47 protein-coding genes (1 of these 47 running past the window's edge) are annotated in these 56,673 nt (G+C 75.5%); 24 read left to right on the forward strand and 23 right to left on the reverse strand.

The window, feature by feature from the left end; genetic code table 11:
- Positions 1 to 42, reverse strand: the 5' end (the start) of a protein-coding gene (locus tag ACYVO2_RS03925; RefSeq protein ID WP_461006292.1) for an SCO4402 family protein. Its footprint begins 459 nt before the window's first position; 42 of the gene's 501 nt are visible here — the first part of the coding sequence; its start codon is at positions 40 to 42; the stop codon falls past the left edge of the window.
- 125 nt (positions 43 to 167) lie between these two features.
- Here ACYVO2_RS03925 and ACYVO2_RS03930 point away from each other — a divergent pair, with 125 nt between their 5' ends.
- On the forward strand, positions 168 to 1,481 hold the full coding sequence (locus ACYVO2_RS03930) for an ABC transporter substrate-binding protein (protein WP_461006137.1): 1,314 nt from the start codon (positions 168 to 170) through the stop codon (positions 1,479 to 1,481).
- A 114-nt stretch (positions 1,482 to 1,595) separates the two neighbouring features.
- Here ACYVO2_RS03930 and ACYVO2_RS03935 read toward each other — a convergent pair whose 3' ends face one another.
- Both ACYVO2_RS03935 and ACYVO2_RS03940 read right to left on the reverse strand, forming a co-directional pair.
- Positions 1,596 to 3,272, reverse strand: coding sequence for a hypothetical protein (locus ACYVO2_RS03935; protein ID WP_461006138.1), 1,677 nt, complete (start codon positions 3,270 to 3,272; stop codon positions 1,596 to 1,598).
- A gap of 289 nt (positions 3,273 to 3,561) precedes the next feature.
- Entirely contained in the window at positions 3,562 to 4,944 is a 1,383-nt protein-coding gene (locus tag ACYVO2_RS03940; RefSeq protein WP_461006139.1) for a transcriptional regulator, read from the reverse strand.
- Positions 4,945 to 5,327: 383 nt separating this feature from the next.
- Here ACYVO2_RS03940 and ACYVO2_RS03945 point away from each other — a divergent pair, with 383 nt between their 5' ends.
- Positions 5,328 to 5,978 carry a bifunctional DNA primase/polymerase gene (locus tag ACYVO2_RS03945; protein ID WP_461006140.1) on the forward strand — a complete coding sequence of 217 codons (651 nt, stop codon included), beginning with the start codon at positions 5,328 to 5,330 and terminating at the stop codon, positions 5,976 to 5,978.
- A 64-nt stretch (positions 5,979 to 6,042) separates the two neighbouring features.
- Here ACYVO2_RS03945 and ACYVO2_RS03950 read toward each other — a convergent pair whose 3' ends face one another.
- Complete coding sequence (locus tag ACYVO2_RS03950) at positions 6,043 to 6,939, reverse strand: alpha/beta fold hydrolase (RefSeq protein ID WP_461006141.1); 897 nt, start codon at positions 6,937 to 6,939, stop codon at positions 6,043 to 6,045.
- A 471-nt stretch (positions 6,940 to 7,410) separates the two neighbouring features.
- The gene (locus ACYVO2_RS03955) at positions 7,411 to 8,103 is read right to left on the reverse strand and encodes a metal-dependent transcriptional regulator (RefSeq protein ID WP_461006142.1); all 693 of its coding nucleotides are present in this window, start codon (positions 8,101 to 8,103) and stop codon (positions 7,411 to 7,413) included.
- A 115-nt stretch (positions 8,104 to 8,218) separates the two neighbouring features.
- Here ACYVO2_RS03955 and ACYVO2_RS03960 point away from each other — a divergent pair, with 115 nt between their 5' ends.
- Positions 8,219 to 8,968, forward strand: coding sequence for an SIS domain-containing protein (locus ACYVO2_RS03960; RefSeq protein WP_461006143.1), 750 nt, complete (start codon positions 8,219 to 8,221; stop codon positions 8,966 to 8,968).
- Positions 8,969 to 9,027: 59 nt separating this feature from the next.
- Here the strand turns inward: ACYVO2_RS03960 and ACYVO2_RS03965 are convergent, their stop codons facing one another.
- On the reverse strand, positions 9,028 to 10,509 hold the full coding sequence (locus ACYVO2_RS03965) for a PAS domain-containing protein (RefSeq protein WP_461006144.1): 1,482 nt from the start codon (positions 10,507 to 10,509) through the stop codon (positions 9,028 to 9,030).
- Between the two features lie 462 nt (positions 10,510 to 10,971).
- Entirely contained in the window at positions 10,972 to 11,604 is a 633-nt protein-coding gene (pdxH, locus tag ACYVO2_RS03970; protein WP_461006293.1) for a pyridoxamine 5'-phosphate oxidase, read from the reverse strand.
- A 278-nt stretch (positions 11,605 to 11,882) separates the two neighbouring features.
- On the opposite strand from pdxH, the gene ACYVO2_RS03975 reads away from it, so the two are divergent.
- Complete coding sequence (locus ACYVO2_RS03975) at positions 11,883 to 12,983, forward strand: citrate synthase 2 (protein WP_461006145.1); 1,101 nt, start codon at positions 11,883 to 11,885, stop codon at positions 12,981 to 12,983.
- A 136-nt stretch (positions 12,984 to 13,119) separates the two neighbouring features.
- Entirely contained in the window at positions 13,120 to 14,238 is a 1,119-nt protein-coding gene (gene serC, locus ACYVO2_RS03980) for a phosphoserine transaminase (RefSeq protein WP_461006146.1), read from the forward strand.
- Between the two features lie 119 nt (positions 14,239 to 14,357).
- Here serC and ACYVO2_RS03985 read toward each other — a convergent pair whose 3' ends face one another.
- Positions 14,358 to 15,371, reverse strand: coding sequence for a hypothetical protein (locus tag ACYVO2_RS03985; RefSeq protein WP_461006147.1), 1,014 nt, complete (start codon positions 15,369 to 15,371; stop codon positions 14,358 to 14,360).
- A gap of 57 nt (positions 15,372 to 15,428) precedes the next feature.
- Between ACYVO2_RS03985 and ACYVO2_RS03990 the strand changes: the two genes are divergently transcribed.
- Together ACYVO2_RS03990 and ACYVO2_RS03995 are read left to right on the forward strand one after the other, a co-directional pair.
- A complete protein-coding gene (locus ACYVO2_RS03990) occupies positions 15,429 to 16,139 on the forward strand; it encodes a GDSL-type esterase/lipase family protein (protein WP_461006148.1) in 711 nt (236 codons plus the stop codon).
- A gap of 70 nt (positions 16,140 to 16,209) precedes the next feature.
- Positions 16,210 to 17,190 carry an aldo/keto reductase gene (locus ACYVO2_RS03995; protein ID WP_461006149.1) on the forward strand — a complete coding sequence of 327 codons (981 nt, stop codon included), beginning with the start codon at positions 16,210 to 16,212 and terminating at the stop codon, positions 17,188 to 17,190.
- Between the two features lie 127 nt (positions 17,191 to 17,317).
- On the opposite strand, the gene thpR is transcribed toward ACYVO2_RS03995, so the two are convergent.
- Entirely contained in the window at positions 17,318 to 17,875 is a 558-nt protein-coding gene (gene thpR, locus ACYVO2_RS04000; RefSeq protein WP_461006150.1) for an RNA 2',3'-cyclic phosphodiesterase, read from the reverse strand.
- Positions 17,876 to 17,937: 62 nt separating this feature from the next.
- Here thpR and ACYVO2_RS04005 point away from each other — a divergent pair, with 62 nt between their 5' ends.
- Positions 17,938 to 18,450: a GNAT family N-acetyltransferase gene (locus ACYVO2_RS04005; protein ID WP_461006151.1), complete on the forward strand. Its 513-nt coding sequence runs from the start codon at positions 17,938 to 17,940 to the stop codon at positions 18,448 to 18,450.
- On the opposite strand, the gene ACYVO2_RS04010 is transcribed toward ACYVO2_RS04005, so the two are convergent.
- The 3 genes from ACYVO2_RS04010 to ACYVO2_RS04020 form a co-directional block, all read right to left on the reverse strand.
- The gene (locus ACYVO2_RS04010) at positions 18,447 to 19,715 is read right to left on the reverse strand and encodes an MFS transporter (RefSeq protein WP_461006294.1); all 1,269 of its coding nucleotides are present in this window, start codon (positions 19,713 to 19,715) and stop codon (positions 18,447 to 18,449) included. The genes ACYVO2_RS04005 and ACYVO2_RS04010 overlap by 4 nt on opposite strands.
- A gap of 239 nt (positions 19,716 to 19,954) precedes the next feature.
- Positions 19,955 to 20,419 (reverse strand): MarR family winged helix-turn-helix transcriptional regulator, encoded by a 465-nt coding sequence (locus ACYVO2_RS04015; RefSeq protein WP_461006152.1) that lies wholly within the window; start codon positions 20,417 to 20,419, stop codon positions 19,955 to 19,957.
- Between the two features lie 406 nt (positions 20,420 to 20,825).
- Positions 20,826 to 21,215 carry a YybH family protein gene (locus tag ACYVO2_RS04020; protein ID WP_461006153.1) on the reverse strand — a complete coding sequence of 130 codons (390 nt, stop codon included), beginning with the start codon at positions 21,213 to 21,215 and terminating at the stop codon, positions 20,826 to 20,828.
- Between the two features lie 97 nt (positions 21,216 to 21,312).
- Here ACYVO2_RS04020 and ACYVO2_RS04025 point away from each other — a divergent pair, with 97 nt between their 5' ends.
- Positions 21,313 to 21,684 (forward strand): winged helix-turn-helix transcriptional regulator, encoded by a 372-nt coding sequence (locus ACYVO2_RS04025; protein ID WP_461006154.1) that lies wholly within the window; start codon positions 21,313 to 21,315, stop codon positions 21,682 to 21,684.
- A gap of 4 nt (positions 21,685 to 21,688) precedes the next feature.
- Here ACYVO2_RS04025 and ACYVO2_RS04030 read toward each other — a convergent pair whose 3' ends face one another.
- A complete protein-coding gene (locus ACYVO2_RS04030; protein ID WP_461006155.1) occupies positions 21,689 to 22,390 on the reverse strand; it encodes a TetR/AcrR family transcriptional regulator in 702 nt (233 codons plus the stop codon).
- Between the two features lie 101 nt (positions 22,391 to 22,491).
- Here ACYVO2_RS04030 and ACYVO2_RS04035 point away from each other — a divergent pair, with 101 nt between their 5' ends.
- The gene (locus tag ACYVO2_RS04035; RefSeq protein WP_461006156.1) at positions 22,492 to 23,367 is read left to right on the forward strand and encodes an NAD(P)-dependent oxidoreductase; all 876 of its coding nucleotides are present in this window, start codon (positions 22,492 to 22,494) and stop codon (positions 23,365 to 23,367) included.
- Positions 23,368 to 23,419: 52 nt separating this feature from the next.
- Here ACYVO2_RS04035 and ACYVO2_RS04040 read toward each other — a convergent pair whose 3' ends face one another.
- On the reverse strand, positions 23,420 to 24,880 hold the full coding sequence (locus ACYVO2_RS04040; RefSeq protein WP_461006157.1) for an NCS2 family permease: 1,461 nt from the start codon (positions 24,878 to 24,880) through the stop codon (positions 23,420 to 23,422).
- 321 nt (positions 24,881 to 25,201) lie between these two features.
- Here ACYVO2_RS04040 and ACYVO2_RS04045 point away from each other — a divergent pair, with 321 nt between their 5' ends.
- Both ACYVO2_RS04045 and ACYVO2_RS04050 read left to right on the forward strand, forming a co-directional pair.
- Positions 25,202 to 25,492, forward strand: a complete 291-nt coding sequence (locus ACYVO2_RS04045) for a DUF2530 domain-containing protein (protein WP_461006158.1) — start codon at positions 25,202 to 25,204, stop codon at positions 25,490 to 25,492.
- A gap of 121 nt (positions 25,493 to 25,613) precedes the next feature.
- Positions 25,614 to 28,157 (forward strand): HAD-IC family P-type ATPase, encoded by a 2,544-nt coding sequence (locus tag ACYVO2_RS04050; RefSeq protein WP_461006159.1) that lies wholly within the window; start codon positions 25,614 to 25,616, stop codon positions 28,155 to 28,157.
- 106 nt (positions 28,158 to 28,263) lie between these two features.
- On the opposite strand, the gene ACYVO2_RS04055 is transcribed toward ACYVO2_RS04050, so the two are convergent.
- Both ACYVO2_RS04055 and ACYVO2_RS04060 read right to left on the reverse strand, forming a co-directional pair.
- Positions 28,264 to 31,407 carry a sacsin N-terminal ATP-binding-like domain-containing protein gene (locus ACYVO2_RS04055; RefSeq protein ID WP_461006295.1) on the reverse strand — a complete coding sequence of 1,048 codons (3,144 nt, stop codon included), beginning with the start codon at positions 31,405 to 31,407 and terminating at the stop codon, positions 28,264 to 28,266.
- 395 nt (positions 31,408 to 31,802) lie between these two features.
- Positions 31,803 to 32,747, reverse strand: coding sequence for a DUF3027 domain-containing protein (locus ACYVO2_RS04060; RefSeq protein WP_461006160.1), 945 nt, complete (start codon positions 32,745 to 32,747; stop codon positions 31,803 to 31,805).
- Between the two features lie 343 nt (positions 32,748 to 33,090).
- On the opposite strand from ACYVO2_RS04060, the gene ACYVO2_RS04065 reads away from it, so the two are divergent.
- From ACYVO2_RS04065 to ACYVO2_RS04080, 4 genes are all read left to right on the forward strand, one after another.
- Complete coding sequence (locus tag ACYVO2_RS04065) at positions 33,091 to 34,506, forward strand: MFS transporter (protein WP_461006296.1); 1,416 nt, start codon at positions 33,091 to 33,093, stop codon at positions 34,504 to 34,506.
- A gap of 181 nt (positions 34,507 to 34,687) precedes the next feature.
- Positions 34,688 to 35,161 (forward strand): DUF2771 domain-containing protein, encoded by a 474-nt coding sequence (locus ACYVO2_RS04070; protein ID WP_461006161.1) that lies wholly within the window; start codon positions 34,688 to 34,690, stop codon positions 35,159 to 35,161.
- 16 nt (positions 35,162 to 35,177) lie between these two features.
- A complete protein-coding gene (locus tag ACYVO2_RS04075) occupies positions 35,178 to 35,909 on the forward strand; it encodes a futalosine hydrolase (protein ID WP_461006162.1) in 732 nt (243 codons plus the stop codon).
- Entirely contained in the window at positions 35,906 to 36,772 is an 867-nt protein-coding gene (locus tag ACYVO2_RS04080) for a 1,4-dihydroxy-6-naphthoate synthase (protein ID WP_461006163.1), read from the forward strand. The genes ACYVO2_RS04075 and ACYVO2_RS04080 overlap by 4 nt, the downstream gene beginning before the upstream one ends.
- A gap of 89 nt (positions 36,773 to 36,861) precedes the next feature.
- Here ACYVO2_RS04080 and ACYVO2_RS04085 read toward each other — a convergent pair whose 3' ends face one another.
- Positions 36,862 to 37,242 (reverse strand): cold-shock protein, encoded by a 381-nt coding sequence (locus tag ACYVO2_RS04085; RefSeq protein WP_461006164.1) that lies wholly within the window; start codon positions 37,240 to 37,242, stop codon positions 36,862 to 36,864.
- A 401-nt stretch (positions 37,243 to 37,643) separates the two neighbouring features.
- On the opposite strand from ACYVO2_RS04085, the gene ACYVO2_RS04090 reads away from it, so the two are divergent.
- Positions 37,644 to 37,919 (forward strand): hypothetical protein, encoded by a 276-nt coding sequence (locus ACYVO2_RS04090; protein ID WP_461006165.1) that lies wholly within the window; start codon positions 37,644 to 37,646, stop codon positions 37,917 to 37,919.
- A 100-nt stretch (positions 37,920 to 38,019) separates the two neighbouring features.
- Here ACYVO2_RS04090 and ACYVO2_RS04095 read toward each other — a convergent pair whose 3' ends face one another.
- Positions 38,020 to 38,652, reverse strand: coding sequence for an HAD family hydrolase (locus ACYVO2_RS04095; protein WP_461006166.1), 633 nt, complete (start codon positions 38,650 to 38,652; stop codon positions 38,020 to 38,022).
- A 213-nt stretch (positions 38,653 to 38,865) separates the two neighbouring features.
- Here ACYVO2_RS04095 and ACYVO2_RS04100 point away from each other — a divergent pair, with 213 nt between their 5' ends.
- Positions 38,866 to 39,819, forward strand: a complete 954-nt coding sequence (locus tag ACYVO2_RS04100) for an ABC transporter substrate-binding protein (RefSeq protein ID WP_461006167.1) — start codon at positions 38,866 to 38,868, stop codon at positions 39,817 to 39,819.
- Between the two features lie 37 nt (positions 39,820 to 39,856).
- Here the strand turns inward: ACYVO2_RS04100 and ACYVO2_RS04105 are convergent, their stop codons facing one another.
- The gene (locus ACYVO2_RS04105) at positions 39,857 to 40,801 is read right to left on the reverse strand and encodes an HAAS signaling domain-containing protein (protein ID WP_461006168.1); all 945 of its coding nucleotides are present in this window, start codon (positions 40,799 to 40,801) and stop codon (positions 39,857 to 39,859) included.
- A 164-nt stretch (positions 40,802 to 40,965) separates the two neighbouring features.
- On the opposite strand from ACYVO2_RS04105, the gene ACYVO2_RS04110 reads away from it, so the two are divergent.
- The 3 genes from ACYVO2_RS04110 (at position 40,966) to ACYVO2_RS04120 (ending at position 47,569) form a co-directional block, all read left to right on the forward strand.
- On the forward strand, positions 40,966 to 43,437 hold the full coding sequence (locus tag ACYVO2_RS04110; RefSeq protein WP_461006169.1) for a helicase-associated domain-containing protein: 2,472 nt from the start codon (positions 40,966 to 40,968) through the stop codon (positions 43,435 to 43,437).
- Positions 43,438 to 43,572: 135 nt separating this feature from the next.
- On the forward strand, positions 43,573 to 45,228 hold the full coding sequence (locus ACYVO2_RS04115) for a DNA repair helicase XPB (RefSeq protein ID WP_461006170.1): 1,656 nt from the start codon (positions 43,573 to 43,575) through the stop codon (positions 45,226 to 45,228).
- 265 nt (positions 45,229 to 45,493) lie between these two features.
- On the forward strand, positions 45,494 to 47,569 hold the full coding sequence (locus ACYVO2_RS04120) for a HelD family protein (protein ID WP_461006171.1): 2,076 nt from the start codon (positions 45,494 to 45,496) through the stop codon (positions 47,567 to 47,569).
- A 23-nt stretch (positions 47,570 to 47,592) separates the two neighbouring features.
- Here ACYVO2_RS04120 and ACYVO2_RS04125 read toward each other — a convergent pair whose 3' ends face one another.
- Positions 47,593 to 48,336, reverse strand: a complete 744-nt coding sequence (locus tag ACYVO2_RS04125; protein WP_461006172.1) for a copper homeostasis protein CutC — start codon at positions 48,334 to 48,336, stop codon at positions 47,593 to 47,595.
- Positions 48,337 to 48,418: 82 nt separating this feature from the next.
- On the opposite strand from ACYVO2_RS04125, the gene ACYVO2_RS04130 reads away from it, so the two are divergent.
- Complete coding sequence (locus ACYVO2_RS04130; protein WP_461006173.1) at positions 48,419 to 49,078, forward strand: HD domain-containing protein; 660 nt, start codon at positions 48,419 to 48,421, stop codon at positions 49,076 to 49,078.
- Positions 49,079 to 49,237: 159 nt separating this feature from the next.
- On the opposite strand, the gene ACYVO2_RS04135 is transcribed toward ACYVO2_RS04130, so the two are convergent.
- Complete coding sequence (locus ACYVO2_RS04135) at positions 49,238 to 49,651, reverse strand: hypothetical protein (RefSeq protein ID WP_461006174.1); 414 nt, start codon at positions 49,649 to 49,651, stop codon at positions 49,238 to 49,240.
- Positions 49,644 to 51,317, reverse strand: a complete 1,674-nt coding sequence (locus ACYVO2_RS04140; protein WP_461006175.1) for a hypothetical protein — start codon at positions 51,315 to 51,317, stop codon at positions 49,644 to 49,646. Before ACYVO2_RS04140 ends, ACYVO2_RS04135 begins: the two co-directional genes overlap by 8 nt.
- Before the next feature lie 1,254 nt (positions 51,318 to 52,571).
- Here ACYVO2_RS04140 and ACYVO2_RS04145 point away from each other — a divergent pair.
- The gene (locus ACYVO2_RS04145; RefSeq protein ID WP_461006176.1) at positions 52,572 to 53,516 is read left to right on the forward strand and encodes a MurR/RpiR family transcriptional regulator; all 945 of its coding nucleotides are present in this window, start codon (positions 52,572 to 52,574) and stop codon (positions 53,514 to 53,516) included.
- Positions 53,517 to 53,545: 29 nt separating this feature from the next.
- Positions 53,546 to 54,490, forward strand: coding sequence for an N-acetylmuramic acid 6-phosphate etherase (gene murQ, locus ACYVO2_RS04150; protein WP_461006177.1), 945 nt, complete (start codon positions 53,546 to 53,548; stop codon positions 54,488 to 54,490).
- Positions 54,491 to 54,602: 112 nt separating this feature from the next.
- Here the strand turns inward: murQ and groL are convergent, their stop codons facing one another.
- Positions 54,603 to 56,231, reverse strand: a complete 1,629-nt coding sequence (gene groL / locus ACYVO2_RS04155; protein ID WP_461006178.1) for a chaperonin GroEL — start codon at positions 56,229 to 56,231, stop codon at positions 54,603 to 54,605.
- Between the last annotated feature and the right edge of the window lie 442 nt (positions 56,232 to 56,673).

Below are 56,673 nucleotides of genomic sequence, written 5' to 3' on the forward strand. Positions count from 1 at the left end.
GGCGGCCCGCCGTGAAGAGTTCTCGGAAGCTCGCACGGTGATCGATCGTACGTTCCCATCATCACCCACATGCAATTCACCCTGGTGACGCACACCGTTTCCGCCGCTTCACTCCGATGTCAGACATGTGGAGAAGCGTGGGACACGTGAACCCCCGTGGACCCCAAGTGCCAGCAGGGACCGGCGGCCCCCAGGGGACCGCCGTACCGCCCGCCGTGCGCCGCGGCCCCGGCACGCGCCGGGCACTCGCCGCCGTGGCGCTGTCCGGCGCGCTGCTCGCGACCACCGCCTGCGGCCAACTGCCGGGCGGAGGCGGCGGGCCCGAACCACCCATCGTGGTCATGACCTGGGCGCCGGAGGGCACCAGGGCCACCAACATGCCGGGCATGCCCGCCGTCGCCCAGGTGTACGCCAAGGCGCTCAACGCCCGCGGCGGCATCGACGGCCGCGAGCTGAAGGTCCTCACCTGCAACGAGGGCAACGACTCCCAGCGCGCCGCCGCCTGCGTCCGCGAGGCCATCGACGCGGACGTGGCCGCCGTCGTCGGCTCCTACAGCCGGCACGGCAGGTCGTTCATGCCCGCCCTGGAGACCGCGGGCATCCCCTACATAGGCGGCTACGGCATCGCCCCCGCCGAGTTCACCAGCCCCCTGTCCTACCCCGTCAACGGCGGCACCCCGGCGCTGCTCGCGGGCAACGGCAGCCAGCTCGCCGCGTCCGGCTGCGACCACGTGTCGCTGGTGCGGCCCGACGACTCCAACGGCGACCTGATGCCGCTGTTCCTCGGCGCCGCGCTCGGCTCGGCGAAGATGAAGGCCCCCACCGACATCCGCGCCCGGGACGACGGCAGCGACTACGGCGCCGAGGCGGCCAGGGCGGTCGGCGACGACCGCCCCGGCGACTGCGTGACCGCCGTGCTCGGCGAGCGCACCGACGCGTTCCTCGACTCCTACCGCCGGGTGGAGAAGGAGAACACCGAGCTGTCGTCGGTGCTCGGCAGCGTCCGGCAGTCCCTGGTGGACTCCACCGGCGGCGCCTCGGGCCCGCTGGAGGGCGTCCACGTCACCGGCTGGTACCCGCCGGAGAACGACCGCAGATGGGACGCGATGCGCGAGGCCGTGCGCCGGTACGCCTTCGACGACCAGCGGATCACCACCGCGGACCCGGGCGAGCAGACCACCTGGATCGCCTACACCGTCTTCGAGGCGGTGGCCCGCTCGCTGGACGGCGAGCGGGTGGACGCGGACGGCGTGCGGCGCGCCCTCGACCGCGGCAAGGGCTTCTCCACCGGCGGCCTGACCCCGCGGCTGAGCTGGCGCTACGAGGACATGCTGCCGCTGCTGGACCACAGCAGGATCGTCAACACCTCGGTGACCCACCAGGTGGTCAGGAACGGCCAGTTGGTCGCGGAGCGCAAGGGTCTGGTGGACGTGCGCAGGTACCTGGAGATCGACGTGGGCGACACGCCGATCTCCGGCTGAGCGGAACGGCGGCGGCTCAGGCTCCGGCCCCGACCCTGTCCGCGGCCCCGTCCGCGGTCCCGGCTGTGTTCCCGGCTGCGTTTCCGGCCGGGACCCGGAGCCGGGGCCCGGCGGTCAGAGCTGGTGGTCCTGGCGCTCGGTGAGGCCGTGCTCCCTGGCGATGGCGTTCCACAGGCGCGCGGCCTTCTTCTTCGCGTCGGTCGCCTTCACGCTCGCCCGGTCCCCGGCGTGCCGCTCCTCGGTGACCTTGGCCTGGCCCTTCTTGCAGCCGCCCTTGCCCTTCACCTTCCGCGCCCAGTCCGCGTAGTGCTCGTCGGCGGAGGCGGAGGACTTCCACGCCTCGTTCAGCGCGGCCGTGAGCTGCCGGTGCTTGGGCAGCTTGTCCACGGAGATCTCGGCGAGCCGGTCCACCAGGCCGTTGCGCTGCTCGGCGGCGGCCTCCAGGGACCGCGCGGCGCCGTCGAGGTTGTCGCAGCCGCGGATCTGGTTCACCGCGGTGATCACCGAGGAGCGGCTGCTGCCGCTGTCCGCGAGCAGCGCGTCCAGCTCCTGCGCCTGCGCCTTGACCGGGTCGGTGGACGGGGGCGCCGAGGCCCCGGTGGAGGAGCTGGCGTCGCCGCCCGCGACGGGGGGGCCGCCGCCCTGCTCGTCACCGCTCAGCGCGGCGGCGGCGCCCAGGCCCGCCGCGGCGCAGACCGCCACGACCAGGCCGACCAGCACCGGGGCGGGCACACGGCGGCGGCCGCCCGAGGAGGACGCCGAGCGGCGGCTCCCCGCCCTGGGGGCGGGGGCGGGCTGCGGCTGGGCGTGGCCGTGCGCCGGGGGCTGGGTGGCGTAGGGCGGCGGGGCCGCGTGGTGGCCGGGGGCGGGCTGCGGCGGCGGGGCGTGGTGGGCCGCGGGGGCCTGGTGCGGCGGGGGCGCGGCGTGCTGCGGCGGTGCGGCGTGCTGCGGCGGTGTGTGCGGCGGCTGAGGGTGGTGGGGCTGGTGGGTGGGAGGCGCCTGGTGGGGCTGCTGCGGCGCGTGCTGCGGAGGCGCCGGGTGGTGGGGCGCGGCCTGGTGCGGCTGCTGCGGGGCCTGGTGCGGTGGGGCCGGGTGCGGCGGCTGGTGCGGCGCCTGGTGGGGCGCCGCCGCCGGGTCGCCCGTCACCGGCGGCAGCACCCGCGTCTCCGCGCCGCCGTCCCCCTCCGGAGCGGCGGGGTCCGGGGTGACGTAGGACGGCTGCTCCCCGTACGCCCCCGCCGGCAGGCCCGGGCGGATGGTGAACGGCGGCGGGCCGCCCGCGGCGTCGGCCTCCCCGCCCGCCCTGGCCGCCCCGCGCTGCCCTCCGGCGCGGTGCGACCTGGCGGGTCTCGCGTGCGACCGCGGCTGGTGCGGGGCCTGCGCGGAGTCGGGCTGCGCGGGCGGCGGCACCGGCTGGTCCTGCGCCGGCACCTGCGGCAGCGGCCGGGTCTCGTCCGCGGCCTGCGGCGCCGGGTGCGCGGGCGGCGCGGCGTGTGCGGGCGGCGTCGGCGGGGCCGGCTGAACGGGCGGCATGGGCTCGCCCGGGTAGATGATCTGGGTCTCCGCCTCCGGCGCCCCGGGGCCGGCCCACGGCGCCTGACCCGGCGGCACCGGCGGCACCGGCGGCGGGTAGCCGTAACCGTGCTGCTGGGGGGGCTGCTGGGGGGGCTGCTGCGGGGCCTGCTGCGGCGGCTCGGGACGGAACAGGTCGTCCGGTGTCAGCTCGTCAGGGTTCGCACGGCGGTGCCCCCCGGCGCCTCCCGCCCAGTCTCCCCGTCCGCTGTTCGTCACCGGAACTCCCGCTGTGGTATGTGGCCGTCGATCGACGGGCCACGCTACCGGTTCGGGTCCGTGCTCGACCACGCGTGCGCCCGCGCCTGCGGAGCGTACGGGGCGCGCGAGTGACGAATCATCCGGCTAATCCAGGGGAAGTCCGCTATGCCACGTGATGGCCCTCACAAACGCCGCGCGGACGCCAACCTCCCACCGCCCGGCCGCGTTTCGGCCGCCGGGCACGGCGCGGAGGCCCCCCGTGCCCCCGTTGTCCCGCACCGCCCGGCGCCGGCGCGACCGGCGTCCGTCAGGCCGCCAGCTCCTCCTCCACCAGCCGCGCGCTGAAGTCCCGCACCACCGGCTCCTCCCGGAACGGCTCCAGGCGCCGCCGGAAGTCGTCCAGGTACTCCGCGCCCCGGTTCGACCGCAGCCCGGCCAGCAGTTGCACCGCCTGGTCCGCGGTGTCGCAGGCGTGCTCCACCTCGCGCTGCTGCACCCGCGCGGTGGCCAGCAGCAGCAGGTCCACCGCGCGCCTGCGCACCCGCTTCTCCGGGTGCCCGGCCAGCGCCTCCTCGGCGTACCGCTGCGCGGGGCCGGGCTGGTCCAGGTCGCGGTGGCAGTGCGCCAGCTCGTCGGCGAGGTAGGCGTGGTCGAAGTGCCTGATCCACTCCGGGTCGTCGTCCGGCCTGCTGCGCTCCATCGCGTCCATGGCCCGGCTCGCGGTGAGCTGGCAGGCCCTGGCGTCACCCATCTGGGCGTGGCCGCGGGCCTCGGCGGCGTGGAACATCGCCTGCGCCGTCGGGGTGACCTGGCCGCGCGAGCCCTCCTGCGCGGCGCGGGCGAGCTGCGCGATCTCCCGCGGGTTGCCGAGCTGGGCCGCGAGGTGGCTCATCCCGGCCGCGAGCACATAGCCGCCGTACGCCCGGTCACCGGCCGCCTGGGACAGCCGCAGCGCCTGGATGTAGTAGCGCTGCGCCAGACCGGGCTGGCCGGTGTCCACCGCCATGTAGCCGGCGAGCTCCGTCAGCCGCGCGACGGCCGCGAACAACTGCCGCCCCGTGGCCTCGGTGTACGAACCCCCGAGCAGCCCCGACACCACGCTGTTGAGGTAGTGGACGAGGACGGGCCTGATGTGGCCGCTGCCGAAGCGGTGGTCGAGGTCCACCAGCGCCTGCGTGGTCGCCCGCACGGCGGCCACGTCAGCGCGGCCCACCCGGGGCCCCGCGGTGCGCCCGACCTGCGGGTCGGGCCCGGTGATCAGCCAGTCCCTGCTCGGCTCGACCAGGGCCGAGGCGGCCACCGAGGAGCCGGTCAGGAAGTCGCGCCGGCCCACGTCGCTGCGCCACAGCTCGCACGCCTGCTCGACCGCCCCGACGACCGTGGGCGCGAACTGGAGGCCCACGCCGGAGGCGAGGTTCTTGCCGTCGGCCATGCCGATCTCGTCGAGGGTGACGGCCCGGCCGAGCTTGCGCCCCAGCGCCTCGGCGATTATCGCCGGGGCCCGGCCGCGCGGCTGCTGCCCGCGCAGCCAACGAGCGACGGACGTCTTGTCGTACCGCAGGTCGAGGCCGTGCTCCGCCCCGCACATGTTGACCCTGCGGGCCAGACCGGCGTTCGAGCAGCCGGCCTCCTGGATCAGTGCCTGTAGCCGTTCGTTCGGCTGGCGGGCTACCAGTGGTCTGGCGGCCATGGCCCCTCCTTCGTGTGTAGGGCCCTGAGCTGTCTTCCGCTGTGTCGAGTGGTGGTGCTCTGTTGTGTTCGGTTGTCCCCCGCGGCCGCCCGGGCTGCGGCGCCGGGCGCGGCCCGCCGTCCGCGGACCGAGCCGCCCGGGTGCGCCCCGGCCTTCGGCGGGGAGGCTCCGGCGAACATCCTGCCCAGGCGTTTCCGAGCGAATTCCCACATTTCCGGGGATTTCGCGGTTCGCCCCCTCGAACACATCATCACCGGCCTACCCGCAACCGGGCTCCCTTCTTCCTCTGCGCCCCCAGCGGTGCACCCATGCGCCCCCGCATGCGCGCGCGGAGGTGCCCGGAAAGGCCCGTAACCCTTGTCCCGCAAGGGAGTTGAGTAGGCGTGGACGAGACCATGGGAGCCCCGCCGCAGGCCGGTCCGCTGGTCGCGGCGGCGGTGGGATACGCGCAGGAGAGGCACTGGGACGTGTGCCCGGGGACCTGGCTCGTGGCGGACGGGGGCGGGTGGCGCTGCTCGTGCGGCGCCCCGGAGTGCGCGCGCCCCGGGGCCCACCCCGCGCACGCCGACTGGCCCGCCCAGGCGACGGGCAGCCCGGCGGCGGTGCGCCGGATGTGGTCGCGGTGGCCGAGCGCCTCGGTCCTGCTGCCCACCGGGCGGACGTTCGACGTGATCGACGTGCCGGAGCAGGCCGGATGCCTGGCGCTGGCCCGGATGGAGCGGCGGCAGGTGCGGCTCGGCCCGGTGGCCTGCTCACCGGAGCGGCGGTTGCAGTTCTTCGTCCTGCTCGGCGCCGCCGCGCGCGTGCCGAAGCTGATACGCCGCCTCGGCTGGGTCCCGGAGGCGCTGGACATGGTCTGCCGGGGCCAGGGCGACTACGTGCTGGCCCCGCCCTCCCGCACGGCCGCCTCGGGCCCGGCCCTGTGGGCCAGGCCCCCGTCCGCGGCGAACCGCTGGCTGCCGGAGGCGGAGGAGCTGGTCAGTGCCCTGGCGTACGCGTGCAGCCGGGACAGTGCGGCGGCCCGCTCCCGCTGAGGCGGCGGGCCCGCCCGGCCGAGGCGCGCGAGGCTCCGCGCGCCGGGGCGCGGACGCCCGGGCGCTACTCCTGGCCGCCGAGCGCCGGCTCCCCCGCGGCCAGCTTCCCGTCCTCCAGGTCCCACAGGTACGGCTCGACGACCTGCCGCCACCCGTCCGGGTTGTCCCAGTGCACCAGGTGCCCCGCGTCCTGCACCTCCGCGTACCGCCCCGCGGCCAGGACGCGCACCATCTCGTGCGCCTCGGCCCGGCCGAGCATCCCGTCGGTGCCGCGCACCACGAGCGACGGGCAGTGCACCCGCGCCAGCTCGTCCCAGTGCGCCTCGTAGGCGTACGCCTCGCGGGTGCGCAGCATGTGGTCGACGGAGAACCCGGGCCGCCAGCCGTCGTCGTGCTCCTCCATCAGCTCGGTGAAGTACTCCCCCCGGGCCGACCGCACGCCCTCCAGCTCCGGGCCGTGCTCGGCGAACCAGCCGCGCACCGCGGCGAGCGAGTCGAACGGCAGCGGCCAGCTCGCGAACCACTCCCGCCACTCGCGCTGGCTGCCCTCGCCGAGCGCGGAGGCCCGCATGTCGCAGCAGACCACCGCCCGCACCAGGTCGGGGCGGCGGGCGGCGAGCTGCCAGGCGGTGAGCGCGCCCATCGAGTGGCCGATGAGCACCACGGGCGCCAGGCCCAGTTGTTCGACGGCCGCCTCGGCGTCGGCGAGGTAGGCGGCCCGGTCGTAGGGGCCCGCCGGCTTGTCGCTGCGGCCGTGGCCGCGCTGGTCCAGCGCCACGGTCCGGAAGCGGGGAACCAGCCAGGGGACGGTGTTGCGCGCCCAGGTGGCGCCCCGGCCCATCAGGCCGTGGAGCAGCAGCACGGCGGGCCTTCCGTCCTCCTCGTCCTCGCCCGGGCCGCAGAACTCCCAGGCGGCGAGCCTGACGCCGTCGGCACCGGTGACGTCGATCCGTCGAGCCATGTGTCGCACCCCCATCGTCGTCGTGCCGGGCGTCGCCCCGCCCGGTGCCGGCGAGGACCCTCCTCGCCCGCGCCGGGCCGGCGGTGGCTTCCCACGCCTGGCGCTGGTCGGTTCGCTTCAGGCGCCACCCACGTTATCGAACATCCATTCGCACACAACGTCGTGACGCGCAATACCGCTCGTTCGAGTGACGGCACCCAACGTGTCGGGGGCCGCCGCGGAGGGGAGTCTTTCAACGGGGAGGGGGTCCGGACGGGGAAGCCGGACCGCGGGAAAAGGGGAAACCCGGAAAGCTCGGGGTTCCGGGTTTCACCAGGGGGGCAGAGGGCGGAGCGGCCCGGGCGCGGTGCAGCGCCCAGGGTCCTCCGCCCTCCCGGCCGTGCGGGCCCTCCCGGCCGTCCGCCGCGGTGCCGGGCACGGGCGCGGCTAAGCCGTACGGCGTACCGGGCACCGCTGCCTCCGGCGGCCGGCTCAGCGCTTGGCCACGAAGACGTGCGAGGCCACCTCGGAGTTCAGCTCCGCGGCCTCGCCCCCGCTGCCCACCAGCACGCCGCCGGGCGACTCGGTGACGCTCACCACCGCCCCGGGCTGCACCCCGGCCCGGCGCAGCGTGTACATGAGCTGAGCGTCCGTCTGGATGGGCTCGCCGATGCGGCGGACCACCGCGCTCTTGCCCTCCGCGCCGGGCGCCAGCTCGTGGAGGCTGACCAGGTCGTCGTCCAGGAACGGCTCGGCCTCGCCCTTCTCGCCCAGCTCCTCGAGGCCCGGGATCGGGTTGCCGTACGGGGACTCCGTGGGGTGGCGCAGCAGCTCGAGCACCCGGCGCTCCACGGCCTCGCTCATCACGTGCTCCCACCGGCACGCCTCGGCGTGCACCTGCTCCCACTCCAGGCCGATCACGTCCACCAGCAGGCACTCGGCGAGGCGGTGCTTGCGCATCACCCGGGTGGCCAGCCGGCGGCCCTCCTCGGTGAGCTCCAGGTGCCGGTCGCCGGCCACCGTCAGCAGGCCGTCCCGCTCCATGCGGGCCACCGTCTGGCTGACGGTTGGACCGCTCTGGTCGAGGCGCTCGGCGATGCGGGCGCGCATGGGGACCACACCCTCCTCCTCCAGCTCCAGGATGGTGCGGAGATACATCTCGGTGGTGTCGATCAGTCCGGACATGCGCGCCCCTCGGGTGGTGATGGTCCTTGCCCAATTCTGACTCATGCCACGGGCATCCGAGGGTCCCGGAAGCCGTATTGACAGGCCGCCGACCGGGCCGACACCGTGAGCGACCATGACCGAGGAGCTGTCCGGCCGGTACTTCGACACGGCCATCGCCCTGCTGGAGCGGGTCAGGGACGAGGAGGGGGCGAACGTCGCCGCCGCGGGCGAGTTGATCGCCGACACCGTCGAGCGCGGCGGGCGCCTGTTCGCCTACGGCGCCGGGCACTCCTGCCTGCCCGCGCAGGACGTGGTCTACCGGGCCGGCGGGCTGGCCCTGATGAACCTGCTCACCGTGCCGGGCGCCGCCGGCGTGGAGGCGCCCGCGCCGCTCGGCAGCGCCCTGGAGCGGGTGGCGGGGCTCGCCGCCACGGTGCTGGACAACAGCCCGGTGCGGGCCGGTGACCTGCTCGTCGTGGTCTCGCTCTCCGGCCGCAACCCGCTGCCGGTGGAGCTCGCGGTCAGCGCCCGCGCGCTCGGGCTCACCGTCGTCGGCGTGACCTCGCTCGCGTACCCGCGCGAGACCGCCTCGCGGGACCGGTCGGGCACCTTCCTGAAGGACCACTGCCACGTGGTCGTGGACAGCAAGATCGCGGTCGGGGACGCGGAGCTGACGGCGGACGGCGTGCCCGTGCGGTTCGCCTCCGCCTCCACCGTGGTGGCCAGCGCCGTCATGCAGGCGGTGGTGGCCTGCGGCGTGGCCGCGCTGGCCCGGCGCGGGATCACCCCGCCGCTGCTGCGGTCGGGCAACGTCGAGGGCGGCCACGACTGGAACGCCGCGGTGATGCGGGAGCACGCCGACCGGATCTTCTGGCGGCGCTGAGCGGCGGCGGGCGGCGGCGGGGCGGGCGCGGGGCCGCGCGGGACGGCGGCGCCCGCCGGTCACCCGCCGGTCCGCGCCAGGTCCACCGCCGCCGCCACCCGCAGCGCCACGTCCTCGGCGTACGCGGTGTCCGCCCGGTCGAACGGGTGGCGGGAGGCGCCGCGCAGGAACGTCACCACCCCGATCGTGCGGCCCCGGCTGCGCAGCACCGTGCACAGGGCGTGCACGGTGCCCTCGGGCCAGCGCCGCGCCCGCGCCCAGGCCGCCTGCCGCCCGGCGTCCGCCGAGGCGGGCCGCCCCGCCGTGGCCCGCACCGGCCCGCGCCGCTGCACCGCCTGGCGCACCGGGTGCCACTCGGAGTACCGCACCGGAAGCCCGGCGGGCTCCTCAGGCACGTCGGACCCCACCGCCCCGGGCGGCGTCGCGGCCACCCGCAGCAGGCGCTCGCCGTCGAGCACGTCCACCAGGGCGTGGTCGGCGAACCCCGCGAGGGCGAACTCCAACTGGACGGCCGCCGCCTCCAGCGCGTCCTCGCACTCGGCCGCGGCCTGCGCCGCCCGGCGCAGTTGCCCCGCCCGGAACCTGGCCCGCGCCGCCTCCCGCTCGGCCCGCCGCTCCTCGGTGACGTCCGCGAACAGCCAGGCCACGCCGAGCGGCACCGGCTCCAGGCCGAGCGGCGACCCGAGCCGCAGGAACGAGCCGCGCCAGCAGCGGCGCCCGCACCCCTCCCCGTCCTCCTCGGCCTCCGCGGCGCGCGTGCGCCCCGGCGCCGGGCCCGGGGCGGGGGCCGCGACGTCCCCCGCGGCCGGCTCCACCCACAGCTCCACCGGGGAGCGCGGCACGCCCTCGGCGAGCACATGGCCCGCCGCGCCCTCCACGTCCTCCAGGCCCGCCCGCAGCAGCTCCCCCAGCGGGCGGCCGAGCGCGTCCTCCTGCCCGGTGCCCAGCAGCCGGGCCGCGGTGTCGTTGAGGACCGCGGGCCGCAGGTCGGCGTCCAGCACGAGCACCCCCCAGGGGGCGTCGTCGAACAGGGCTTCGGCGAGCGCGAGGGAGCGCTCCAGCTCCACCTGGGCGTACGCCTCGGAGAAGGCGCAGTACACCCCGGGCGGCCGCCCGCCGGGCGCGGGCACGGCCGCGGTCTGGCCGCGCAGCAGCACCCGCCGCCCGTCCTTGGTGCGGAGGGGGAACTCCAGCACGTGCCGCTCCCCGTCCTCCGCCGCCGCGAGGAGCAGCGCGCCCACCTCCTCCGCGTCGGCCTCCCGCGCCGCCCACCCGGCGAACCCGGGCCGCCCCACCGCCTCCTCGGCCGGCCATCCGAGGATGCGCTCGGCCTCCTGGTTCCAGTGGGTGACGGTGCCGTCCGCGGCCAGCGCGCACAGGCCCACGTCCATGCCGTCGAGGAGCGCGGTCAGCAGCGCGGTGTCCCCGGACGGGACGGGGGCGGGCTGCTGCGTCCCGCGGGGAAGGTCGTGACGGGAAGCACTCACGGGGCACCCCCTGTGTGCGACATCGGTTCGACACGAGCGGCTGCGCCCGGCCATTCAACTCGGCTGTGACCGGGAGCACACGGGGTTCGGCGAAATCGGCCCCTCGATGGGTGTCCGCCGGTCGCCCGGATTAATTCTCTTGCCCCCGGGCGGGGCGCCTGCTTACCGTTGGCGCACACGAGAAGGGAGGTGGTCCGGAGAATGAGTGATTATCGGACGCGTGAGGTGGCTGCCAGCTAGCCGCCCCGTCGCCCTGCGCGCGGTGCGCGGCGGGCGAATCCCAAGCAGCCACCCGACCCGCGGGCTCGCCGGCACGTCCGTCCGGCGCCTGGCGCCTCACGGCCCCAGGAGCAGCCCGCGGGTCGCTGCGTTCCCGCCGGGGTTTTCCCGGCGGGGCGCGCCTCGCGGCCGGGCACCGCGGACACACCCGGGCCCGCTCCGGCCCGCGGCCCGCCCTCCGGCCCGCGGCCGACCGCCGCGCCGGCCCGCCGCACCCGCCGCGGACCGGTCCCGCCGTCAGGGGCTCAGCCGCTCCACCGTCCAGCCGGACGGGGACGCGGGGTCGCGGCGGTAGCGCAGGCGATCGTGCAGGCGGTTCTCGCGGCCCTGCCAGAACTCCACCTCCACCGGGGCCACCCGGAAGCCGCCCCAGAACGGGGGCACCGGGACCTGCGCGCCCGGCGGGTACCGCTCGGCCACGGCGGCGTAGCGGGCCTCCAGCTCCTCCCGGGAGGCGATCACGCTGGACTGGTGGCTGGCCCAGGCGCCGAGCTGGGAGCCGTGCGGCCGGCTGCGGAAGTACCGGGCCGACTCCTCCTCGCCCGTGCGCGTCACCTCCCCGGCCACCACCACCTGCCGGGCGATCGGGTGCCACGGGAACAGCAGGGACGCCCGGGGGTTGGCGGCCAGGTCGGCGGCCTTGCGGGAGCCGTAGTTGGTGTAGAAGACGAAACCGCGCTGGTCGTAGCCCTTGAGCAGCACGGTCCGCGAGCTGGGGCGGCCCTCGCCGTCGGCGGTGGACACCACCACCGCGTTGGGCTCCGTCATCCCGCTGGCGGCCGCCTCGGCAAACCAGTGTTCGAATTGGGTCATGGGGTCGTCGGCGAGCTCGGCCTCGGAAAGCCCCTTGCTGCGGTAGTGCCGGCGCATGACGGCCGGATCGGGGTACTCCACGGGGCACATCCTGCAACAGCGGTCACCGGAGGCGCACAGTCTCCCCCATGTGACGCGAGGCGCCTATGAGGGAGTCCCGCCAAAATGCCAGCTCGGACTCTGTGACATCTTGACATCAAGAGATAGTGTGTCTTCTCGCCGCCGGCCCGGGTGACCAGCACCCCGACGGGGCATGACGGGGATACCGCGGTCGGCGCGGCCGGCCCGCCCACAAGGCACCTGTCCACTGTCCACCACATCCAAGGAGCCGCCTGATGTCCGACTTCGTTCCCGGACTCGAGGGAGTCGTCGCGTTCGAAACGGAGATCGCCGAACCCGACAAGGAAGGCGGAGCCCTCCGTTACCGAGGTGTGGACATCGAGGACCTGGTGGGCCACGTCTCCTTCGGGAACGTGTGGGGCCTGCTGGTGGACGGCAGGTTCAACCCCGGGCTGCCGCCCGCCGAGCCCTTCCCGATCCCCATCCACTCCGGTGACATCCGGGTGGACGTGCAGAGCGCGCTGGCGATGCTCGCCCCGGTGTGGGGCCTGAAACCGCTGCTCGACATCGACGACGCGCAGGCCCGCGAGGACCTCGCCCGCGCTGCCGTCATGGCGCTGAGCTACGTCGCGCAGTCGGCGCGCGGCCTGGACAAGCCGATGGTGCCGCAGCGCGAGATCGACAAGGCGCAGAGCATCGTCGAGCGGTTCATGATCCGCTGGCGGGGCGAGCCCGACCCCCGCCACGTCAAGGCCGTGGACGCCTACTGGACCTCGGCGGCCGAGCACGGCATGAACGCCTCCACCTTCACCGCCCGCGTCATCGCCTCCACCGGGGCGGACGTGGCCGCGGCCCTGTCCGGCGCGGTCGGCGCGATGTCCGGGCCGCTGCACGGCGGGGCGCCGTCCCGGGTGCTGGGCATGATCGAGGAGATCGAGCGCACCGGCGACGCGGAGGCGTACGTCAAGGGCGCGCTGGACCGCGGCGAGCGGCTCATGGGCTTCGGCCACCGGGTGTACCGGGCCGAGGACCCGCGCGCCCGCGTGCTGCGGCGCACCGCCAAGGAGCTGGCCGCGCCCCGCTTCGAGGTCGCCGAGGCGCTGGAGAAGGCCGCGCTGGAGGAGCTGCACAGCCGCCGCCCGGACCGGGTGCTGGCCACCAACGTGGAGTTCTGGGCCGCGATCGTGCTCGACTTCGCGGAGGTGCCCGCGAACATGTTCACTTCCATGTTCACCTGCGCCCGCACCGCCGGGTGGAGCGCGCACATCCTGGAGCAGAAGCGCACCGGCCGCCTGGTGCGCCCGTCCGCGCGGTACGTCGGCCCCGGCCCCCGCGACCCGCGGGACGTGGACGGCTACGCGGACATCGCCGGCTGACCGGGCGCGGCACGCGCGGGCCGGGCCCACGTCCCGGCCCGCCCCGCGCCCGGCGGCGGCGTGGCGCGGCCCCGCCACGTCTCATCCGGTGGACTTCGGCCGTGCCGGGCGGGCGCCACGCATTACGCTGCGGATTGTGGCTGAGATCCGGATTCCCGATGACATCAAGCCCGCCGACGGTCGTTTCGGCTCGGGCCCGTCCAAGGTGCGGGGCGAGGCGCTGAGCGCCCTCGCCGCCACCGGTACCGATCTGCTCGGCACCTCCCACCGCCAGGCTCCGGTGAAGAACCTGGTCGGCCGGGTGCGTGAGGGCGTGCGCCAGTTGTTCTCCCTGCCCGAGGGGTACGAGGTCGTCCTCGGCAACGGCGGCTCCACCGCCTTCTGGGACATCGCCGCCTTCGGCCTGATCCGCCGGAAGTCCCAGCACCTGTCCTTCGGCGAGTTCTCCGCCAAGTTCGCCTCCGCGGTGAAGGCCGCGCCCTGGCTGGACGAGCCCACCGTGGTCAAGTCGGACGCCGGCGCGCACCCGTGGTTCACCGCCGAGGCCGGGGTGGACGCCTACGCGTTCCCGCAGAACGAGACCTCCACCGGTGTCGCCGCCCCGGTGCGGCGGCCGGCGGGCGCGGACGAGGGCGCGCTGGTGCTGGTGGACGCCACGTCCGCCGCCGGCGGGCTGCCCGTGGACATCACCGAGAGCGATGTCTACTACTTCGCGCCGCAGAAGTGCTTCGCCTCCGACGGCGGCCTGTGGATCGCGGTCTTCTCCCCCGCCGCCCTGGACCGCGCCGCCGAGATCGCCGCCACCGACCGCCACATCCCGGCGTTCTTCTCGCTGCCGACCGCGATCGACAACTCGGTCAAGAACCAGACCTACAACACCCCGGCCATCGCCACCCTGTTCCTGCTCGCCGAGCAGTTGGACTGGCTCAACGGCCAGGGCGGCCTGGACTGGGCGGTGGCCCGCACCGCCGACTCCGCGGCGCGCCTGTACGGGTGGGCGGAGAAGTCCTCCTACGCCAGCCCGTTCGTCGGCGACCCCGAGCAGCGCTCCGCCGTCGTCGGCACCATCGACTTCGCCGACTCGGTGGACGCCGCCGCCGTGGCGAAGGTGCTGCGGGCCAACGGGATCGTGGACACCGAGCCCTACCGCAAGCTGGGCCGCAACCAACTGCGCGTCGCCATGTACCCGGCCGTGGACCCGGCCGACGTGGAGGCGCTGACGGCCTGCGTGGACCACGTGATCGAGCGGCTGTAGCGCACCGGGCGCGCCCATGGCGCGCGCAGCGGGGGCGGCCCGGCGGGCCGCCCCCGTTCGCTTTCCCGCCCCCGTTCGCTTTCCCGCGCCGCTCGCATTCCCGGGCGGGTCGCGGGTCCCTACCCGCGGCGCCGCCGCCACAGCAGCCGCAGCAGCAGCGCGGCCAGCCCCGCCGCCGCGAGCACCGCGAAGCCGGTGGTGGTGTTGTCCTCGTCGTCCCCGCCCGCGGACCGCTCCGCCGCCGCGCTCCCCGAGTCGCCCTTGCCCTTCCCTTCTCCGCCGCCCCCGCCGGAGCCGCCGTCCGCGGGCAGGTCGAGCCGCCAGACCTCGCTGCCCGCGCCCTCGCTGGCGTACAGCACGAAGCGCCCGTCGGCGCCGTACGCCACCGCCTCGCCCTGCCGCTGGATGGGCAGCTCCAGGCTGCGGCGCCCGCTGATCCTCCCGGCCTGCCCGTCCCGCCAGGTGTACCGCGCCGCCCAGAAGTAGCCGCGCAGCACCAGGTGGTTGCCGTCCGGCGAGAACGACCCGTCCGTCACCCACGGCACGTCCCCGACCCGGCGGAAGGTGTTGACCTGGGAGGCGGAGAGCTCGGCCGGGCCCTCGTACAGCCCGCCGCCGCCCTCCTTCTTGCTGGCGATGTACACCCGCCCGGTCCTGGGGTGCACCATCATCGCCTCGGCGTCCCGCGGCCCGTCGGCGTACCGGACGCGGTGGCGGACGGCGTCCACGGTGGTGTCGGCGAGCCGCTCCGGCTCGGTGAACCGGTAGATCCACACCTCGGGCCACTTGCCGCCCAGGTTGTCGCCGATGTCGCCGAGGTGGACCTCGCCGTCCGGGGTGACCGAGACCGCCTCCACGTCGCGCGGGTCCACGCCGCGCAGGGTGACCGTGGCGACGGTGCGTCCCGAGGAGTCCACCGCGTACACGTAGGGGCCGTCGGCGCTGTCGTTGTGCGTCCAGTACACGCCCTCGTGCCTCCGGCTCGCGGCCAGGCCGCTGGCCTCGGCGATCCGGTCGTCGGAGAAGGAGAAGGCCACCTTGGGGCCGCTGTCGGAGGACGCCGCCGCGGCCCGCGGTGCGGCGGCGGGGACCAGCAGGGCGGCCACGGCCGCGGGAACGAGGAGCGCGCGCATGCGAACAGACTGCCACCTGCCGCGGGGCGCGCCGGCCGGTGCCGTCATGATGTCCCGATGCGGATCATGTTTGTGGGCGACAGCATGACGATCGGCAGTGCCGGGGACCACACCTGGCGGTACCGCATGTGGCGCCATCTGCGGGCGACGCTGGGCGACTTCGCGCCGGAGATCGTGGGCCCGCGCTGCGAGCTGTACGACCACCGGGCCGGGGCGCCGGTCTCCCACGAGTACGCCGACCCGGCCTTCCCCGCCGACGCCCGCCGCCACCTCGCCGGGTGGGGGCGGGGGTGGCTGCACATGGCGCCGGTGATCCGCGGGGAGGTGGCCAGGTGGCGGCCCGACGTGCTGCTGGTGTCGCTGGGCCTGATCGACCTCGGCTTCTACACCGGGCCCGCCGAGACCGCGGCCAACCTGCGCCGCTTCCTCGCCGAGGCGCGTGCCGCGCGGCCCGGGGTGCGGGTGGTCGTGCTGCCGGTCATCCCCAATGTCCGGGCGGTCACCGACGTCCCGTTCCGCGCGCAGGTCGCCGAGCTGAACGCGCTGATGGCCGAGGCCGTCCACGGGCTGACCACCCCGGCGTCGCCGCTGGTCCTCGCCGAGCCGCCCCGGGACTGGGACCTGGCGGCGGACACCTACGACGGCACCCACCCCAGCCCGCGCGGCGAACACCGCCTGGCCGCCGCGTTCGCCGCCGCCCTGGACACCGCCTGGGGCCTGGGCGGGCCGTACACGCCGGCGGCCGAGGCCGCGGAGGCCGTCGCCTGAGGGGCCGGCCGTGCCGCCGTCCGGGGAAGTCTGTTGCCTGGAGTGGACTCGAAGAGCTGGGATGGAGGGCATGGAGTACACGAACCTGGGACGCACGGGTCTTTCCGTCAGCCGAGTGGTGCTCGGCACCATGAACTTCGGTCCGGTCACCGAGCAGGCGGACTCGCACACGATCATGGACGCCGCGCTGGACGCGGGGGTGAACTTCTTCGACACCGCCAACGTCTACGGCTGGGAGAACAAGGGCCTCACCGAGGAGATCATCGGGGCCTGGTTCGCCAAGGGCGGCGGGCGCCGGGAGAAGACGGTGCTGGCCACCAAGGTGTACGGGCCCATGGGCGACTGGCCGAACGAGCGCGGCCTGTCCGCGCTGCACATCCGCCGGGCGGCCGAGGAGAGCCTGCGGCGGCTGGGCACCGACCACATCGACCTGTACCAGTTCCACCACATCGAGCGGTCCACGCCGTGGGAGGAGATCTGGCAGGCCGTCGACGTGCTGGTCCAGCAGGGCAAGGTGCTCTACGCGGGGTCGTCGAACTTCGCGGGCTGGCACATCGCGCGGGCCAACGAGGCGGCGGCGCGGCGCGGGTCGCTGGGCCTGGTCAGCGAGCAGTGCCTGTACAACCTCGCCGAGCGCCGCGCGGAGATGGAGGTCATCCCCGCCGCCGAGACGTACGGGCTCGGGGTGATCCCGTGGTCGCCGCTGCACGGCGGGCTGCTCGGCGGCGCGCTCCGCAAGGAGCGGGAGGGCGCGGCGGGGCGCACCGCGTCCGGGCGGGCCGCGGACGAGCTGAAGGACCCGGCGGTGCGGCAGCGCGTCCAGGCGTACGAGGACCTGCTGGACAAGCACGGCCTGGCGCCGGGCGAGGTGGCGCTGGCGTGGCTGCTCACCCGGCCCGGGGTGACCGGGCCGATCGTCGGGCCGCGCACGCTGGAGCAGCTCGAGTCGGCGCTGCGGGCCGCGGAGCTGAAGCTGGACGAGGGGCTGCTGGCCGAGCTGGACGAGATCTTCCCCGGCCCCGGCGCGTCGCCGGAGGCGTTCGCCTGGTAGGCCCCGCGCGGGCGGTCAGCCCAGGACGGACCCGATCACCACGACCGCGAGCAGCAGCACGAAAGCGGTGGTGAGGATACGGGCGCGCGTCTTGGGATCCACGCGGTCAACGGTAACCCGCCGCCCGTCAGGCCCGTCCCAGGGGCCAGCTCCGCACGGTCTCATAGCGGTTGGGGCGGCCCGGGCCGCCGGGGGCGCTGCTCATCAGGCGCAGCGGCCCGGCGTCCCAGGACGCGCCCGTGAACAGGGCGAGCGCCTCGGCGAACGGGCGCAGGTCCACCCGCTCCCGGCGGGCGCGGGCCAGGGTGAGGTGGGCCTTGAAGGGTCGCTCGTCCACCGGGACACCGGTGCGGCGGGCGGCCGCGGCGGCGGACCGGGCGAGCCGGGCCAGCTCGGCCCTGCCCCGGTCCAGCCCCGTCCACAGCGCCCGGTCGCCGAACCTGCCGCCCCCGGCCAGCCGCAGCGGCATCGGCTGGTGCCGCCCGGCCGCGCGGGCCAGCCGCTCCTCCAGCTCGGGCAGCGCGTCGTCCTCGACCTCGCCCAGGAACGCCAGGGTGAGGTGCCAGCCGGCGCGGTCGGTCCACAGCAGGGAGCCGGCGCCCGGCAGCCCGTGCAGGGCGGACACCGCCGCGTCGAGTTCGGCCACGGCCTCGGCGGGCGGCAGCACGGCGACGAAGAGCCTCATGGGGCCAGTGTGCCCCGGCCGGGGATGGACGGGGTCCCGCACCCCGGCTACGGTCGTCCGGCATGAAGATCAGGAAGGGCGGGCTCGACGACGTCCCCGCGCTGATGGACATGTACGACGGCGCCGTCGCGTGGCTGGTCGGGCACGGCCGGGCGGGCCAGTGGGGCACCGAGCCGATGTCGTCCCGCCCCGGCGCGCTGGACCGCACCCGCGACAAGGTGGCGAACGGCGACCTGTGGATCGCCGAGTACGACGGGGAACCGGCCGGCGCCCTGGTCCTCGCGCGCGCCCCCAAGCCCTCCGTGCCCCCCGCCGGCGAACCCGAGGTGTACATCAGCCTGCTGATCACCGCCCGGCCGTACACGGGGCGGGGCGTCGGGGCCGCGCTGCTGCGCCACGCCCGCGCCGAGACGGTGCGGCTCGGCGTCGGGCTGCTCCGGGTGGACTGCTACGCGGGCGGCGACGGCGCGCTGGTCGCCTACTACCGGCGCAACGGCTTCACCCCGACCGAGGCGTTCACGGTCGGCGACTGGCCGGGGCAGGTGCTGTGCTGGCGCCCGGAGGCGGCGGCCTAGGCGGCGGCGGCCAGTTCCTCGCGGGCCTCGCGGGGGACCAGCGTGATCAGCCGGTGGCCGCGCCCGGGGCGCAGGTCCAGCTTGACCCGCAGGTTGTTGACCCGGACCAGCACCAGCCCGACGACGACGGCGGCCGCCACGGACACCAGGCCGCCCGCGACGAACCCGGTGCGGGCGCCGTAGGTGTCGGTGACCCAGCCCACGATCGGCGCGCCGATCGGTGTGCCGCCCATGAACACCATCAGGTACAGGCTCATCACCCGGCCCCGCATGGCCGGGTCGGTGGCCAACTGCACCGAGGAGTTCGCGGTGGTGTTGAACGTCAGCCCGAACAGCCCGATCAGCACCAGCAGCGCCGTGAACAGCCAGAAGGTGGGCGACATCGCGGCGGCGAGCTCCAGCAGGCCGAAGACGAGCGCGCAGCCGACCAGCACCCGCAGCCGGGTGGTGCCGCGCCGGGCGGCCAGCAGCGCCCCGGCCAGGGAGCCGACGGCCATGGCGGTGTTCAGCAGGCCGTAGGTGCCGGCGTCGGCGTGGAAGACGTCGTCCACGAACGCGGTGAGCCAGATCGGGAAGTTGAAGCCGAAGGTGCCGATGAAGCCGACGAGCACGATCGGCCAGATCAGGTCGGGGCGGTTGGCGACGTAGGCGAGCCCGGCTCGGAGCTGCCCCTTCTCGCGCGGCGCCCGCTCGATGTGGTGCAGCTCGGACTCGCGCATCAGCAGCAGGGCGATGAACGGCGCGGCGAACGACAGGCCGTTGAGCGCGAACGCCCAGCCGCTGCCGACCGCGGCGATGAGCACACCGGCGATCGCCGGGCCGATGATGCGGGCCGTCTGGAAGTTCGCGGAGTTCAGGCTGACCGCGTTGCGCAGGTCCTTCGGGCCGACCAGCTCGACGACGAACGCCTGCCGGGTGGGGTTGTCCACGACGGTGGCCATGCCCAGCAGGAAGGCGATCAGGTACACGTGCCAGACCTGGACGGCGCCGGACAGGGTCAGCGCGCCGAGCGCGAGTCCGAGCACGCCCATGGCGGTCTGCGTGATCAGCAGCAGCCGCCGTTTGGCGTAGCGGTCGGCGATGACGCCGCCGTACAGGCCGAACAGCAGCATGGGGAGGAACTGGAGCGCGGTGGTGATGCCGACCGCGGCGGAGGAGCCGGTGAGGGTGAGCACCAGCCAGTCCTGGGCGATGCGCTGCATCCAGGTGCCGGTGTTCGACACGACCTGACCGGCCGCGAAGAGGCGATAGTTGCGGTTCCGCAGCGACGCGAAGGTGCCGCGGGACTTCGTGGGTGGGGGTGTGGGTTCTCCGGGTGCGACTTCGGCGGGTTCCGGTGCCGAACTCAAGGGGACGTCTCCTTCGCTCCTGGTGCCTCGTGTGCCTGCCGTGGTGCTGCCTGCCTTTCGTCTTCCTTCCACATGCCTCACCGGACGCCCGCCGCGTAAGGCGCACCGGGAGGCTCATCGCCGCACGGGCGCCGCCGCGGGGCGCTCGCGGGTGCTCACAGCTCCGCGAGCTTCTCCAGCACGGGCGCCGCCTTGCGCAGGGTGTCCCACTCTTCGTCGGTGAGCCCGCCGGCGAGCTGGGCGAGCCAGGCGTTCCTGCGGCGGCGGCTCTCCTCGAGGATGGCCTGGGCCCGCTCGGTGTGGGAGACCACCACCTGGCGGCGGTCGTCCGGATGCGGGTCGCGGCGGACCAGGCCCTTGGCCTCCAGCATGGCCACGATGCGGGTCATCGACGGCGGTTGCACGCGCTCCTTGCGGGCCAGCTCGCCCGGGGTGGACGGGCCGCAGCGGCACAGGGTGCCGAGCACCGACATCTCCGTCTGGCTGAGGGGCTCGTCGGCCCGTCCGCCCTGCGCGCCTTCGGTCACCAGGGTGCCGTGCCGCAACCGCCGCGACAACCGGAGCACCGCGGCGCGGAGGCTGTTGACCGTGGGGAGGTCGTCTTCGGAGAGTTCCGGCATGTCTTTAGGGTAACTCATTACCCTGACTAAGTAAACTGGATGTTACCGGGTGGGGTGGGGGCCGGGTGGGTTCGGGTTGGGGGTCGGGAGGCGGATCCCCGGAGGGCAGAGGGCTCCGCCCCCGGACCCCCACCGGGACTGCGTCCCCGGGCCCCTGGGGGTTGGAGGCTCCTTCGGGGGCGGAGGACGGCGGCCCCTCGGACGCCGGCCGGGGACTGGGTCCCCGATCCCCGGAGTCGGGGCCCCTTCGGGCCGGAGGACCGGGGCCCTCTGGATCTCGGCCGGGGATCGCGCCCCGGGCCCCCGGGTCGGGGAGGGCCTTGGGGCCCGGAGGATCCCGTCCCCCGGGCCCCGTCGGGGGTCGCGGCCCCGCGTGTGGGGCGCGGGCCGTGTGCGGCGCGGGTGGTCAGGCCGTTTCGGGGTGGGTGGTGCCGAAGGGGTTGTCGATGGTGTAGCGCCAATGGCCGTCGGTGCCGCGGTGGGCGACGTCCGTGGCGGTCGCCTCGATGTGGGTGGGGTGGCCGTCGGCGGTGGTGCCGGTGATGGTCCAGTCCACGATCAGCAGGGCGAGGTCGCCCGCGGTGTAGATGTGCCGGGGGCGCACGGTGATGGGCAGGCCGAGGCCGAGGAACTCGTCGTTGGCCCGGGTGATGCCCTCCCCGGTGACCGGGGAGCCGGGGGCGGGCACGAACACCGCGTCCGGCTCGTACAGCTCGGCGACGGCCCGCGGGTCGCGGCGGTTGAAGCGCTCGGCGAACGCGGCGGGCAGGTCCTCGGGGCGGACGGGCAGGGACATGGGTGCGCCTCCCTTGCGGGCTGGGACGATCGGACGGGAACGCTCGGGGCCGGAATCAGGGCCCTGAGGGACGCCGACGACGCTAGGAGGCCCTCTCGTGGCTCACCAAACGGTTGGCCACCCGCGGCCGGGCCTGCCCGAGGACCCCAGGGCCGAGGTGGCGGCGCCCGACCCGGCGTGCCCGGTGGAGATCGCGCTCGCGGCGCTGCGCGGGCGGTGGACCACGCTGGTGGTCCGGGAGCTGCTGCGCGGCGGCGAGCCGACGTTCAGCGAGCTCGCCCGCGCCCTGCCCGCCCTTTCCGACAAGGTGCTCACCGACCGCCTCGCGCAGTTGTGCGACGCCGGGGTGGTCGCGCGCCACCGGGAGCCCGGCTGGCCGCCGCGGGTGCGGTACGCCCTCACCGCGCGGGGGCGCGCCCTCGGGCCGGTGCTCCAGGCGCTGTGGGACTGGGGCAGCCTGCCCGGGTGAGAGCTCAGCGGTAGGAGTCGATCAGCCGGGCCAGGTGCCTGCCCGCGAGCAGCAGGGGCTCCTCGCTCCTGGCCACCTGGGCGGCGACCTCCGCGCCGTCGATGGTGACGATCACCGTGCAGGCCAGCTCGCGGGCCGCCTCCTCGGGGAAGCCCGCGGCGCGCAGGCCGCGGTGGACGACGTCCTGCCAGTTCCGGTAGGTGCGGGCGACGGCCTGCTGCACCTCGGGGACGCGGCCGACGGGCTCCAGCGCGGTGGCCGTGACCGGGCAGCCGTCCGTCCAGCCGGATTCGCGCAGGCCCTCGGCCAGCAGCCGGGTGCAGGTGATCAGCGCTCGGGCCGGGTCGTCGTCGCCCTCCATCACCTCGCGCAGCAGCGCGGCGAAGTCCTCGTCGCCGTGGCGGATGGCCTCCACCGCCAGTTCCTGCTTGCCGCCGGGGAAGAAGTGGTAGACGGAGCCGAGCGTGGCCCCGGCCTCCCGGGCGATCTGCTTGATGCCCGTGCCCTCGTAGCCCTGCCGCTGGAGCAGCCGCGCGGCGGCCCGCACGATGCGCTCGCGGGTGCCGAGGGCGGCGTCACCGGCCGCGGCGTCCCGCCGCCGGGCCTCCGGCCCCGCCGCCCCCGTCGTCGCCATCGTTGCCGCGGTTCCCGTGGGCGCGGTCGGGGCGGTCGTCCCGGCGGTCTCGGTCGTCTCCGTGGTGTCCACGGGGCTCAGTGTACTGAGTAGAACGTTCGTTTCAGTGGTGCTACATTGACCGGCGTCTGAGTAGAACGTTCTTTCCAGAGCTGTGAGAGAGGTGTCGTGCCGTGAGCGCGAAGAAGGCGGTGACCGTCATCGGCCTGGGGCCGATGGGGCAGGCGATGGTGCGTGCGCTGCTGAAGGGCGGCCACCAGGTGACGGTGTGGAACCGCACCGCCGCCAGGGCGGAGGAGCTGGTGGCCGAGGGCGCGGTGCGGGCCGCCGACGTGGAGCAGGCGCTGCGCGCCAACGAGCTGGTCGTGCTCAGCCTGACGGACTACGACGCGGTGTACGCGGTGCTGGAGCCCGCCGCGGGGGCGCTGGCCGGGCGGGTGCTGGTCAACCTGACCTCGGACACCCCGGAGCGGGCCAGGCAGGCGGCGGCGTGGGCGGCCGGGCACGGCGCCGAGTACCTGACCGGCGGCGTGGCGTCACCGCCCGAGGGGATCGGCGACCCGGAGATGTCCACGTACTACAGCGGCCCGAAGACGGTGTTCGAGGCGCACCGGGACGTGCTGGAGGTGCTCACCGGCACCGACTACCTGGGCACCGACCCGGGGCTGGCCGCGCTGTACTACCAGCTCGGGATGGACGTGTTCTGGACCGGCATGCTCGCCTGGCTGCACGCCCTCGCGGTGGCGCGGGCGCACGGCATCACGGCGCGGGAGTTCCTGCCGCACGCCAAGTCCACCCTGGACTCCCTGTCGTACTTCGCCGAGCGCGGCACGGCCGGGGTGGACTCGGGCGAGCACCCCGGCACGGACGACCGGCTGTCCATGGGGCTGGCCAGCATGGAGCACGTCCTGCACACCGCGAGGGACGCCGGGGTGGACACCACGCTGCCCGCCGCGGTCACCGAGGTCTTCCGGCGGGGCGTGCGGGCGGGCCACGGCCCGCAGAGCTTCACCAGCCTGTTCGAGGTGATGCGCGGGCAGGCCGGGTGAACGCGGACGGGGCCGCCGACTGCCGTCGGCGGCCCCGCTCCCGCGGCGGGCGTCAGACCAGGCCGAGCGCCGGGGACAGGTAGTAGAAGACGAACGCCGCCGCCACGGCCCACAGCAGCACCGGGATCCGGCGGGCGCGGCCGGTGGCCGCGTTGAGCACCACGTAGGTGAGCACGCCCATCCCGATGCCGTTGGTGATGCTGTACGTCAGCGGCATCATGATCAGTGTCACGAACGCCGGGACGGCGATGGCGAAGTCGTTCCAGTCGATGTCGCGGACCTGCGCCGCCATGATCAGGAAGCCGACCGCGACCAGCGCGGGCGTGGCCGCCTGGGCGGGGACGACCAGGGCCAGCGGGGTGAACACCAGGGCCAGCAGGAACAGGCCGCCGGTGACCACGTTGGCCAGGCCGGTGCGCGCGCCCTCGCCGACGCCCGCGGTGGACTCCACGTAGCAGGTGTTGGCCGAGCAGGAGGTGCCGCCGCCCAGGGCGGTGGCCACTCCGTCCACCATGAGCACCCGGCCCATGCCGGGCAGCTCGCCCTTCTCGTCCAGCAGACCGGCCTCGTCGCTGACGCCGATGATCGTGCCCATCGCGTCGAAGAAGCACGAAAGCAGCACCGTGAACACGAAGATCGAGCCGGTGAGCACCCCGACCTCTTGGAAGCCGCCGAGCAGGCTGACCTCGCCGAACAGGCCGAAGTCGGGGGTGCCGACCACGTTGGAGGGCACCTTCGGGGCGGTCAGGCCCCAGCGGCCGTCCGGCAGGTCGGCGACGGCCTGGATCACGATCGCCAGCACGGTCATCGCGACGATGCTCACCAGGATCGCGCCGCGCACCTTGCGGGCCAGCAGCACCATGGTGAGCAGGACGCCGAGCACGAACACCACGACCGGCCAGCCGTGGAGCTGCCCGCCGCTGCCGAGGCCGACCGGCACGGTGGTCTTCGCCGCGTCCGGGACGCGGGTGACGAACCCGGCGTCCACCAGGCCGATGAAGCAGATGAACAGGCCGACGCCGATGCCGATGGCCTTGCGCAGCCCGCCGGGGATCGCGGACATCACGCGCTCGCGCAGCCCGGTGGCGACCAGGACCAGGATGGCGAACCCGGCGAGCACCACCATGCCCATGGCGTCCGCCCAGCTCATCCTGGGCGCGAGCTGGAGGGCGACGACGGTGTTGACGCCCAGCCCCGCGGCGAGCGCGATCGGCACATTGCCGATCACGCCCATGAGCAGGGTGGACAGGCCCGCGGTCAGGGCGGTGGCGGTGACCAGCTCCCCGCTGTCCAGGTGGTGGCCGTACTTGTCCACACCTGAGCTGAGGATGATCGGGTTCAGCACGATGATGTAGGCCATCGTGAAGAACGTGGCCATGCCGCCCCTGATCTCGCGGGAGACCGTCGAGCCCCGCGCGCTGATCCTGAAGAAGCGGTCCAGGGCGTTCTTCGGGGCCTGCGGAGCGGGGTCGGGCGGGCTGGCGTCGACCGTGGCGGTGGCCGGGGTGGACATAGGGCGCGTCCTCGTGCGTGGGGTGCGGGAGGGGGGTTCCCGGGGCGGACCGGTCGCCGCCCACGTCCTTGTGGGGGTGGCGCGGCGCTTCCGCGGCCATCCGGTGCTTGGAGGAAGCTACGAATACATCCGGCCAACCGGGAACGCGTTCAGTATGAACAAACAAGGAATCGAACGCGAATCCGGGCCCGGTTTATGCCCCACCCCGCCGCGCCTCCCGGCCGCGCCGCCCGCCCGGGCCGCCCGGCCCACCGCTCCCCCGCCCGCCGCCCGCCCGGCCCGGATCGGGGCGCCGCCGCTCCCCTGCGTACGCTGAGGACCATGGCCAAGACCGAGCGCCCGAACCCCGAGCCACTCGAGGCGAACGACGTCGCCATCGTCACGGGCGGCACCATCGTCTGGTTCGTGCTGTTCCTCGCCCAGTTGCCGTTCTACGGCTGGCACGCCGACCACGACCGCGAGTGGTGGGTCTGGACCTGCCTGGCCGGGGCGGGGCTCGGCCTGATCGGCATCTGGTACGTGCGCCGCCGCCGCGACGCCATCCGGCGCCACCAGGAGAAGCTGCGCCAAGAGCCCGCGGAGGCGCGCGACCTGGGCTCGACCGGCTCCTGAGGAGGGTGCGGGTCGCGGCCGTGCGTCGGCTCCGTCCCAGGGATGATTCACGTCATCCCGGAGAACAGTTCATGGCCAGGACCGCACCCGCGCGTAACCGCCGCACCGTAACGTTCCCCCCATGACCAACCGGATCGACAGCGGCATAGAGGACCCGGACCGCGCACCGGTACGGGAGGCCCAGGCACCGGCACCCCGTCCGCCCACCGGCGGCGGCGCCGACACCCCCGGGACACCGGGCCTGACCGCCGCCGAGGTCGCCGAGCGCGTCGCCCGCGGGGAGATCAACGACGTGCCGGTGCGCTCCTCGCGGAGCACGGCCGACATCGTCCGGGCCAACGTCTTCACCCGGTTCAACGCGATCATCGGTGTCCTGTTCATCATCATGATCGCGGTCGCGCCGATCCAGGACTCGCTGTTCGGCTTCGTCATCGTCGCCAACACCTGCATCGGCATCATCCAGGAGCTGCGCGCCAAGAAGACCCTGGACAGCCTCGCGGTGATCGGCGAGGCCAGGCCGCGGGTGCGCCGCGACGGCCGCACCGCGGAGGTCAGCACCTCGCAGATCGTCCTGGACGACGTGATCGAGCTCGGCCCCGGCGACAAGGTCGTGGTCGACGGCGTCGTGGTAGAGACCGACGGCCTCGAGGTCGACGAGTCGCTGCTGACCGGCGAGGCCGACCCGGTGCTCAAGCGCCCCGGCGACCAGATGATGTCCGGCAGCTTCGTGGTCGCGGGCACCGGCGCGTTCACCGCCACCAAGGTCGGCCGGGAGGCGTACGCGGTCCAGTTGGCCGAGGAGGCCAGCCGGTTCACCCTGGTCCACTCCGAGCTGCGCAGCGGCATCGACTCCATACTGCGGTTCGTCACCTATCTGATGGTGCCGACCGCGGTGGCGCTCATCGCCAGTCAGATCTATGTGGAGGACGAGGACTGGAAGGAGGCCGTCCGGCGCATGGTCGGCGGCATCGTCCCGATGGTCCCCGAGGGCCTGGTGCTGCTCACCTCCATGGCGTTCGCGATCGGTGTGATCCGGCTCGGCCGCAAGCAGTGCCTGGTGCAGGAGCTGCCCGCCATCGAGGGCCTGGCCCGGGTGGACGTGGTCTGCCTGGACAAGACCGGCACCCTCACCGAGGGCGGCATGGACGTCAAGGAGGTGCGGCTCCTCGACGGCGGACGGGGCGACGGCGGGCCGGGCGGGGACGGCGCCGAGTGGACGCGCGAGCGGGTCGGGCGGGTGCTCGGGGCGCTCGGCGCCGCCGACCCGCGGCCCAACGCCAGCCTCCAGGCGATCATCGACGCCTACCCGGCCCCCGACGGGCACCGCGCCACGGCCACGCTGCCGTTCTCCTCCGCGCGCAAGTACAGCGGGGCGACGTTCGACGGCCTGCCCGGAGAGGACGGGGACGGCCCGCCCGGCGGGCACGGGGCCGCCCGGGTCACCTGGCTGCTCGGCGCGCCCGATGTGCTGCTGCCCGAGGGGCACGGCGCGCAGCCCGGCGTGGAGGAGCTGAACCGCCAGGGCCTGCGGGTGCTGCTGCTGGCCAGGAGCGAGCGGGACCTGCACGACCCGGAGGTGGCGGTCTCGCCCGCCCCGGTGGCGCTGGTCGTGCTGGAGCAGCGGCTGCGCCCCGACGCCGCCGACACCCTGCGGTACTTCGCCCAGCAGGACGTCCAGGCCAAGGTGATCTCCGGCGACAACGCGGTGTCGGTGGGCGCCGTCGCCGGGAAGCTGGGGCTGCCCGGCGCTGACGCGCCCGTGGACGCGCGGCGACTGCCGCAGGAGCGCGACGCGATGGCGCGGGAGATCGAGGCCGGGGCGGTGTTCGGCCGGGTCACGCCGCAGCAGAAGCGGGACATGGTCGGCGCCCTCCAGTCGCGCGGGCACAACGTGGCGATGACCGGCGACGGCGTGAACGACGTGCTGGCGCTGAAGGACGCCGACATCGGCGTGGCCATGGGCTCGGGCTCGGAGGCGACCCGGGCGGTGGCGCAGATCGTGCTGCTGAACAACAGCTTCTCCACGCTGCCCTCGGTGGTCGCCGAGGGCCGCCGGGTGATCGGCAACATCGAGCGGGTCGCCAACCTGTTCCTGACCAAGACGGTGTACTCGGTGCTGCTGGCCATGCTGGTGGCGATCTTCCAACTGCCGTACCCGTTCCTGCCGCGGCACCTGACGCTGCTGTCCACGCTCACCATCGGCGTGCCCGCGTTCTTCCTGGCGCTGGCGCCGAACCGGGAGCGGGCGCGGCCCGGGTTCGTCAAGCGGGTGATGCGGTACGCGCTGCCCGCGGGCATCATCGCGGGCCTGGCCACGTTCATCTCCTACCTGCTGGCGCGGAACCACTACACGGGCGAGGGCGCGCTGGACGCGGAGACCAGCGTGGCGACGCTGACGCTGTTCCTGGTGGCGATGTGGGTGCTCGCGGTGATCGCCAGGCCCTACACCTGGTGGCGGGTCGGCCTCGTGCTGACGATGGGCCTCGGGTTCCTGGTGGTGATGGTCACCCCGTACCTCCAGACGTTCTTCGAGCTGAAGCTGGTGGGCACCGAGGGTCCGTGGACCGGGGTCGCGGTCGCGGTGGTGGCGGCGGTCCTGCTGGAGATCAGTTGGCGGGTGGTGGACCGGCGGGCGGACGCCGAGAGGGAGCCGTCGGAGGGCTGAGGCCGCCGCGGCGGGGGCGCGGGAGGGGACGCTCCTCCGGGGTCCGGGTGAGCTTCGCCCCCCTGGGCCCCCGTCGGGGGCCGCGCCCCCCGACCCGCCGGGGCCGCTACTCGAACCAGCGGTCCCGTTCCAGTTCCGCCGTGCGGTCCGGGTCCTCCAGGAGGGCGGCGATCTCGAAGCGGCGGGCCCACTGGCCCGCGGCCCAGGCGAGGCCCGCGGCCAGGCCCTCCACGGTGGCGGCGTGCAGCACCCCGCCGGTGTACCGCCAGTCCAGCTCGGTGCCTCCGGCGACCAGCAGCTCCTCGTGCTCCCAGTACCCCTCGGGCGCGTCGGGCAGCAGTTCCCGCACGGCCCGCGGCACCTGGTGGTACTCGCCCTCGGAGACCACCTCGGCGGCCAGCGCCGAGCTCACCCGGCGCACCTGGAGCAGATCGGCGAGGTCGTCGGCCAGGCGCGGGGGGACGGGCAGCAGCGGGACGCCGGTCGTGAGCGGCAGCAGGTCGGGCGCGTCGGCGACCAGGGCGTCGGCGGCGTCCACCACCCGGGTCCCGCCGTCCACCACGGCCCGCAGCTCGTCGGGCAGGGTGACGGCCTCCGGGTCGAGCTCGGCCAGGGCGGCGTGGATGCCGTGCAACTGCGCCGGGGTGACCTCCCGGTCCGGGTCGGCGAGCCGGGCCAGCAGCTCGGCCGGGCCGCCGGGCTCGTCCAGCAGCGCGGCCACGGAGGTGCGCACGCCCAGGGCGCGCAGCACCTGGTCGTCGGGCAGCGGCACCTCGGCGTCGGCGCCCGCCTCGTCGTACAGCCCGGCGAGCAGCCGGTCGCCGCCCGCGGCGCGCATGCCGACGGGCCTGCGGCCGTCCAGGACGGGGTGGTCGCGCAGCCACCACGCGGTGTACGGCCGCACGGTCCGCGTGGAGCCGTCCGGCAGCAGCACCCGCACCGGCTGGATCAGGGCGTCCCGCAGCGGCGGCCGGGAGAGCATCGCCAGGGCGCGCGGCCAGGCGTCGTCGTCCACCAGGTCCAGGTCGCGCACCGCCACCACCTCGGTGGCCACCGGCGGCACATCGGTCTCGGGAAGCTGGTCGAGCACGTCCTCGCACCACACGTCCACCGCGTCCAGCAGGCCGATGTCCTCCGCCCACGGCGGGGAGCCGTCCTCGGGCTCCAGCTCGTCCGGGTCGAGCACCACGTCGGTCGCGCGGACCAGGCCGAACGTGGCGAGGACGCCGACCGCGGTGAGCGGCTGCTCGCCCCAGCGCTCCACCAGCTCGGCGTCGCAGGCCGCCAGCTCGCCCTCGCGGATCACCGACTCCAGCGGGCTGCCCGGCAGCACCATCTCGCCCGCCGGGCACGGCTCCCCGTCCTCGTCGGGCAGCGCCAGCGCGGCCAGCCACGGCTCGTCGCCCGGCGCCAGGTTCGCGGCCCGCACCAGGGACAGCACGATGTCCGCCAGCTCCTCGGCGGGCATCCGGCCCGGCTCGTCGTCCCACGGCAGCGGGCCCTCGTCCAGCGACGACTCGTCCACGGCGGCCCGCACCTGAGGCGTGGTCAGCACGGCGCGGGGCGTGGCGGGCAGCGCGCCCAGCTTCTCCAGCAGCGGGTGCGCGGCGTCCGGGTGGGCCACCTTCAGGCCCAGGCGGGCCAGCCGCCGCGGGTCCACGCCGAGCTCGTCCTCGGCGCCCGGCAGCGGCAGCAGCACCTGGCGCGGCCCGGTGACGGTGCGGCCGTCGGCCAGCGGCACGGGCAGGCCGGTCAGCGCGTCCGGGTCGGTGCCGGACAGCGCGTCGTACAGCTCGCGCCACCAGTGCGCGGGCCGCTCCGCCCCGGCGAGCCGGTCCACGGCCTCGCCGAGCGGCAGCCGCGCCACACCGAGCGCCCGCAGCTCGGGCCTGCGCTCCAGGCCGCCGGGGATCAGCGAGGGGAACACCTCGGCCAGCACCCGCACCGTCGCCGCGTTCGCGCCCTCGACCAGCTCGGCCTCCACCGGCCGCAGGGCGATCGGCACGTCCTCCCGCTCCGGCGCGGCGGCGGGCAGGAACGGGGTGCGGGGCAGTTGCGCCAGGATCTCCCGGCGCAGGGCCGCGTCCAGGTCGCCGCGGCCCAGCGGCCCCGGGACCAGGTCCAGGGTGCCGGGGCCGACCGGGGTCCACTCGCGCACCAGGCGGACGTACGCCTCGGCGGCGCGGGCCAGCAGGAACTCGGTGAGCGGGCCGGGCGCGGCGTGGCGGCGGGTCGGCTCAAGCGGCAGGGACGCGATGAGCAGCGCGGGCAGGCCCAGCGGCTCGTCGGTGGGGGTGGGCGCGTGCACCACGGGAGCGGTGCGGGGGCGGGCGGGGGCGCCGTCGGGGCCCACCGGCACCGCCCAGGTCACCGACCAGTGCGGGCGCAGCCGCTCCTCCACTGGCCGGTCCCGCAGCAGCGCGGCGTCCAAGGGCCCGCCCGCGCTCTCCACGCGCCAGCGGGTCGGGGTCGCGGCGGAGTCGGTGACCACGACGGTGCCGGACTCCTCGTGGCGGGTGAGGGTGCGGGTGCCCTCGGGGGTTTCCAGGACGACCTCGGCGAGCCCCGGCAGGGTCAGCAGCAGCGCGTCGTCGACGCCGGCGAGCAGCCGCTCCGCCAGGTCGCGGGCGGCGCCGTCGCGCAGCGGCAGCAGCACCACGGTGTCGTAGTCCTCGGGCGGGGTGCCGCCCGCGGGCAGCGGCAGGCGCAGCAGCGGCACATGGCCCTCCCTGCGGCGCAGCTCGTCCGCCAGCCCCGGGGCGTCCTGCCCCGCGATCCCGGCCAGCCGCCTGGCCTCGGCCAGCGACCAGCGCACCGCGCCGGAGCGGCTTATCACGGCGGGCTCGTCGCTGACCGCGAGCACCGCGGAGAAGCCGACGCCGAACCGGCCGACGCCGCCCGCGGCCTCGCCGCGCTTGGCGGAGGCGCGCAGGGTGGACAGCGACTCCACGCCCGCGGCGTCCAGGGGCGCGCCGGTGTTGGCGGCGGCGAGCAGCGCGGGGCCCTCGCCGTCGGCCGGACGCAGGGTCAGCCGCAGCCGGCCGGGCGCGCCCGCCCTGGCCGCCGCGTCGGCGGCGTTCTGCGCCAACTCCACCACCAGGCGGTCCCGGTAGCCGCCGAGGGCCAGGTCCTCCTCGGCGTTGGCGTCCTCCCGGAACCGCGCGGGGGAGGCCGCCCAGGCGTCCAGCACCGCGCGGCGCAGCGCCCCGGTCCCGAAGGGGTCGGTGTCCCCGACGTCCTCGCGCAGCATCGCCGTGCTCATGTGAAGCTCTCCCTCGCCGTCGAAGGCTGCTGTTGTCGCGGTCGCTGCCGGGGCGGGAGGGGCCCCTCCCGGTGCCCGAGGGGCCGCGCCCCTCGAACCTCCGCCGGGGGCTGCGCCCCCGGCCCCCGGCCGTGTGCTGTTGTCGCGGTCGCTGCCGGTGGGGAGGGGTCTCCTCCGGAGGCCAGGGGGCTGTGTCCCATGGACCCCCGCGGGGGCCTCGGGCCCCGGCCGGGGGCTCGCCCCCCGGGTTGCGGCCGGGGGTTCGCGCCCCGGTCCGGCTGGAGGTTGTGCCCCCAGGTCCGGCGGCAGCCGATGTCGGCGACAGTACAGAACAACGCGCGGCGGGGCCCGCCGGGCCCCGCCGCGTGAGGTTCTTCCCGGGTTCAGGAGTGGCCGAGCTCCTCGGCGGGCGCCAGCTCCTCCACGGAGCCCGCCGCGCGCTCCGGGTGCAGCGGCACGGGCTCCACGTCGTGCATCTCGTCCAGCACCGGCTCGGCGGGCTGGGGGGTGCGCGGCATCACCGCGGCCTCGGAGTGGGCGCCGCAGCCGAAGCCGAGGGACACCACGCGGCCGTCGGCGGGCGCGTACTCGTTGGCGCACACCCCGAACGCCTGCCGCAGCGAGCCGGCGAGCGGCACCAGGAAGCCGCACGAGGCGCACTGGGCGGGCGCGGCCTGGGCCATGGCGGTGCGCGGCCCGAACTGCTCCTCCCAGCGGTCCGCGGCGATGTGCAGGCCGTAGCGGGACAGCACCCGGGCGCGCCGCATGCCGATCTCCTCGGCGACGGCGGCGATCGCGGCCCTGGCGGGCGCGGGCCCCGCGCCGTCCGGCTCGGCCGGGCCGGCGTCGCCCGTGCCCGTGCCGCCCGTGTCGAGGTCCCCGGTGTCGAGGTCCTCCGGGTCCAGGCCCTCGGCGAGCGCGGCGACGGCGGAGTTCGGCGGGGGCTCGTCGGCGCCGCTCCAGCCCGCCTCCAGGCGCAGGTCGTCGGCCTCGGTGGGCAGCAGGTCGCCGGGGCCGAGGTCGCCCGGGCGCAGCCGCTCGCTCCACGGCACCCACTCGGGGGCGAGGATGGCGTCCACGCCGGGCAGCAGCACCGTCTCGTCCACGGTGACCTGCCTGCTGCGGGAGGCGCGGGCCAGGGTCACCGCCCAGCGCCAGCCCCGGTAGGCGGGGTCGAGGCAGGCGAAGGAGTGCGTGACGACGCGGTCCCCCTCCGCCTCCATGCCCAGGTGCTCGCCGACGCCGAAGGGACCGGCGGCCTCCTGCCCCGCCGCGCGCGCCAGTTCGACGGCCTCGGCGCACAGGCGGTCGGGAATACGGCTTCGCATCGCAGCACTCACAAGAACGATTCTCTCCTAAAGCCGTATGTCAAGGGCGCACTCCGGGCGGCGGAGCGTACCGCCCCGCCCGGCACGCCGGGGCGCACCGAAGCGCGCTCCCCGGGACCGGGGGCGGTCCGCGTCGACGCCGCGCGGCAACGCGCTGGTCGTCCTTCCATTCTGCTGGAACACCCGGCAGGAAGGACCACCGGAGTCGCTGTTCACCGGTCGGCTGCCTGGTGCACCGTACCCGTCCGGGGGCGGGGCGGGAAAGGACCGGGTGGAGGAGGCCGCGGGGTTGTTTGCGCACCGGCGGGCCGCCCGTCGCGCCCGGTTGAGGCAGTATGGCCGGGTGGCGGTCAAAGGTGCGATCAGGACCCGGTCCCGGAACGGGTCCGGGAACGTCTTGGTACGGGCGGGAACGTGGCCTGCGCGCGCACTCGGCCGGGTCGGCACCCGCCTCGGGACCCGGATCCGGCGGGCCACGCACTCGGGCGGCGCCGGTGAGACGGGCCTGGGCAAGCTGATCGAGCTGCACGCGGTGAACGGCGCGGGCGACATGCTGATCACGGTGGCGCTGGCCAGCACGGTGTTCTTCTCGGTGCCCACCGGGGAGGCCCGCGGCCGGGTGGCGCTGTACCTGCTGGTCACCATGGCGCCGTTCGCGCTGCTCGCCCCGATCATCGGCCCGCTGCTCGACCGGGTGCCGCACGGGCGGCGCGCGGCGATGGCGATGTCCATGCTGGCGCGGGCCGTGCTGGCGTGGACGATGGCGGGCGCGGTGGACGGCGCGGGGCTCGAGCTGTACCCGGCGGCGCTCGGCGTGCTGGTCAGCTCCAAGGCGTACGGGGTGGTGCGCAGCGTCGTCGTGCCCCGGCTGCTGCCCGACAGGACCACGCTGGTGAAGGCCAACTCCCGGGTCACCCTGGCCGGACTGCTGGGGACGGCCGTGGCCGCGCCGGTGGGCGGACTGCTGCACATGATCGGCCCCGGGTGGCCGCTGTACGGGGCGTTCGCGGTGTTCGTCCTCGGCACGCTGCTGGCGTTCACGCTGCCGCACAAGGTGGACTCGGCCAAGGGCGAGGAGAAGGCGACCATCGCCGAGCTCGCCAAGGAGCCGAGGACCGAGGGCGCGGACGGCGGGCGGGAGGACGCGGAAGCACGGCGGTGGCCGGGGTTGCGCGGCGTGGGGTCCTCGGTGCTGCACGCGCTCCAGGCGTGCGCCTGCCTGCGCGCGCTGTCCGGCTTCCTGACCCTGTTCCTGGCCTTCCTGCTCCGCGAGCATCCGATAGGCGGCTTCCCCGCCGCCACGTCGCTGGGGATCGTGGCGGTGTCGGCCGGTCTGGGCAACGCGCTGGGCACGACGATCGGCACCCGGATGCGCTCCCGCGCCCCGGAGACGATCATCACCACGGTGCTGGCGCTCGCCCTGGGCGCGGCGGTGTCCGCGGCCGTCTGGTACGGCGCGGTGACCGTGGCGCTGGTGGCGGCGACCGCCGGGTTCGCGCAGGCGCTCGGGAAGCTGTCGCTGGACGCGCTGATCCAGCGGGACGTGCCCGAGGAGGTGCGCACCTCGGCGTTCGCCCGCTCCGAGACGGCGTACCAGCTCGCCTGGGTGATCGGCGGCGCCATCGGCATCATGCTGCCGCTGAACGGCACGCTGGGCCTGGGCATCGCCGCGGGGCTGCTGGCGCTCGGCTTCGCGGCCACGGTGCGGGGGCTGCTGGTGGCCGGGCGCAGGGGGAGCCCGCGGCCGAGGACCGTGTGAGGCCGTGCCGCGTGAGCCCCGGGGCGGGGTGGGCCCGGGGCCGGGCCTGGCGGGGGGTCCGGGGGGTGCCCCCGATTGGCTCAGCCCACGGGGAGGGAAGGCCCCGGAAGGGGTGGTGGGCGGGGAAACGGGTGGGCCCCCGGGCGGTGGCGCGCCGGGGCCGCCGGGTAGCCTCAGGGCCATGACCATTCGCCGCCGTGCCGCCGTGATCGGCGCCGTTGCCGTCGGACTCGCCACCCTCGCCGCCTGCGAGAAGCCCACCCCGCTCGCGTACGTGACCGTGGGCACCACCTCGGAGCACACCGAGGCCGAGGACGGGTGTTACAAGGACGGGGACGAGATCTCCTCCTCCCAGGTGCAGAAGTGCCTGGACGCCGAGCCCACGGAGACGATCACGGTGGAGCCCGGTGACCGGCTCCGCCTGGGTGTGGACAAGTCGATCGGCGAGGACGGCTGGTACCTGGCGCTGAACGGCGAGGCGGTCACCGACCCGACCGAGCACACCTACCGCAGCGTGCCCACGGACGGCTTCTTCCAGGTGGACCCGGCCACGGGCGAGCGCCGCAAGTCGCTGAAGCTGTCCTTCGTCTCGGGGTCCATGGCCGAGGACCGGTACTACGGCGTGTGGAACTTCACGGTGAAGCTGGACGACTGACGTCCGCTCCGCTCCCTTGGCTCCCGAGTCCGCACGGGCCGGCGCGCGCCTGCTCGTGGTGACCGCGGTGGCGGCCGAGCTCGACGCCGCCGCCGCGGGCCTGCGCGCCCTCGGCGAGGCGCGCGAGCACACCCACGCGCCGGGGATCGCGGTCCGGCGTGTCGGGGAGCGCGCCGACCTGCTTGCGGCGGGGGTGGGCCCCGCCGCAGCCGCTGCCGCCACCGCGTCCGCGCTGACCGCGGCCGAGCTGCGCGGCGAGCCGTACACCCTGGTGGTGGCGGCGGGGATCGCGGGCGGGTTCGACCCGGTGGCGCCGGTGGGCTCGGTGGTGGTCGCGGACGCGATCGTCGCCGCCGACCTGGGCGCGGACAGCCCGGCGGGCTTCCTGCCCGTGGCCGAGCTCGGCTTCGGCCGCTCGGCGCACCACCCGGCGCAGCCGCTGTCCGGGCGCCTGGCACGGGCGCTCGGCGCGGTGCACGGGGCGGTGCTCACCGTCTCCACCGTCACCGGCACCGCCGAGGGCGCGGCCGAGCTCGCCGGGCGGCACCCCGGCGCGGCGGCCGAGGCGATGGAGGGGTTCGGCGTGGCGGAGGCGGCCGCGGCGCGCGGCGTGCCCGTCGCGGAGATCCGCGCCGTGTCGAACACCGTCGGGCCCCGCGACCGCGCCGCCTGGCGGATCGGCGACGCGCTCGCGGCCCTGACCGCGGCGTTCACCGCACTGACGCACGAGTTGCCGGAGGCCCCATGAGCACCCCCGCGGAGAGGCTGCGCATCGCCTACTCCCCCTGCCCCAACGACACCTTCGTCTTCCACGCCTGGGCGCACGGGCTGGTCCCGGGCGCGCCCGGCATCGACGTCACCTTCGCCGACATCGACATCACCAACGGCATGGCCGAGCGCGGCGAACTCGACGTGCTGAAGGTGTCCTACGCGGTGCTGCCGTGGATCCTCGACCGGTACGCGCTGCTGCCGTGCGGGGGCGCGCTGGGGCGCGGCTGCGGGCCGCTGGTGCTCACCCGGGACGCGCTGGAGCCCAAGGCGCTGGCCGGCCGCACGGTGGCCGTGCCGAGTGAGCGGTCCACCGCCTACCTGCTGTTCCGGCTGTGGGCGGCCGAGGCCGTGCCGGACGGGGTGGGGCGGATCGTGGTGCTGCCGTTCCACGAGATCATGCCCGCGGTGCGGGACGGCGTGGTCGACGCGGGCCTGGTCATCCACGAGGCCCGGTTCACCTACCAGCGGTACGGGCTGACGCGCCTGGCGGACATGGGCGAGGCGTGGGAGGCGAGCACCGGACTGCCGATCCCGCTCGGCGCGATCGTCGCCCGGCGCTCCCTCGGCGGGGAGCAACTGCGCCGGATCGCGGACGCGGCCCGGGACTCGGTGCGCCTGGCCTGGCGCGACCCCGAGGCGTCGCGGCGCTATGTGGCCGAGCACGCGCAGGAGATGGACCCGCAGGTGGCCGAGCGGCACATCGGGCTGTACGTGAACGAGTTCACCGCGGGCCTCGGCGACGAGGGGTACGCGGCGGTGCGGGGGCTGCTGACCCGGGCCGCCGCCGAGGGCCTCGTCCCGCCGCTGCCGCCGGGCGCGTTGGAGTTCCCCGGGGAGTGACGCCCGGCTCGGGCGCCCGCACACACGCCGGGCGCGCCGCGTTCACCACGCGGCGCGCCCGGCTGTCGTCCTCCCGGCCGGCTCCCGGCTCACACGTCCAACTGGTCGGCCACCGCCCGCAGCACACCGGCGATCTTGCGGCCGTGGGTCTTCTCCGGGTAGCGGCCCCGCTGGAGCGAACGGGCCACGTCCTCCAGCAGCGTGGTCAGGTCCTGCACGATCGGCAGCAGCTCGTCGGGCTTGCGGCGCTGCGCCGCGGCGACGGACGGGGTCTCCAGCAGCGTCACCGACAGCGCCTGGTCGCCGCGCTGCCCCGCGACGACACCGAACTCCACGCGCTGACCCGGTTTGAGGGTCTCCACTCCGGCGGGCAGCACCGACGAGTGCACGAAGACGTCCCCGCCGTCGTCGCGGGAGAGAAAGCCGAAGCCCTTCTCACTGCTGAACCACTTGACCTTGCCGGTAGGCACGTCAGACCTCGTCCTCGCGTCGATTGTTTCTCGTCACGTACAGCACAACACACCACAACGGTGAATACCGCGCTCTTTTCCGGCGCCCGGTTCCGGGGCGGCCCGCTCCGGGAACGCCCGGGGCCGGGCCGCTCCGGCAAGTACCCCGTGGCTGGACCGCTCCGGGGAGAACCACCTCGAGAGTTGGTCCAGTCCGGGTCGGGTGGCCGTTTTCGGAGAAGCTCCTCGACGGCCGGTGCGGAAATTCCGGAAAACGCAAGCGGTGCGGGCGACCGGACGCACCGGTAACCCGCATCCACCAAGGCTAATGGTCCACCAGCGGGTGGCAAGATGCCCTGCCTCGCCACAGCCGCGGTACTCCCGTCGGCGTCCCCCTCCCCCCTCCGGCCTACCCTGGAGCGGTGAGCGACGAAACCCGGACCCAGCCCGGCGACCTGTTGATCCGCACCGGGGGAATCGTGTTCCTCATCGGCGCGGTCGCCACGGTCGCCACCGTCATCCCCCTGCTCCTCGGCATGGACCCGCTGCCGACCCCGGCGTACCTGGTGTCGATGCTGATGGCCGTGGGCTTCGCCCTCGCCGGCGCGGGTCTGCTGCGCAACATCCACACCCAGCGCCGCGCGGCCCGCGCCGCCGTGGAGGGGCACGGTCCGGGAGTGCGCCCGCTGGCGCCGTAGCCGCGGCGGACGCGCGGACGCCCGGGGAGCGGGCGGGCCCGCGCGGCCGGGAGCGCGCCCCGGGCCCCGCGGGGAGCGGGGCGGCGCCCGCCCCGCGGGCTCAGGCCCGGGAGACGTACCCGGTCAGCCAGTCCGAAAAGTGGGTGAGGTCGTCCAGAATCACGTCGGCGCCCTCCGCGCGCAGCTCCTCCGCGCCGCACGGGCCGGTGGGCACGGCCACGCTCAGCGCTCCGGCCGCGCGCGCCCCGCGCACGTCGCCCACGTGGTCGCCGACGTACACCGCCGCGCCGTACTCGCGCAGCGCCTCCGCCTTGGCGTGCGACCACAGGCCGCCGACCACCGCGTCCGGCTCCAGGCCCAGGTGCGCCAGGTGCAGCTTGGCGTTGGGCTCGTACTTGGCCGTGACCACCACGCTGCGGCCGCCGTGCCGCCGCACCGCGGCCAGCGTCTCCGCGGCGCCCGCCATGGCGGGGGTCGGCTCGATGGCGTGCCCGGGGTACAGCGCGCGGTAGCGCTCCCCCGCGTCCGGGATGCCCTCCGCGGGGAACCAGTGCGCCAGCTCCTCCTCCAGCGGCGGGCCGAGCCGGGTGATCGCCAGGTCGGCGTCCACGAACACGCCGGTCTCCCGGGACAGGGCCCGGTAGGCGGCGCGGATGCCGGGCCGGGAGTCGATGAGGGTCATGTCGAGGTCGAAGCCGACCGTGAGCGGGGTGGTGAGGGACATGGGGGCCATTGTCCCCGAGGCCGGGTGCGCACCTGTTCGCCCGGGGCCGGTGTTGTCCGTCCGGTTAGGGGAGCCTATCCTCACCTCGGCGGCACGGCGCCGACCTGGCTGATCGTCCGCACCCCTCCGGGTGGCGGCCCCTGACCCCCCGTCCGGTCGCGCGAGCCGGCCCCGCCCGACTCGCCGTCCCGGCGACCCGACGACCACCCGAGGAGCCCCGCTGTGAGACCCCCGACCCGCCGCGCCGCGCTGGCCGCCGCCGTCCTCGCCCTGCTCACCGCCGCCTGCGGCTCGTCCGACTCCGGCGAGGGCGGCGAGGGCGCGGCGTCCACGCGCACGGTGCGGACCGCCAAGGGCCCGGTGAAGGTGCCGCAGTCGCCGAAGCGGGTCGTGGTGCTGGACACCGCGGAACTGGACTCGGCGCTCACCCTCGGGGTCACCCCGGTCGGCGCCACCCGCGCCGACGTCGCCGGGGGCTTCCTCGGCTACCTCGGCGAGGAGCGGACCGAGGGCATCGAGGACGTCGGCACCATCGGCCAGCCCAACCTGGAGGCCATCGCCGCCCTGCGACCCGACCTGATCCTCACCAACGGCGCCCGCGACGCCGACCGGTACGACGAGCTCACCGCCATCGCCCCCACCGTGATGACCGAGACCACCGGCCACCCGTGGAAGGAGAACTTCCAGGTGCACGCCGACGCGCTGAACAAGAAGGCCGAGGCCGCGAAGGTCGTCGCGGCCTACCGGGACCACGCCGCGAAGGTCACGAAGGCGGCGGGCGGCGCGGCCCGGGCGAAGCAGACCGAGGTGTCGGTGGTGCGGTTCGTCGAGGGTGCCAACACCCGGCTGTACGGCAGGCAGAGCTACATCGGCACCATCCTCGCCGACGTCGGCCTCGGGCGGCCGAAGACCCAGGACATCGACGAGATGATGGTCGAGATCAGCCCGGAGAAGGCCGACCTCGCCGCCGGCGACGTGATCTTCCACTCCACCTACGGCGACCCGGACAAGGCCCGGCGCAAGGAGGTCACCGGCGGCGCGCTGTGGAAGAACCTGGAGGCGGTGCGGGCCGACCGGGTGTTCGCCGTGGAGGACGAGCTGTGGATCCAGGGCATCGGGTACACCGCGGCCGGCCGGATCCTCGACGAGCTCCAGCGGGCGCTCACCCGGAGCTGACCGCCGAGGCCCACCGGGGCCCGGCCGCCGGGCGGGCTCAGCCCTCGGCGCGGGAGCGGCGGTGGGCCCGCCACAGCAGGAACAGCGCCGAGCCCAGCGCAGCAACCCGCACCATCACCGGCAGCAGGTCCTCCAGCACCGGCCGCAGCCGGTCCTCGGGCAGCGGCTCGCCCCACCGGCCCTCGGCGCGGCCCCACAGGTACACCGCGGCCGCGGCGGCCGAGGCGGCCGGGATGCCCACCGCGGCCATCTGCGCCTCCGCCCGGGTCAGCCGCGCCGAGTAGTAGGCGAGCAGCCAGCCGACCAGGACCGCGAGCCACGACCCGGCGACGGTGCCGCCGACCAGCAGCCCGGCCGCGGCGACCTCCCGCCAGTGCAGCAGCAGGCCGCGCCCGCTGAGCAGGCCGCCGCGGGCCGGCCGCGCCGCGGATCCGTCCTCGGACGGGGTGCCGCCCTCGGACGGGGTGCCCGGCGCACCGTCCCGCGGGCGGCGCAGCAGGCGGCGGAGCGGCCCGGCCTTGGCCTGCCGCGCGGTGTCCTTCGCCCCGTCCGGCGGCGTGCGGGGGGCGGGGAGCGCCAGGCCGAGGTCGTCGGGCGGGTCCAGGAGCGGGTTGCGGGCCGCGCCCCGGTCCGGCACCCGCCACCACTCCGGGTCCAGCGCCGGGCCCGGCCGGGAGGTGTCGCCGGGGAACGGCGGGGCGAGCCCATCGCCGGGGAACGGCGGCGGCACGCCCTCGGCGACCCTGCGGTACACCTCCGCCTCCACCACGGCGTCCGGGCTGCCCAGCCTGCCAAGGACCCGGCGCACCCCGGCGGGGCCGTCCTCCTCCTCGGCCCGCGCCCGCTCGATCTCCTCGCGCAGCCGCACCACGAGCTCGCGGCGCCGCTCGGCGGGCAGCGCCACCCGCGCCAGGTCCCCGACCCGGCTCAGGTACTCGTGGACCAGCCGCTCGTTCTCGATGCCCGTACCGTCAGCGCCCATACCGTCAGCCCTCCGCCGCGTCCCCCCGTGCCCGCCCGCCTCCCCCGTGACCCTGTCCCCGCCGCGCCGGTCCGGTCAACCGCCGGGGGCGGACCGGGCCGCGGCCCGACCGGGGCCGTACGCCGGGGGGACCCGCGGGCCCACGGGCGGCTAGTGTGGAGCGGATGAGCACACAGCGCACGGAGGCAGGGCGGACCGGGGAGGGGCGGACCGAGGAGGGCCGCGCCGACGCGGGCACCGCGCCCCGCACCCTGGCGGAGGACCTGCGCGCCCGGGACGACCGGGCGCTGTCCGCGCTGCTGCGGGCGCGGCCCGACCTGCTCTCGCCCGTACCGAACGATCTCACACAGCTCGCCACCCGCGCCGGAACCCGCGCCTCCGTGGCGCGGGCCCTGGAGCGCCTGGACCGGTTCACGCTCGCCACCGCCGAGGCCCTCGCGGTGGCGCCGGACAACTGCGGTCTCGGCGAGCTCGCCGCGCTGCTGCCGGACGCCGCCGAGGACGCGGTGGCGCGGGCGCTGGACACGCTGCGGGAGCGGGCGCTGGTCTGGGGCGGGCGGGAGCGGTTCCGGCTGGTGCGCACCGCCCGCGACCTGCTGGCGCCCGCCCCGAACGCCCCCTCGCCCACCGGTCTTGGCCCCACCCTCGCCGAGGCGTCCGCGGGCATCTCCCCCGGCCGGTTCCAGGAGATCCTCGCCGACGCCGGGCTGCCCGCCACCCACGACCCGGTCAGCGCGGTGGCCGCCCTGACCGCCCTGTTCCGGGACCGTCCCCGGATGGAGGACCTGCTCGGGCAGGCGCCGCGCGAGGCGAGGGACGTGCTGGCCAAGCTGACCTGGGGCCCGCCCTACGGGGAGGTGTCCACCGACGCCCGCGCCGGGAGCGTGCGCGCCGCCGAGGCGGCCACGCCCGTGCAGTGGCTGCTCGCCCGCGGCCTGCTGCTGCCCGCCGGGCCAAGGACCGTCGTCCTGCCCCGCGAGGTCGCCCTGCACCTGCGCGGCGGACGCGCCCACCGCGACCTGCGGCCCGAGCCGCCCGCGCTCGCCCCGCGCCCGCTCACGGCCGCCGCCGTGGACGCGGGCGCGGCCGGGCAGGCGTTCACCGCCGTGCGCACCGTCGAGGAGCTGCTCGCCGGCTGGGACACCGGGGGGCCGCCGGTGCTGCGCGCCGGCGGCCTGGGCGTGCGCGACCTCAAGCGCACCGCCGCCGCCCTGGAGACCGGCGAGAGCACCGCCGCGTTCTGGCTGGAACTCGCCTACGCCGCCGGGCTGCTCGCCTCCGACGGGGAGGCCGACGAGCGCTGGGCGCCCACGCCCGCCCACGACGAGTGGCTGCGGCTGCCGGCCGAGGAGCGCTGGGAGCGGCTCGCCGCCGCCTGGCTCACCGGCACCCGCGTGCCGGGGCTCGCCGGGGAGAAGGACGCCAAGGGCCGGGTGCTGAACGCCCTCGGCCCCGACCTGGACCGGCCGCTCGCCCCGGCGGTCCGCCGCCATCTGCTCGGCCTGCTCGCCTCGCTGCCCCCGGGTGCGGGCGCCGACCCCGGGGAGCTGCTGGAGCGCCTGCGCTGGGACCGGCCGCTGCGGGGCGCGGCGGGCGAGCTGCGGGACCGGCTCGCCCGGTGGGCGCTGGCCGAGGCCGAGCTGCTCGGCGTCACCGGGCGGGGGGCGCTGGCCGGGCACGGCAGGGCGCTGCTGGACGGCGGCCCGGCCGCGGCGGCGCTCGGCCCGCTGCTGCCCGAGCCGCTGGACCACGTGCTGCTCCAGGCCGACCTCACCGCCGTCGCCCCCGGCCCGCTGCTGCCGCGGCTCGCCGCCGAGCTGGCCGTCGCCGCCGACGTGGAGTCCAAGGGCGGCGCCACCGTGTACCGGTTCACGCCCGAGTCGGTGCGGCGCGCGCTCGACGCCGGGCGCACCGCCGCCGAGCTGCACGCCTTCCTCGCCGAGCACTCCCGCACCCCGGTGCCGCAGCCGCTGGCCTACCTCGTGGACGACGTGGCCAGGCGGCACGGGCGGCTGCGGGTCGGCGCCGCCTCGGCCTATCTGCGCTGCGACGACGACGCGCTGCTCGCCGAGCTGCTCGCCGACCGACGCTGCGCCGGGCTCGGCCTGCGGCGGCTGGCCCCCACCGTGCTGGCCGCGCGCAGCGACCCGGGGGCGCTGCTGGAGCGGCTGCGGGAGATCGGGTACGCCCCGGCCGCCGAGTCCGAGCACGGCGACGTGCTGGTCGCCCGGCCCGAGTCGTACCGCACCCCGCCCCGCTCCGCTCCGGCGCCCGTCGCCGAGGGCCCGCCGGAGCCGGACGAGACGCTGCTGGGCGCGGCCCTCACCGCGATCCGCGCCGGCGACCGCGCCTCCACCGCCAGGCGCCGCCCGTCCGTCCCCGCCCCCACCCCCGGCGGCCTGCCCCGCTCCGCCGCGGCCGAGACCCTCGCCACGGTGCAGGCCGCGGTGCTGGCCGGGCAGACCCTGTGGATCGGCTACGTCAACACCGACGGCGCCGCCACCCAGCGACTGATCGCCCCCGTCCGCGTGGAGGGCGGCTTCGTCACCGCGTACGACCACACCACCGACGAGGTCCGCACCTTCGCCCTCCACCGGGTGACGGGGGTGGCGGAGTTGGAGGAGGAGGCACCGTGAGAGGGCCGCGCTGACGGCCGTCCCCGCCGTCGGCCCCTCGCTCCTCCCCGCCGTCGGGTAACCGACCGCCCCGCTTCCCGTCCGCGATCAGGCAGACTTGTGGTTTGGCTCATCGCTGACGGAAAGGGCCAGTGCGTGAACGACGGACCGCTCATCGTCCAGAGCGACAAGACGCTGCTGCTCGAGGTGGACCACCCCAAGGCCGAGGACTGCCGGCGTGCCATCGCGCCGTTCGCCGAGCTGGAGCGGTCGCCCGAGCACATCCACACCTACCGGGTCACCCCGCTCGGGCTGTGGAACGCCCGGGCCGCGGGCCACGACGCCGAGCAGGTCGTGGACGCCCTGGTGAACCACTCCCGCTACCCGGTCCCGCACGCGCTGCTGGTGGACATCGCGGAGACGATGTCCCGCTACGGGCGGCTGACGCTGCACAAGCACCCCGCGCACGGCCTGGTGCTGTCCAGCACCGACCGGCCGGTGCTGGAGGAGGTGCTGCGGTCGAAGAAGGTCGCCCCGCTGGTCGGCGCCCGCATCGACCCCGACACCGTGGTGGTGCACCCCTCCGAGCGCGGCCAGATCAAGCAGGTGCTGCTCAAGCTCGGCTGGCCCGCCGAGGACCTGGCCGGGTACGTGGACGGCGAGGCGCACCCGATCGAGCTCGCCGAGGAGGGCTGGGCGCTGCGCCCCTACCAGCGGCAGGCCGTGGACGGCTTCTGGCACGGCGGGTCCGGGGTGGTGGTGCTGCCGTGCGGCGCGGGCAAGACCCTGGTCGGGGCGGGCGCGATGGCCACGGCCAAGGCGACCACGCTGATCCTGGTCACCAACACCGTCTCCGCCCGGCAGTGGAAGCACGAGCTGGTGCGCCGCACCTCGCTCACCGAGGACGAGATCGGCGAGTACAGCGGCACCCGCAAGGAGATCAGGCCCGTCACCATCGCCACCTACCAGGTGATGACGACGAAGCGGAAGGGCGTCTACCCCCACCTGGAGCTGTTCGACTCCCGGGACTGGGGCCTGATCATCTACGACGAGGTGCACCTGCTGCCCGCCCCGGTGTTCAAGTTCACCGCCGACCTCCAGGCGCGGCGCCGCCTGGGCCTGACCGCGACGCTGGTGCGCGAGGACGGCCGTGAGTCGGACGTGTTCTCCCTGATCGGGCCCAAGCGGTTCGACGCGCCGTGGAAGGAGATAGAGGCGCAGGGGTACATCGCGCCGGCCGACTGCGTGGAGGTGCGGGTCAACCTCACCGACCACGAGCGGCTCACCTACGCCACCGCCGAGCCGGAGGAGAAGTACCGCTACTGCGCCACCACGGCGAGCAAGCAGCGGGTCACCGAGGCCATCGTGCGCCGCCACGCGGGCGAGCAGATCCTGGTGATCGGCCAGTACATCGACCAGTTGGACGAGCTGGCCGAGCACCTGGACGCACCCGTGATCAAGGGCGACACCACCAACCCGCAGCGGGAGAAGCTGTTCGACGCCTTCCGGAGCGGGGAGCTGTCGGTGCTGGTGGTGTCGAAGGTGGCGAACTTCTCCATCGACCTGCCCGAGGCGGCCGTGGCCATCCAGGTGTCCGGCACCTTCGGCTCCCGGCAGGAGGAGGCCCAGCGCCTGGGCCGGGTGCTGCGGCCCAAGGCGGACCGCCGCGCGGCCCGGTTCTACTCGGTGGTGGCCAGGGACACCGTGGACCAGGACTTCGCCGCCCACCGCCAGCGCTTCCTCGCCGAGCAGGGGTACGCCTACCGGATCGTGGACGCGGACGAGCTGCTGGCCGGGGACACGGAGCTGTAGGGGACACGGAGCTGTGGGGGGCGGGGGCGGAGCCGGGGAGCGCGGGGGGCGCGGGACGGAGCGGAGGGGCGCGGGGGCGAGCGGGCGCGGGGGCGCGGAAAATGCTTCGACCCCGTTCCGCGGGCGGGCTAGACTCTCCGCCCTTGCCTCCCCCGGACCTCTTCCGGGAGGGCCGCCCGGACGGCAATCGGGCGGCGTCCTGACGTGTCCACCCGCACCGCGGACCCCGCCGGGTCCCGCCGTGCCCTGCCGTGGAGGCCGCACCGTGCCCGCGCACGCCCCCGACGCCGATCCCCTGTCCCGCGAACGCGCCCACCTCGCCTCGTCCCGTGCCGCGCTGCGCGCCATGCGCGCCGACGCCGAGGCGCTCGACCTCACCGACGTCACCGGCAACTGGGTCAACGCCGAGGTCCTGCGCCGCGAGGTGGAGAGCCGCATCGCGGCACTCGCCGATCTCGCCGACACCCCGCTGTTCTTCGGCCGCCTCGACTACGGGCACCCGCCCGGCGGGGAGCTCGCGGAGGGCGCCGAGGGCGGCAGGTTCTACATCGGCCGCCGTCACGTCCACGACAAGGACGGCGACCCCATGGTGATCGACTGGCGGGCGCCGGTCTCGCAGCCGTTCTACCGGGCGTCGCGCACCGACCCCATGGACGTGCGGCTGCGCCGCCGCTTCGGGTACACCGGCGGCGAGCTGACCGCCTACGAGGACGAGCACCTCACCGACCCGGCGGACGGCGACGGCGACGCCGCGCACAGCGCCCTGCTCCAGGCCGAGATCGAGAAGCCCCGCGTCGGCCCCATGCGGGACATCGTCGCCACCATCCAGCCCGAGCAGGACGAGATCGTGCGCGCCGACGTCGGCGGCACGGTGTGCGTGCAGGGCGCCCCCGGCACCGGCAAGACCGCGGTGGGCCTGCACCGGGTGGCGTATCTGCTGTACGCGCACCGGGAGCGGCTGGCCCGGGCGGGCACGCTGGTGGTCGGCCCCAACCGGTCGTTCCTGCGCTACATCGAGCAGGTGCTGCCCGCGCTCGGCGAGCTGGAGGTGGCGCAGGCCACCGTCGAGGAGCTGGTCGCGCACGTCCCGGTCCGGGGGGAGGACACCGCCGGGACGGCCCGGCTCAAGGGCGACGCGCGGATGGCCGAGGTGCTGCGGCGGGCCGTGCGGTCGGGGGTGCGGATGCCCACGGAGGGCCTGGTGGTGGTGCGCGGCTCCCGGCGGTGGCGGGTGCCGGTGTACGAGCTGGAGCCGATCGTGGCGGAGCTGCTGGACCGCGACATCAGGTACGGGGCGGCGCGGGAGGCGCTGCCGCAGCGGATCGCGCACACGGTGCTGGTGAAGATGGAGCAGGCCGGGGAGGCGCCGGACGACCGGGTGCAGGACGCGGTGGCGCGCAGCAAGCCGGTCAAGGACGCCGTGAACGCGCTGTGGCCGCCGGTGGACCCGGCGAAGCTGGTGCTGCGGCTGCTGTCCGACGCCGACTTCCTCGCCGAGTGCGCCGAGGGGATCCTGGACGAGGACGAGCGCAAGCTCCTGCTGTGGTCCAGGCCCGCCCGCGGGGTGCGCACCGCGCCCTGGTCGGCGGCGGACGCGGTGCTGGTGGACGAGGTCCGCGACCTGGTGCAGCGCACGCCCAGCCTGGGCCACGTGGTGCTGGACGAGGCGCAGGACCTGTCGCCCATGCAGTACCGGGCGGTGGGGCGGCGCTGCACCACCGGCTCGGCGACGGTGCTCGGTGACATCGCGCAGGGCACCACGCCGTGGGCGACCGGGTCCTGGGCGGAGGCGCTGGCCCACCTGGGCAAGCCGGACGCCCGGGTGGAGGAGCTCACCCGCGGCTTCCGGGTGCCCCGGGAGGTGATCGCCTTCGCCTCCCGGCTGCTGCCCGCCATCGCCCCCGACCTGACCCCGGCCACGTCGGTGCGCACCTCGCCCGGCGACCTGGTGGTCCGCCGGGTGGAGCCGGGCGAGCTGGACGGCGCGGTGGTCGCGGCCTGCCGTCGGGCGCTGGACCGGGAGGGCTCGGTGGGCCTGATCGCGGCGGACGCCCGGGTGCCCGGGCTCGCGGCGGCGCTGGACGCGGCCGGGCTGCCGCACCTCGCGCCGGGCGAGGAGACCTCCGCGTCCTCCCGGCTGACCCTCGTTCCCGCGTCGCTGGCCAAGGGCCTGGAGTACGACCACGTGGTGCTGGACGAGCCGGCCGCCGTGGTGGACGGCGAACCGGACGAGCGCACGGGGCTGCGCCGCCTGTACGTGGTGCTCACCCGGGCCGTGTCGGGCCTGGCCGTGGTGCACGCCGCCCCGCTGCCGGAGCGGCTCGCCGCACCGCCCGCCTGACGGGCCGTCCACCCGCCCCGCCGTCAGGCGAGCACCGCGGGGGCGTCCAGCAACTGCCGCCAGCGGCGGACCTCCGCCGGGTCCACCGGCGCGTCCCAGCCGCCGGCCCGCACCGCCCCGCCGACGTGGAAGGCGTCGAGCCCGGCGGCGCGCAGGGCCGGGAGGTGGTCGGTGCGCAGGCCGCCGCCGACCAGCACCCGGGGCCCGGTCCCGGCGGCGGGCCCGGCCGCCTCGGCGCGCAGGGTGCCGAGGCCGTGGTCCACGCCGCGGGGCGAGCCCGCGGTGAGGACGGTGTCGAGTCCCGGCAGCCCGGCGAGCCCGGCCAGCACCGCGGCCCGGTCCGCCGCGTGGTCCAGCGCGCGGTGGAACGTCCAGCGGCAGCCCGGCACCGCGTCGAGCACCGCCCGGACGGCTCCGGTGTCCAGGGAGCCGTCCGGGCGCAGGAACCCGAACACGAACTCGCGCGCCCCCTCCGCCCACAGCCCCCGCGCCACCGCGCACAGTTGCTCCAGGTCCCCCGCGGCGAAGCCGTCCTGGAGCCGCAGCATCACCCGCAGCGGCAGGTCGACGGCGGCCCTGATCCCGGCGAACACCTCCCGGGACGGGCTCAGGCCGTCCGCCGCCATGTCGGCGACCACCTCCAGCCGGTCCGCCCCTCCGGCGCGTGCGGCGAGCGCGTCGTCCACGCTGACCGCGATCACCTCGAACATCGGCACCGTGCTCCCCGGCCGGTCCACCGCCACTCCGGCGGCCATTGGTCTAGACATATAGCGAAGCCTGCCACAGACGCCCGCTCCGCGTGAGACGGCCTCACCCGCCGCACCGCCCACCGGGTGCCGCCCCGGCACAATGGCGCGCATGTCCGCGACCCATCCCGCTCACGAATCGCTCCTCGCCCGCTGGAACGAACTGCTCACCCGCGCCGGCGGCACGGCCGGTGACCCCGCCGCCTACGGCGCGCGCCTGCTCGCGGCGTGGGCCGAGCCGCACCGCCGCCACCACGGCACCGACCATCTGCGCACCGTGCTCGACCACGTGGACGACCTGGCCGGGCACGCCGCCGACCCCGACACCGTGCGCCTGGCGGCGTGGTTCCACGACGCGGTGTACCTGCCGGAGCGCTCGGAGAACGAGGAGCGCAGCGCCCGCCTGGCCGAGCGCGCCCTGACCGAGGCCGGCGTCCCGGCGCCGCGGGTCGCCGAGGTGGCCCGGCTGGTGCGGCTCACCGTCACCCACGACCCGGCGGCGGGCGACCGGGACGGCGAGGTGCTGTGCGACGCGGACCTGGCGGTGCTGGGCGGCGGCCCCGCCGAGTACGCCCGGTACGCGGCGGCCGTGCGGGAGGAGTACGCGTTCGTCCCCGACGACGTCTTCCGCCCGGCCCGCGCGGACATCCTCCGCGCCCTGCTGGCCCTCCCCCACCTGTTCCGCACCGCCACCGCCCGCTCCCGCTGGGAGACCACGGCCCGCCGCAACCTGGCCACGGAACTGGACCTGCTGGAGCGCTGAGGCCACGGGCGCCGGGCGGCCCCGACGGCGACAGGAGCTGCCCCGCCGGCGACACGGAAGGCCCCGCCAGCGACAGGGGAGACCCGGTCGGTGACAGGGAAGACCCGGTCGGCGGCGGACGGCGACCCCACCCGGCCCGAGCCCGCGTCCTCTCCCGGGTCAGCCCAGGACGGCCCGCACCGCCTCCTGGACTCCCGTGAGCAGACCCGTCAGGGCGGTGGTGCCGGCCGCCAGGGCGTGGAGGCGGCGCAGGCGGCCGGTGACCTGCTCCTCGTCGGCCTCGCCCGACGCCAGCTCGCCCTCCAGGGCGGCGGTCTCCTCCAGGGCGGCCCGGCGGCGCTCGGCGGGCAGGGCGTCGTCGGACGCGCGCTCCATCTCCTCCAGCCGCTGCCTGAGCGCGGCCACGGCCGCCAGCGCCGCCCGGGCCGCGAGCGCCGCCTCCTCACCACCGCCGGTCCGCTGGGCGAAGGCGCCGGGCCCGGCCGCCATCGCCGAGTCGCCGACCCTGGCGTTGCCGCCGATGACGATGCCGTGGTTCGTCTGCGGGCCGCCGCCCTGCTGTCCGTCAGCCACCGGATGCGCTCCTTCCGCTCGCGCCCGCGGCCTTCGCGCCGCTCTTGCCCGCGCCGGTCGGCGTGGACACCGCCGCCGCGCCCGCGCCCGCCGCGATGGCGCCGGACATGGACCCGCCGGTCATCATGATCCCGTTGTTGAGGATCATGGTCCTGCGCTCGACCAGGTCGCTGGTGTCCAGACCGTGCTCGGTCAGGAACGCCGTCACCGTGCCGAGGACCTGAAGCTCGATCTGCTTGCCGATCCGGGAGACGTCGACCCGCTGGAAGTAGTTCCGGTAGCTGTGGGATCCGGCCACCTCCCGCAGGCTCACCCGGGCGCCGAAGTCGTAGCGGCTGTCGTGCTGGATCGCCCAGCGCTGCTCCTCCTCCGCCCGTCTGCGCCGCCTGCCCTCCAGCAGGTCCCCGACCGCGTTGAACAGGGCGCCGCCGAACACGGACCTGCTCTGCCGCAGGGACTCGGCCACGAGGTGCAGCGTCTCGTCGGTGAGCTCGGGCCTGGCCAGGGAGTCCGCCACCCGGTACTCCTCCCTGATCGGCGGCAGCACCAGCGTGTCGGCCTGGAGGTACAGGGTGCCGCCGCTCACCGCTATCTGCGCGAACACCGACAGCACCAGGTCCGTCCCCCAACTGCGGACCTGCACGCACACGCAGTGCCTGACCGGCCCGTCCACCCGCCCGCGCACCGCCGCCACCCGCCCCGGCGGCAGGGTGTCCGCGGGCCGCGCCTCCGGGACGCCGCCGGTGTGGCCGGGCCAGAACTCCGCCGGGCTCAGCACCCCGTTCTGCTTGAGCTCGGCGCCGTTGACGAACACCTTCTCGGTGATGTCGAGCCCGGCGATGCCGTCCGCCGACATCGAGGTGGCCGCCCGCAGCCTGCCCAGGTCCGCGGTCAGCCGCTCCACCAGCGCTCCCGCGCCGAACGGCACCGGGGCGGGCTCCGGCACCGCGGCCGGATCCTCCCCCTCGGGCACCAGGCGGGTGGCCACCGACCACGAGGTGACCTCGTCGCCCGCGCCGACGAACGGGCGGTAGCCGCTGTAGACGATCAGGTTCGCGTCGCCGCCGACCGCGGACTGCGGCAGGCCCGCGGCCGCCGGGTCCGTACGGCGGGCGCCGGAGGCCCGGAACGCCGCCAGGGTCAGCTCCTCCCTGATGATCCGCCAGGCCGTCCTGCGCTGCTCCCAGGTGAGGAACCACGGGCAGGCCAGCAGCAGGGCCAGAGCCAGGATGACCGCGACCCACGGGTCCGTCCGCAGCCAGGGCAGCGGCACCGCCATCGAGAAGTAGGCCACCACGCCGATCACGAACCCCTGGGAGAGCAGCGTGAGCACCAGCTCCCGCGCCGCTCCCGAGCCCGGCCTGCCACCCGGCCGCCCGGCCCGGGCCCGGGGGACGGGGACGCGCCGCGACGCCTTGCCGTCCTGGAACAGCGCGATGAACCAGTAGGTGAGCGTGGCCACGGGCAGCAGGATCAGCGAGCCGAGGAACGCGGCGGCCACGGCGGCGTCCCTGCGGCCGAGGGCACTCAGCGCGCGCTCGGCGTGCGAGCGCACCAGGGCCAGGTCCACCCCGTAGGAGGGGGCGCAGGCGCGGAAGCGCTCGTGGCGCAGCTCGTCCACCACCGCCCGGGCGAAGCTCTCGTCCAGGTACGCGCCCGCGCACATGTACCGCGTGGCGGCGGTCCAGTCCTCCGGTGGACCCGGCGGCGCGGCGGGCGGCGGCCCCCCGCCCGTTCCACCCGGCCCGCCACCGAAACCACCGCCCGGAGCACCGCTGCCCGGTCCACTGCCGCCGGGACCGCCCCCGCCATGCCCGAAGGACGCCGTCATGGCGCCTCACCCCCCGTCCTCTCCCCGCCTCCATTCTCCGCCCGCTCATCACGCAGCGTAAATAGCCGAACACTGCCCACCAGAGCGCACAGGCGTACGAAAGGGCGTGCGAGGGGGCGCGAACGGAAGACCCGCCCTCACCGCGACGCCCCGAAGCCGGTACCGAGCCGGTGCGCGGCCGGTGCGCCGAGAACAGGTTCGGCATCCGCCCCGAGGCCGGTCCGCCCAGCGGCTCCAGCCTGATCCGCGAGCCCATCCGGCCACCGGCCGGCCACGAACGGCCAAGAGTCGGGCGCCCGGCCGGGTGAATGGCCGGCCGGGCGGCCGGGGTCGGGAGGCGGGAGGCGAAAGCCGGGAGGCGGCAGGCAGGAGCCGGAAGGCGGCAGGTGAAAGCCGGGAGCCGGAAGGCCGGAGGCCGGAAGGCGGGAGGTCGGAAGCCGGGAGGTCGGAAGCCGGGAGCCGGCAGGCGGCAGGTGGCAGGCGGCAGGTGGCAGGCGGCAGGCGGCAGGTGAAAGCCGGGAGCCGGGAGGCCGGGAGGCAGAAGCCGGGAGGCCGGAGGCGGCAGGCGGGATCCGGAAGGCGGGAGGCCGGAGGCCGGAGGCCGGAAGGCGGCAGGCCGGAAGCGGCAGGCGGCAGGCCGGAGGCGGCAGGCGAAAGGGGGAAGGGGGAAGCCGGGAACCGGGGGGTGGAGGCCGGGAGGCGAAAGCCGGGAGCTCAGGGCCGGAGGCTGGAAGCCGGGGGGCGAGGGCCGGGCGGGTGGAGGTCTGGTGACGGTCGGGTGCTCCGCCCATCTGCCCTGCCGCCCCCGCCGCCCAACCAGCCCTCGGCCGCCCAACCAGCCCTCGCCGCCCGGCCACCCGGCCACCCGGCCACCCGTCACTCGGTCACCTTGTCACTCGGCCACCCGACCACTCGATCCCCGCTTACTCGACCACTCGGTCATCCGACCACTCGACCACTCGACCATCCACTCAACCACCCACCCGGCCACCCGCCGGCCGCCCACCAGCCCGCCCCACGCCCCGCGCCCCCCACCCCGCGTCCGCCCAGGGTTGACCCGGACCCGCCAACGAAAATAGCTTTCGGCACATGGGTCACACAGGTCCTGCCGCGAAGGAAACTTTCACCGGCGCACCCGAGCCCGCCCCCTCGCCCGCCCCGGGCGTGCTGCGGGCCAGGGTGCGCAGTCTGGCGCCGACGATGACCCGCTCCATGCAGCGCGTCGCCGAGGCCGTCGCCGCCGACCCCGCCGGGTGCGCCCAGCTCACCGTCACCGCGCTGGCCCACCGCACCGGCACCAGCGAGGCGACCGTGGTGCGCACCGCGCGGGTCCTCGGCTACCCCGGCTACCGCGATCTTCGCCTGGCGCTGGCCGCCCTGGCCGCGCAGCAGCAGGCGGGCGTCACCCCCTCGGTCACCGCCGACATCACCGTGGACGACCCGCTGCCCGAGGTGGTCGCCAAGCTCGCGCAGGAGGAGCAGCTCTGCCTGTCCGACACGGCGGCGCAACTGGACACCGGCCAGTTGGAGGCGGCCGTCGCCGCGCTGGCCTCCGCCCGCCGCACGGACGTCTACGGCATAGCCGCCTCCGCCCTGGTCGGGCAGGACCTGGCCCAGAAGCTGCTGCGGATCGGCCTGGTGGCACACTGTCACTCCGACCCGCATCTGGCGGTCACCAACGCCGTCCAGTTGCGCCCCGGGGATGTCGCCGTCGGCATCTCCCACTCCGGCAGTACGGTGGACGTCATCGAACCCCTGCGCGTCGCCTTCGACCGGGGAGCCACCACCATCGGCATCACCAGCCGCCCCGACGCGCCGATCGCCAGTTACGCCGACATCGTCCTGACCACGGCGGCGGGCCGGGAGAGCGAGCTGCGCCCCGCCGCGATGTCCAGCCGCACCAGCCAGTTGCTCGTCGTGGACTGCCTGTTCATCGGCGTCGCCCAGCGCACCTACGACACCGCGGCGCCCGCCCTGTCCGCCTCCTACGAAGCCCTCACCCACCGGCACAGCGCCGCCCCGCCCCGCCTGTGAGCCGTGTGAGGGGGAAAGAGCCCCGACCGATGACCGCGACCGACGACGCACAGGCCAGGCTGCGCCGTGAGCTGGACTCCCTCACCACCGAGGCGCACCGCGCCGAGCTCGCCGGGATCGACCGGCTGCCCACGCTGGAGATCGCCGAGCTGATGAACGGCGAGGACGCGGGCGTGCCCGCGGCGGTGGCCGCGCAGTTGCCCCGGATCGCCGCCGCGATCGACGCCGTCGCCGAGCGGATGGCCCGCGGCGGCCGCCTGGTCTACGCGGGCGCGGGCACCGCGGGACGGCTCGGCGTGCTGGACGCCAGCGAGTGCCCGCCGACGTTCAACACCGCGCCGGGGCAGGTCGTCGGCCTGATCGCGGGCGGTCCCGGGGCGCTGGTCACCTCGGTGGAGGGCGCCGAGGACCGCGCCGACCTGGCCGCCGCCGACCTCGACGCGCTGGGCCTCACCCCGGACGACGCCGTGGTCGGCGTGTCCGCCTCGGGGCGCACCCCGTACGCGCTCGGCGCGGTCCGGCACGCCGGGGCGCTGGGCGCGCTCACCGTGGGGCTGTCCTGCAACGCGGGCTCGCCGCTGGCCGCCGCCGCGGAGCACGGCATCGAGGTGGTGGTCGGGCCCGAGCTGCTGTCCGGCTCGACCCGGCTGAAGGCGGGCACCGCCCAGAAGCTCGTCCTCAACATGATCTCGACGATCACCATGATCCGCCTGGGCAAGACCTACGGGAACCTGATGGTGGACGTGCGCGCGTCGAACGACAAGCTGCGGGCCCGCTCCCGGCGGATCGTCGCGCTCGCCACGGGCGCGCCCGAGGACGAGATCGAGGCGGCGCTCGCCGCCACGGACGGCGAGGTGAAGAACGCCATCCTGGTGATCCTCGCCGGGGTCGGCGCCGCGGAGGCGGCGGCGCTGCTGTCCGCGTCGCGGGGGCACCTGCGGGCGGCACTCCAGGTGGCGTCGGCGCGAGGCTGAGCCGCCCCGGGACGGGGCCAGGCGGGGCGGGCCGGGAAAAGCCGCTGGGCGGCACCCCCGAGGGGGTGCCGCCCAGCGTTGTCCTGCTCGGACGACGACCGGCCAGGGCCGATCAGAAGTCCATGTCACCGCCCGGCATGCCGCCGCCCGCGCCGGCACCGGCCGCGGCCTTCTCCGGCTTGTCGGCGATGACCGCCTCGGTGGTGAGGAACAGCGCCGCGATGGAGGCGGCGTTCTGGAGCGCGGAGCGCGTCACCTTGGCCGGGTCGATGATGCCCTCGGCCACCAGGTCGACGTACTCGCCGGTCGCGGCGTTCAGGCCGTGGCCCGGGGTCAGGTTGCGCACCTTCTCCACCACGACACCGCCCTCGAGGCCGGCGTTCACGGCGATCTGCTTCAGCGGGGCCTCCAGCGCCAGCTTCACGATCTGGGCGCCGGTCGCCTCGTCACCCTCGAGGTCGATCTTCTCGAACGCGGCGGCAGCCTGGAGCAGGGCCACGCCACCACCGGCGACGATGCCCTCCTCGACGGCGGCCTTGGCGTTGCGCACCGCGTCCTCGATGCGGTGCTTGCGCTCCTTGAGCTCCACCTCGGTGGCCGCGCCGGCCTTGATGACGGCCACGCCGCCGGCCAGCTTGGCGAGGCGCTCCTGGAGCTTCTCGCGGTCGTAGTCGGAGTCCGACTGCTCGATCTCGGCGCGGATCTGGTTGACCCGGCCCTGCACCTGCTCGCTGTCGCCGGCGCCGTCCACGATCGTGGTCTCGTCCTTGGTGACGACGATCTTGCGGGCGCGGCCCAGGAGGTCCAGGCTCGCGTTCTCGAGCTTGAGGCCGACCTCCTCGGAGATGACGGTGCCACCGGTGAGGATGGCGATGTCACCGAGCATGGCCTTGCGGCGGTCGCCGAAGCCGGGGGCCTTGACCGCGGCGGACTTGAAGGTGCCGCGGATCTTGTTGACGACCAGGGTGGCCAGGGCCTCGCCCTCGATGTCCTCGGCGATGATCAGCAGCGGCTTGCCGGACTGCATGACCTTCTCGAGCAGCGGGAGCAGGTCCTTGACGGAGCTGATCTTGGAGTTGCAGATCAGGATGTAGGGGTCGTCGAAGACCGCCTCCATCCGCTCCATGTCGGTGGCGAAGTAGGCGGAGACGAAGCCCTTGTCGAAGCGCATGCCCTCGGTGAGCTCGAGCTCCAGGCCGAAGGTCTGCGACTCCTCGACGGTGATGACGCCTTCCTTGCCGACCTTGTCCATCGCCTCGGCGATCAGCTCGCCGATCTGGGTGTCGGCGGCGGAGATGGAGGCCGTGGAGGCGATCTGCTCCTTGGTCGTGACCTCCTTGGCCAGGCTCAGGAGCTGCTCGGAGACGGCCTCGACGGCCTGCTCGATGCCGCGCTTGAGGGCCATCGGGTTGGCACCCGCGGCCACGTTGCGCAGACCCTCGCGGACGAGCGCCTGGGCGAGGACGGTCGCGGTGGTCGTACCGTCACCGGCGACGTCGTCCGTCTTCTTGGCGACCTCCTTGACCAGCTCCGCGCCGATCTTCTCGTAGGGGTCCTCGAGCTCGATCTCCTTGGCGATGGAGACACCGTCGTTGGTGATCGTGGGGGCGCCCCACTTCTTCTCGAGGACGACGTTGCGGCCCTTGGGGCCCAGGGTGACCTTGACGGCGTCGGCGAGCTGGTTCATACCGCGCTCGAGGCCGCGCCGCGCCTCCTCGTCGAACGCGATGATCTTGGCCATGTGAAGTGGTCCTCCCAAAGCGGGGTGGATTGCTCCGGACCGCGCTGGCGCCCGCGACGGACGGCCCCGGCCGCGACGTTCCTTCCCGTCGCCGGCTTGGGCCTCACCCACCCGGTCCTCGTTGTCACTCTCACCTTCAGAGTGCTAACGCAATGATTAGCACTCGCCCCCCGCGAGTGCAAGCTACTCCGATGGGGACGACCCCTTGCGCGAGCCACGTACGAGGGTGCCTTGACGGCCATGGGCGACCGATGGGGCGGTGGGTGGGGCGACGGGCGGGCGCAAGCTACTCCGATGGGGACGACCCCCTGCGCGAGCCACGTGCGAGGGCCCCTTGACGGGGGTGGGCGACCGGTGGGGCTGGCCGGGTCGGCCGCCCCGGAGCCCGCTCCGAGCCGCCGCGCCGGCCGTGCCCCGCCCCCAAGCAAAGAAGGACCCGCAC

The sequence above is a fragment of the Streptomyces capparidis genome (assembly GCF_054782095.1).

Coding starts and splice junctions, on each gene's coding strand:
- ACYVO2_RS03940 (WP_461006139.1), bottom strand. CDS start 4,944: ATGGCCGCCAGACCACTGGTAGCCCGCCAGCCGAACGAACGGCTACAG.
- ACYVO2_RS03950 (WP_461006141.1), bottom strand. CDS start 6,939: ATGGCTCGACGGATCGACGTCACCGGTGCCGACGGCGTCAGGCTCGCC.
- ACYVO2_RS03955 (WP_461006142.1), bottom strand. CDS start 8,103: ATGTCCGGACTGATCGACACCACCGAGATGTATCTCCGCACCATCCTG.
- ACYVO2_RS03960 (WP_461006143.1), top strand. CDS start 8,219: ATGACCGAGGAGCTGTCCGGCCGGTACTTCGACACGGCCATCGCCCTG.
- ACYVO2_RS03965 (WP_461006144.1), bottom strand. CDS start 10,509: ATGGCCGGGCGCAGCCGCTCGTGTCGAACCGATGTCGCACACAGGGGG.
- pdxH (WP_461006293.1), bottom strand. CDS start 11,604: ATGCGCCGGCACTACCGCAGCAAGGGGCTTTCCGAGGCCGAGCTCGCC.
- ACYVO2_RS03975 (WP_461006145.1), top strand. CDS start 11,883: ATGTCCGACTTCGTTCCCGGACTCGAGGGAGTCGTCGCGTTCGAAACG.
- ACYVO2_RS03985 (WP_461006147.1), bottom strand. CDS start 15,371: ATGCGCGCGCTCCTCGTTCCCGCGGCCGTGGCCGCCCTGCTGGTCCCC.
- ACYVO2_RS03990 (WP_461006148.1), top strand. CDS start 15,429: ATGCGGATCATGTTTGTGGGCGACAGCATGACGATCGGCAGTGCCGGG.
- ACYVO2_RS03995 (WP_461006149.1), top strand. CDS start 16,210: ATGGAGTACACGAACCTGGGACGCACGGGTCTTTCCGTCAGCCGAGTG.
- thpR (WP_461006150.1), bottom strand. CDS start 17,875: ATGAGGCTCTTCGTCGCCGTGCTGCCGCCCGCCGAGGCCGTGGCCGAA.
- ACYVO2_RS04005 (WP_461006151.1), top strand. CDS start 17,938: ATGAAGATCAGGAAGGGCGGGCTCGACGACGTCCCCGCGCTGATGGAC.
- ACYVO2_RS04015 (WP_461006152.1), bottom strand. CDS start 20,419: ATGCCGGAACTCTCCGAAGACGACCTCCCCACGGTCAACAGCCTCCGC.
- ACYVO2_RS04020 (WP_461006153.1), bottom strand. CDS start 21,215: ATGTCCCTGCCCGTCCGCCCCGAGGACCTGCCCGCCGCGTTCGCCGAG.
- ACYVO2_RS04040 (WP_461006157.1), bottom strand. CDS start 24,880: ATGTCCACCCCGGCCACCGCCACGGTCGACGCCAGCCCGCCCGACCCC.
- ACYVO2_RS04045 (WP_461006158.1), top strand. CDS start 25,202: ATGGCCAAGACCGAGCGCCCGAACCCCGAGCCACTCGAGGCGAACGAC.
- ACYVO2_RS04050 (WP_461006159.1), top strand. CDS start 25,614: ATGACCAACCGGATCGACAGCGGCATAGAGGACCCGGACCGCGCACCG.
- ACYVO2_RS04055 (WP_461006295.1), bottom strand. CDS start 31,407: ATGCTGCGCGAGGACGTCGGGGACACCGACCCCTTCGGGACCGGGGCG.
- ACYVO2_RS04060 (WP_461006160.1), bottom strand. CDS start 32,747: ATGCGAAGCCGTATTCCCGACCGCCTGTGCGCCGAGGCCGTCGAACTG.
- ACYVO2_RS04070 (WP_461006161.1), top strand. CDS start 34,688: ATGACCATTCGCCGCCGTGCCGCCGTGATCGGCGCCGTTGCCGTCGGA.
- ACYVO2_RS04080 (WP_461006163.1), top strand. CDS start 35,906: ATGAGCACCCCCGCGGAGAGGCTGCGCATCGCCTACTCCCCCTGCCCC.
- ACYVO2_RS04095 (WP_461006166.1), bottom strand. CDS start 38,652: ATGGCCCCCATGTCCCTCACCACCCCGCTCACGGTCGGCTTCGACCTC.
- ACYVO2_RS04105 (WP_461006168.1), bottom strand. CDS start 40,801: ATGGGCGCTGACGGTACGGGCATCGAGAACGAGCGGCTGGTCCACGAG.
- ACYVO2_RS04110 (WP_461006169.1), top strand. CDS start 40,966: ATGAGCACACAGCGCACGGAGGCAGGGCGGACCGGGGAGGGGCGGACC.
- ACYVO2_RS04125 (WP_461006172.1), bottom strand. CDS start 48,336: ATGTCTAGACCAATGGCCGCCGGAGTGGCGGTGGACCGGCCGGGGAGC.
- ACYVO2_RS04130 (WP_461006173.1), top strand. CDS start 48,419: ATGGCGCGCATGTCCGCGACCCATCCCGCTCACGAATCGCTCCTCGCC.
- ACYVO2_RS04140 (WP_461006175.1), bottom strand. CDS start 51,317: ATGTGCGCGGGCGCGTACCTGGACGAGAGCTTCGCCCGGGCGGTGGTG.
- ACYVO2_RS04145 (WP_461006176.1), top strand. CDS start 52,572: ATGGGTCACACAGGTCCTGCCGCGAAGGAAACTTTCACCGGCGCACCC.
- murQ (WP_461006177.1), top strand. CDS start 53,546: ATGACCGCGACCGACGACGCACAGGCCAGGCTGCGCCGTGAGCTGGAC.
- groL (WP_461006178.1), bottom strand. CDS start 56,231: ATGGCCAAGATCATCGCGTTCGACGAGGAGGCGCGGCGCGGCCTCGAG.